We start from the raw sequence: 57,671 nt of genomic DNA, 5'->3' as shown, positions 1-57,671 counted from the left end.
CCATTACTTGGTTGGTCTGGTGTCCCAGGGAGATAAGGTCACCCAGGCAGCAGATCAGGTCAGTATCAGATGCAGAAATATCTTCCAGCACCTCCCTCAGTGCATAATAGTTGCCATGAATATCAGAAATGACTGCTATTCTTACGCCCACAAAATCCCTCCGTCGATTCGGTATCACTATACAATACCATTTTACCAAAGATTGCGCACATCACCTAAAATTTAACCAGCATGTTAAAATGGATGGATAATATTCAATGGAAAAGATACAGCGCAGATATACTGACAGAAATATATTGGTCACGGCACACTTCTAAGTGGGTGGTGAACGCGTTCAATATCTCCACCGCCAAATAATTTTATCCACGAGGAGCGGTTTTAGAAAATGCAAAACATAACGATGCGTATCCAGCCGTTCAGGGGCAGCCATTACGACTATGGTGTCAGACAGGCAGAATGGCTGAACGAAACCATGTATATGAATAACAGAAATTTTGAATGGATCAAACGGCGGCCGAAATTTGATCTCAGCTATGAAGAAACAAAAGGTTTATATAAACAGTTTGCACCGCATATATGGGAAGAATTGACAGGGATACAGGATGAATTAAAAATTAATGATAGAGAAATCCTTTTAAATTTCGCCCATTACAGAGTATCTCCGAAAGCGTCGGGATGCAGTGTCTATCTGGATGACCGCCACTTTATCAGAAACTATGACTATCATCCAAATACATATGATGGTATGTATAAGCTGTTTCAGCCGGATGCAGGCTATGCACACATCGGTCCGGCTTCAAGAGTGACCGGCCGTATGGATGGCATGAACGAACACGGACTGATAATGGCCTATAACTTCATGAACCGGAAAAGACCATTTGATGGCTTCACCTGCTTCATCATCGGGCGATTTATCCTCGAACTCTGCAGGAATACAGATGATGCCAGGCAGTTGTTAAAAGAACTCCCCCATCGCGGCGGATTCAGTTATATCATCCAGGATAAGGATAACACCTCTTTTATCGCAGAAACATCTGCCAGAGATATTGCATTCAGAGAAGCCAGTATATGTACGAATCACTATGAGAATCTTGACCAGGAAAACAGAAGGTACCTTGTGGATTCGAAAGAAAGACTTGATATATTGGACAGTATTTCTGCGCCGGACAGAGATGAACTCATTGAGATGTTCACAGACAGAAGATATGGACTATTCGCCGATAACTATAAGAGCTGGGCAGGCACTATCCATACATCTCTCTACGATAAAAATAACTTGACCGCCGGCATCAAACTCGGTGAAAATTCACAAATGAATACATTCGATTTTGGCAGATGGCTCTCAGGCGGTGAGCTGACTCAGTCAAGCATTGAAGGGCTTATGAACACCAGCCTCAAATTTACCAGTGCAGACTGGCACAGCGCAAAAAACAGGTGACGGATTTTCCGCCACCTGCTTTTCTGCTTACATACTTTCTCTGACCACTTTTCTGTAATACACAAGCGACAATAGTCCGAATACCGAATAGAGGATGATATATCCTCCCATAACGGTCAGCATCGGCGTCCACATTTCACTGCCAAAAAAGAACCAGCCGGCACTCACTGCAAAATAGGTGTGGAGCAGACCGATGAGCAATGGCACACCAAATGTGACAATCATCTTGATTGTGAGGCCATTGATAATTTCCCGTTCTGAAAAGCCAAGTTTTCTCAGGACATTATAACTGCCTTTCTCATCTTCACTTTCGCCTATCTGCTTGAAATAGAGGATGCAACCGGATGTCAGCAGAAATGCAAATCCTACGAACCCGACGATAAACATCAAAACACCGGAACCTTGCATTGACTCTGTAAGCTGTTGCTGTTTTGATTCGAATGGCGGATTGCTCTCTGCATCCATCAGATCTAAAATTTCCTCACTGTCTCCTCCGGTGATATCTATCCCAAAACTTTCCTGGGGCTGCGCTCTTTCCTCGTCATAGCTGTGATTTTCTTCAAGTGTATTATACACCTCACTGTCAACCACTGCCTGCGGCGAACTGAAAGTGACAAAGGATGGCAGTATCGCCGCATTGCCTGTATCAACCAGTTCCAGTGTATGCTCGTAACCATCATCAGCCAGCGTCAGAGGGTGGTTCATTTCAAAATCAATATACGAATCCATAAAGTACGGCATCCCTGTAATGACCAGTTCATTTTCACCGACATCAAATCCTTCGACATTTTCCTCACTTACAACATTCAGGTGTAACCCCTGATCATCCACGTCCTCTGGCAGTGATCCCATATCTATCGTAATGGCATCACCTTTTGCACCATAGGCAATGGTCGGGATATTCACCCTCTCATGTTCAATACCATTTTCATCCAGCCGCTCACTGTAGAACTGCATATCATCTTCTTCATAAAAAACGTAATCATTTGGAACCGAACTTTCAATCGTTTCTCCCACTGAGTAATAGGAGATATATGACAGTGACATCAGCCCCATGCTAAGCGCGCTGATCACACTGATCAGGGTCAGAAGGAATGCATTGGACTTCATCTTGAACATGATGCTTGTGAGCGACAGCACATCATTCACATTCACATGACCATTTTTGGATTTTCTGATCATATTCAGAATAAACGCCACCGAAAACTTGAAGGTGATATATGTGCCGGCGATGGTCAAAAAAAGTATCCCAAAAACTCCAAAGATCATCATCCGGTTAAAATCAAACAAATTAGCTGACATCCAATATCCTGTAATGATCATCATCAGACCCAGAATACCAAGTACTACCGTCCCCGTACCGAGACGTCTGTAGTTTGATTCACTGGACTGATCCAGCTTGAGCATTTGAATCAGCCGTGTCCGTTTCAAAAAAATGAAGTTTTGAACCATCAACAGCGCAAATATAAAGATGAAAAGAACGGCTGTCTGGACGACTGCTGCCAGCGAAAAGTTCATGCCTACTGGAAGTTCAATCTGCATTATTTGCATGAGGATCATAAGCAGGATGCGGGAAAACAGAAATCCAAAGGCAATGCCAAGGATCAGACTGCCAAAGTAAATGATTGCATTTTCCAGTATCAGAACTCTGAATATTTTACCGCGCGTCAGACCGATCAGCTGAAACAGTGCAAGCTCTCTGTTTCTGCGTTTCAGAAAAATTGAGTTGGCAAACATGACAAATGTAACAATGATGACGACCAGCAGCACTGAACCCACGAGGAACCCGGTGGCCATCATTCTACTGGATGTCAATTCTTCCCCGGCACTCTCATCATGGGACATAAGTACAAACGAAAAATATAGTGCCACACTAAAAACAAGCGCAAATATATACAATGTATAGTTCTTCAGATTCTTAAAGAAATTTTTTAGCATCATGGAGTTAAGACTCAACGCCGACACCGCCAAGCACGCTCTGAGTATTCATGATTTCTTTGTAATAGTCTTCCTGTGAACGCTCACCTTTTCTTAACGTTGAATAGACAAGACCGTCCTTCAAAAAAATAGCCCTGCCCGAGTAACTGGCAGCTGTAGCGTCATGTGTGACCATCATCACTGTTGAATCACTTTTGCTGTTCAGCTGCTGTAATTTCCTTAGCAGATTGCTGGCGGACTTGGAATCCAGCGCCCCTGTCGGCTCGTCGGCAAATATAATCTTCGGCTGATGGATGAAGGCCCTTGCGGCACTTGTACGCTGTTGCTGCCCGCCGGAAATTTCACTCGGGTATTTATCGCTTAAATCATAGATCCCAAGCTCACCTGCAACAAGTGCAAATTGTTTTTCAACATCCGCCTTCTTCATATTCCTGATCGACAGCGGCAGTAATATATTTTCCTTCAAAGTCAATGTATCCAGCAGATTGTATTCCTGGAAAATGAAACCGAGATCATTTTTCCTGAAATCGGCAAGCTTTTTATCTTTCAGATTTGTAATATCCTGGTCTTCTATAAATATGTGACCGTTTGTGACTCTGTCGATGGAACTCAGCACATTCAGCAATGTGGTTTTGCCTGAACCGGATGCGCCCATAATCGAGACGAATTCACCCTGTTCAATATTCAGATCAATGCCTTTTAATACCTCAGTCCTGTTCAGTCTGTTGCCATATGATTTTTTTATATCTTTTGCTTCAAGAATCATAACGATACCTCCGTTGTTGTTATATCCTTATATTACACCTTGGTTTCTCCAGTTTCGTTTGATTCTTGTGACATATACATAAGACCATGTGACGTTTCTGTCACATGGTCTGCACCTCCTGGAATTCATTCTTTTTAGGGAAGGTAAGCATTGTTGCAGTCCCTTCTCCGTATCGGGAGCTGACATCTATTACGATATCCATCGCACCGGCCGCTTCTTTCGTCAGATACATTCCCATACCGGTTGATCCCTTGTCACCATGGTCACTGGTGGAAGTGAAACCAGCTTCAAATATGCGCGGGATATCTTCCTGCCTGATTCCTCTTCCGGCATCAGAGATTTCAAGTACCGGCCATCCTTCCCGTAAATAACTGGATATTGCAATGTCACTGTTCTCAGAGTATTTGACACTGTTACCGATGATCTGATCCATCATAAAGGAGAACCACTTCAGATCAGTTTCAATATGGCTGACATGCAGATCCATATCGAAGCCGATCCCTTTTTCAATACAGATAGTCTTCAATTTTCTGATTGTATTTGAAAGGACATTTTCGATCTCGACACTTTCGATATATAAATCGTTGCTGATATTTGTAAGTCTTTTGTCATAAAGCATTTCATTCAGCGTGGCATCCAGTCTCAACCATTCTTCCTCCATCGCCGGCCTGTTCTTGTTATCCAGATCATCTATCATCAATTTCATCGTGGTCATTGGCATTTTCATATCGTGTATCCATCTTGTCAGTTCATCCAGATTTTCTTCAGTCTTCTTGGTTTCCTTCTCAAGGCTGTCATTATGATACTTTTTCATGGTGGATAACTTTACATCAATGAACTTCTGATAAGGCGTCACAGGGACCGGCAGACTATCCGCTTCATCAATCCTTTCAATTTTCATAAACTCCCGCCTGTAATTTCTGCCCCGGAAAAAATCCCAAAGGAGAAATAAAGAGATAATAACTCCATTGATGATAACGATATATATCACGGAGAAGTTTGGGATTTCAATGTCCAAAACACCGATTAATAGGATTGAAAGATTTAATAGGATAAAAAGAACTATCCACGGCAATACTTGTCTGATATACACGCAATTCACTCCTTGATCATGTAACCGATACCTGTTTTAGTGACGATCGCATTTTCCAGCCCGATTTCTTCAAGTTTTTTCCGTATCCGGTTTACATTCACCGTCAGTGTATTATCGCTGATGAATTTTGAATCATCCCAGAGCTGCTCGATCAGCACTTCCCGGGATACTGCCTGTTCCCGCTCGTGCACGAGAATGGAGAGAATGAATGACTCATTTTTAGTCAGGTCTGTTTCATATTCATCTTTTGTTATCGTCAGTTTTTTAAAATCAAAAACAGCATCCCTGAATCTTACAACATCGATCTCCTGATTCTGGTATTGGTATGCCCGCCTGAGAAGCGCCTGTACTTTCGCAATCAAAACATCAAAATTAAAAGGTTTTTGAATGTAGTCATCACTGCCCATCTGCATACTCATGACCATATCAGTCGGATGATCTCTCGAAGACAGAAAGATGATCGGCAGACTCGAAATATCCCTGACTCTTCTGCACCAGTAAAATCCGTCATATTTTGGTAATGTTATATCTATGATTACAAGATCTGGTTCGAGTGAAATGAAGTCATTGATGACATTTCCAAAATCCTCTGCGCCGAAAACATGATAATCCCATTCCTCGAACCGCTCTTTCAATTCATTAAACAGCGTCAGATCATCTTCAACGATAAAAATCTTTGACATGCAATCCCCCCAACCAATCATTTGTATTTAAATAAAAATATCCGGTCCCATTATAAATGAAACCGGGCATTTTGTATGTCAGCGATGTTCAATCCTTTTTATCGGCATCGTTTTACTGTATGTCAAACTTCTCCATATCCATTCAAGCGGCCCGAATCTGAAGAATTTCATCCATATGTGGCTGTAAATGACTTGGACGGTAAAAACAACGACCACAACCGGTATGAACCAGACTGCCTCAATCGTGTTAAAAATATTGAATCCGTAAATAACGACTGTCATCAGAATGCTCTGCATGATGTAATTTGTCAGTGCCATCTGACCGACCGGTTGAAGCAGCTTTGTCAAACCGGTGACCTTTTTGGCAATGATAATGAACAAGGCGACATATCCCAGGGACATCAGCGGCCCGCCTGCGCTGTATGCAAGCAATGTCAATACCTGCCACATCATATCATCCATCATATACGTTAAACCATAACCCAGGACTAACTTTATGGGGATACCGGCCCCCAGACCAATAATTGCCGTACGGGAAATAAGTTTTTTATGTGCATCCAGGTTCTGAAAAATCCCTTTCTGACCAACGTACAGCCCAATGAGAAACATCGCCAGGACAAGCGGTATAATAGTAATATTACTGGAAATCATGATACTGAAGACAGAGAGATTCAGGTTGACAATATCTGCATAGCTGCCGCCAGTCAGCACTTCTGTCATGTTGAACCCGGGATCAAAACCGCCCGGGCTGCCGGCACTGCTGTTGCTGAATAGCAGACTCATCATACTGAGCAGCAGTATAAATATTGTGCTGACACCTAGTATGGCTGCAGCAGCAGCCAGGTTGACCACAGGCTTAAAACGGTAAAAAACGAGCAGCAGCACCCCTGCTGCAGCGTATACTGTGAGTATGTCTCCATACCAGATTAAGACCGCATGCATCAAACCAATAACCAAGAGAATCAACATCCGTTTCAGAAACAACAGATATGGCACATTGTTCTGCCGTTTTTCAGCTCGTGACAGGAATATGTAGAATCCCAGGCCAAATAAGAATGAGAACATCGTATAGAAATTTGAAGTAGCAAAGGTGTTTATAAAGTAAAGCGACAGCTCATTCCACTGGCCGGTGTATATGTCACTCTGCTCCATAGTGAATTGTTCCTCCAGTGTCGGCCCGGCAAAAGACATGATATTCATCATCAATATACCCAAAAGCGCAAACCCTCTTACAGCATCAATTTCGAACACTCTTTCAGATTTTGAAATCGGGGAACTCCCATTTGACATCGCCGCTTTTCCCTCCAGTCCTTTTCCAATGATACCATGTCATTTTTCATGATGATTCGTTTACTGCCAAAAGTTAACAAAAAGAGGCTCCATCAAGCCTCTGTAAAGACACCGATATCAAATAACTCTATCGGTGTCCCTGTAATATAAGCATATACGTAGTAAACAATCAGACCGGTGATCGGCAGAAAGACGACGGCAAAGAGAAATACTTTCATGAATTTTGTAAATACTCTGTATAACAAAGCCAGGAGAATGATGGATACTGCTGTTGCAGCCACTGTTATTATACTATATTCCAAAGACGCAATATCAAAGAAGTTAATTCCATATATGACAAAAAATGAGAGCGCAATGATCAGAATAAGTTTCATAAACATAGAAATCACCCATTCGGCAAAATTTGTTTTACTGCCTTTATAACACTATACTACTTTTCCGTCCTCTTTCACAAATAATACAGCTGCAAGGCCCATTAAGACAATGACCATTCCAAGCCATGGGGCATAGCTGATATCAAAATAATTGATGAAGATACCACCGATGACCGCCCCGATACCGATGCCAAGATTTAGCGCTGACATATTCCAGCTGAATACCATTGACGGCGATCCCTCCACATTTTCAACCAATCCGCTCTGGACCGCGGGACTGGAAGTCCATTGGAAGACACTCCAAAGGAAGAGATTCAGATAGAACAAAATTGGCGTCCCATACATTAAAGGCATGACCGCCATACTGACTATAAACAGACCCATCATTATAATGAGTGTCTTTCTGCTGCCGATCATATCGACAAGCACACCGCCGATATATGTGCCGGTCATGCCGCCGGCACCTGCAATCAACAGTGCAACAGACACGCTTTCGATGGCAAATCCGTTTGATGTCATCAGCGGAGAGATATATCCGATGACAATGTAATTACCGATTAAAACAGCCATAGTCACACAGATGTAGAGAATAACATTGCGTTTGCTCAACACCCTGTCATCTGAGGACATATCAGCGGATTGTCCCTTTTTATCAGGAACCAGTGAAAAAATACCGATACCTACAATCAAAGCGATCAAAATGACCAGCCAGAAAATAATCCGCCATCCAAACTGCTGACCAACCAGTGTACCGATGGGAATACCAAAAACATTGGCTGCACTGAACCCCATATAGACGACAGCGATCATTTTCCCTCTGATCTCGGGTCTGGATAACAGAACAGTCATATCCATGATCTTAACGATAAAGACAGCTGCCGCCATCGCCGTAACGACACGGCCGAGTGCCAGCATTAAAAATGTCCCTGACAGACCGAAAATCAGGTTTCCGATTATAAACAGGATAAGAGACGCGATGATGACTGGTTTGGGCTTCAAACGATTCGTCAGTTTGACCAGTATCGGCCCGAACAGTGCAAAGCTTACTGCATAAACAGTAATCAGCTGCCCTGTCAATGCAACTGACATATCAAGATCATCGCTCATCAACTCCAGAATTCCTGAGATGATCAGTTCCATCATCCCAAGGAGGAATACACCTATTGTAAATGTAACAATCAGTTTTTTATTCATGACGCATCACCATTTCTTTAATTCGAATTAAACTTTTGCTTCAGCTGCTCTGAATGCTTAGCCATATGATTACCTGCATGCTAGAATATATATGAGGTGTGTACTAATGAAAAAATTACTTGCCCTGTGTTCAATAACGATAATTGTTTTAATATCTGTCGGATGTTCGTCTCAGGATCAGGAAACATTCAACAGCATGTACGAAGCATTCGAAAGGAATCACGATGAAATCGAAACGGAATTCAACGAAAATTTCGAGCAGATCGAGAGTTCTGATAACCGGGACGAGCAGCTTAAAATCATTTACGATGAGATGATTCCCAGACTCGAAGACTTCAGAATGACAATCAGTAACTTCACATTGAACACTGAAGATCATACAGCACTTCAGGAAGATATGCTCAACTATATCGATGCGCTCCAGAAACTATTGGAACTTAACGGAGAGTTCAACAGATCCTTCCACACAGCTAATCCGTTTGGTGATTCTAATTTCTCCGAAGGAGTGACACAAATGCAGGAGAAGATTGAATCCCAGGAATCGGATGTGACCCGGCAATACGAAAACATAATTGAAGAATACGAAAATATAAGCGGACAGTAAAAAAGCTCGGGGCGTCACAAGCGCCCTGAGCTTTTTCTTTCGGCAATATTTATAAAGATTCAATGTGATTTCATATACTATCCTGTATGCATACATTATATTACCATTTAAACACTTTAGCTGTCCACTCGTTTTTAGCTTCTGATATGTTAAATGACCCGCGTTCCGCGACTCGTCTGACCTTCTTCTATCTTTTCTCTGATCAGTATATCTTCTTCATCGATATCATCCACTGCTTTTGCCAGATAGTACTTTCCTTTGGTGGCAACTGCAATGCACACGGTCAGTAAAGCGGCCAGTGCTGCTGCGAAAAATGCGGCAGTCTGTGCCAGAAAGGGTCCCATATATCCGAGCGCCGCAATTGTTCCAAGCGCACTGGCAATAATGAGTGAAGCAACACCTACAGGATTCCACTTGTGAAGATACTCCTGACGATATTCATAGAATAGCGGTCCGATCCGGAGCAGCATTTTGACAATCAAGGCATCAGTAATCAGTACTGCTGCCCATGCCATCAGGAATACCCCTTGAAATGTGAGCGCCGTATCCAGGTGGTTGGTAATGCCGCCGAGCATTAATATAATCGCAGTCATACCTGCCACAACTACCCAGAATCTGCGTCCTGGGGTAAAGTGTAAAACATTCTCGAAAAAGTTCGATAATGACAATGAGCTGCTGTAAATGTTTGTAACATTTATTCTGATTTGAGTAAGTAAAGTGAAGAACGCGCCGCCGATACCGAGTAAGTGAACGATATACACGCCCGGATTTGGTTCTGCCAGACGGACACCGAACCAAATACCGAGACCGCCCATCACTCCATAACAGAATACCTGTGGGATGAAGCCGATCATTACCGACCCAATTTTCAAATGTCCGGGTTTAAGGAATCGTGCATAATCTGATGCCAGCAGTGCAGTCAAGCCCATGATACCATGCTGCATACCAATGCACAGCAGTAAAGCTGTACCGCCAATCTGTACGCCTTCAGGCATATAAGTCCAAAAATTGCCCTGATATAATGAAGTTGTGAATATAGCAACACCGATCGCTGTGATTAAGAATAGAAAGAATATGGGCAATGACCATTTCTGGAGTTTATCGAGCTGTTTGATGCCAAACCAATTCAACGGAATGACCATTGTTCCAAAGATGATGATCAGCAGCCATACTGGTATTATCGGAAAAAATTCATGGATGGCATATACCAGAATCATACCTTCCAATGCACAGTACATGATAAAATTTGAAGCGTAGATAAGAGATGTGAGTGAGGCGCCTATGTAGCCGAACCCTCCGCCGCGGGACATCAGATTAACATTCATACCTGAACGGGCAGAAAGATAGACAATCATTGTGCCCATGATGCCCGCGACGGTGATTGCATATGCAGCTGAAATCAATGCATTGATGGCACCGAATTGAAGTGCCATGACACTCCCCAGCTGAAAATAAAAAATTGCTGTCGCGATTCCAAAAGTGATGTTGGTTATACTTAACCAACCCATTTTTCGTTCCTTATAGGGAACCTTTTCCAATGAATAATCCTTTTCCTGCTCTTCTTGTTTACGATCTGTAACTGCTACAGATCCCATAAATATCCTCTCCATTTCATGATGTATATTGTAATTGAGCGACTTTTCCACTATATAAATGATGCAGCAACATTTCAAGTACTTAGGGTGTAATTTTACATATATAATGAGGATAGTCTTATATTTATGGAATTTTTCAAAAAAATTATGGGAAATTAAAAAAGATGCCCTGTTTAGAATTATTCAGGTTGGATATGTTCAGCAAAATCTCCGGATGAAGTTATCATATGCCATTCGTTTGGTGAACCCGCTGCCGTATCTTTCTGTCAGTTTTACTGTCAGATTGCTGTATTTTCCGGCGTCTTCCAGATCTTTGATGTACTCGCTGATACCGTCAAAATCAGAACCGAGTCCGATATTCTCTTCTCCGCCCAGCTCAACGATACGGTCGATATGCGGAAACAGATCTTTGATTTCAACTGATCCTTCTTTTACAAAAGGCGGGTTGAAGACAATGTTGATCATACCATTATTGTTAATGAGCTGTTTGATCTGATCATCGTATAGGTTCCTCGGATGATCATAAATCCCCCTGGCATTAGAATGCGTCGCAATCACCCTGTCAGCACGGCCGATGACGTCATTAAATCCTTCAACATTTAAATGACTGACATCTATAAGTACACCATATTCATTACAGCAGTCAATTACATCCCAGCCGAAGTTACTCAAGCCGGTGCCTCTGTTTTCCCCTGCCCCGTCAGCCACGAGGTTGGCATTATTCCATACCAGCCCCAGTGATAGGACACCGAGCCTGAAGAGTGTCCTTAATTTCATAATATCGTTTCCAAAGGCATCAGCCCCTTCCAGTGTAAGCACTGCGCCCACTTCCTCTGCCTTCAGGTCTTCTATTTCTTTGAAGTGCCTGATGTGGACGAAGTTTTCCTGTGCCAGCACTTCGCTGTAAAAACGATCCGCCTGCTCCAATGCATGCTGCCACTTCTCGCTATCGGGCACTGCCTGAGGAATGAATATGGCAAAAAACTGCACCCTGACATTTCCCTGGCGAAGTTTATCTGCGTTCGTATCCAGTTCTTTTGAATCTTTATAGCTCATCAGACTGTGATCATTACTGAAACAAAAGGACTTCCGGTAATCTTCCTGCAACTTTAATAAGGCATCACAATGTGTGTCTATGATCTCCATTGAATCTCCTCCTTCGTATATTTCATTATATCAGTGCCACCAGATCATTCATAACGGCAATTGTTTATGCAAATATTAATTAGTGATTGCATTAATATACTCTACCGTATAAAATAGAGTATATGAAAACGTTTTCTAAAATTTTAACATTTACTTTTCTGGATTGCATTGTATAATTATTAGACGAGGGGGATATAATATGCAAAAAAGTGCAACTTTATTAAAATTTTTAATTCCATCGTTCATTGGAATCTTCATGTTCCTGTTCCCGTTAAACATAGATGGAGAGATGACGATTCCCGTGGCTTTTCTAGCCGGTCTGATCAATGACACTTTAGGTGCGGGTACCATAGTATTGATCGTGGTCATCATTATTTGTCTGTCTGCAATTTTAACTATTGTATTCAGCTGGATACATAAACCTGAATCAGAAACTTTGAATTCACTGTTCTCAGTGAATCCGGTCTGGACGATTATCAGACTGTTCGGTGCAATATTTGCTGTAATGGCCTATTTAACACTTGGTCCGGAGGCAATCAATTCCGACGTCACCGGCGGTATGCTTTTGAATGATCTGCTGCCGACACTGCTGACGGTTTTTCTATTTGCGGGGCTGCTGCTGCCGCTGCTTCTGAACTACGGCCTGCTGGAATTCATAGGCGCCATTTTTTCCAAAGTAATGCGTCCATTGTTTACATTGCCCGGGCGTTCAACAGTTGACAATCTGGCCTCCTGGGTCGGCGATGGTACTGTCGGTGTTCTGCTGACAAGCAAACAATATGAAGATGGCTATTACTCAGAGCGGGAAGCTTCAGTCATAGCAACCACTTTCTCAGTCGTTTCCATTACGTTTTCGATCGTTGTACTGGAAATGATCGGCCTGATGAATTACTTTGGCTGGTTTTATTTTACGATAATAGTCGCCGGTATTATTGCAGCTCTTATCATGCCAAGAATTCCGCCTTTATCCATGATCAAGGATAATTATTTTGATGAAGCAGAGTCTTTGGATGAAACAATACCTAAAGGATACAACCCGTTTTCGTGGGGCTATCAGACAGCTTTAAATCGCGCGGAAAAAGCTGACGATGTGAGTGGATTCCTGAAAGAAGGCTTAAAGACAATCGGTGAAATGTGGTTTGCCGTTCTGCCGATTGTGATGGCCATCGGTACACTGGGAACAATTCTCGCCGAATATACACCTCTGTTTACATGGATCGGTGCGCCATTTGTTCCTATCCTGGAACTGATGGGCATCCCTGAAGCAGCAGCCGCTTCAGAAACCCTCTTCATCGGGTTTACAGATATGTTCTTACCATCAATCCTGATCGAAGGTGTATCTTCAGATATGACAAGGTTCATCATTGGTGCATTGAGCATTACCCAATTGATTTATCTGTCTGAAGTCGGCGGTGTCATACTTGGTTCTAAAATTCCGGTCGGTATCGGAAAGCTTCTGATTATCTTCCTGCTGAGAACAGCAATTACGCTGCCGGTGATTACTGTGATTGCCCAATTTATTTTTTAACTGTTTGATAAAAATGATCCCCTGGGATCATTTTTATTTTCATATCAATCATTTTCCAATTTCAGTATTTGCCTCTATAATAGAAAAAAGTAAGGAATGAGGCAGAGAGGTGGATTGAAATGTGTCTAATTAATTTTCAATTGGGCAACCACAGCAAATATAAGCTGATTATCGCAGCGAACAGGGATGAAGAATACGAACGGCCAACAGAACCTGCCGGATTCTGGCGGGATGATCAGCATGTCTTAGCCGGCCGTGATCTGAGGGGAATGGGTACCTGGCTCGGTATTACTAAAAATGGCCGCATTGCAGCATTGACCAACATACGTAACCAGGATGAAATACTCAAAACGAACATGCGTACACGCGGTCAGCTGGTCAGCGGTTTTCTCACCAGTCATTTGGATGCCCAGTCGTATCTGAAGGAAGTGCAAAAAGATATCGATGAATACTCCGGATTCAATCTTATTGCAGGCAGCAGTGATACTCTTTTGTACCTGAACAATTATGATAAAGAAATTGTGCAGATCGATAATGGCATCCATGGACTGAGCAATCATCATCTTGACACCCCTTGGCCGAAAGTTGAAAAAGGGAAAGAACGATTAAGCGAAATCACCCGCCGGGAGGAATTTGATATCGAATCATTGTTCGCTATGCTGCAAGATGAGAAACTGGCTGACAGAGATCAGTTACCTGATACAGGATTGTCGCAGGATCTTGAGAAAAATCTCTCTCCAATGTTCATTAATATGGATAAATACGGTACGAGATGTTCAACTGTTGTGACAATCGATAAGGAAAATAATGTGCAATTCATAGAAAGAACTTACGAACAGGGTAAGTTTATCGGAGAGGAAAATCATCATTTTACGATAAATTAAACGCTTTTTTTCTGAAGCGTTTAATTTTTGTTCCTCATCCCCCCCTTCTTTGGAAATGATTCATATTTTCATCAGTTCGTGAAGCACTGCCGCTTGAATCATCGCCTTCAAAGAACACGTCCTCGAAAAACCCGATCGCTTTTTCACCCAGCAAATGATAGTATTCATTGAAAAGTTCAGCAGCATGATATCCGAGCCATTCTTCAGACATCAATTCAGCCGGGAGTCCCGGCTCTGTGAATAAAAACTTACGGTATTCATGGGTCAGCATGGCTCTTTTGACAAAACATTGAATTTATATGAAAAAAATTTTATTATATAAAAATAGTATGAAAATTCTAACAATAGTTCAAGTGATCATAAAAAAAGCGACCGCAAGGCCGCTGAATAATATGTGCATTAAATTAATTGTATTGAATCATGTGATATTTTTTCTTCCCTCTGCGAATCACTGTAAATTCACCGTCAATTTTATCTTTTTCTGTCAGTTCGTAGTTTACCTCCTGCTGCCGTTCACCATTGATATATATCGCCCCGTTTTTGATATCTTCCCTTGCCTGTCGTCTCGATGGTGAAACTTCTGTATCTACAAGCAGCTTCACCAGATTTAAATCCGAGTCTCTGTAAGTTGCTGACGGCACATCTTTAAAAGCATCCTTAAGCTGTTCTGAAGACAATTCTTTAATATCACCGGAGAACAGGGCCTCTGAGATTTTTTGGGCTTCAAGGAGTGCTTCCTTGCCATGAATAAATTCTGTGATTTCTTCAGCAAGACGTCTTTGGGCTCTCCTTAAATGTGGTTCATTCTGAAGCGATGATTCCAATGTTTCAATTTCCTCTTTTTTCAGGAAAGTAAACAGCTTCAGGAATTTAACCACATCGGCATCGCTCTGATTGATCCAGAACTGATAGAATTCATAAGGTGATGTAAGGTTTCTGTCCAGCCAGACATTACCGGATTCTGTTTTGCCGAATTTTTTACCATCCGCTTTCGTCACAAGCGGAATCGTTATGCCTTCCGCCTGTGTATCCCCGTACATTCTTCTCATCAGATCCAGACCGCTGGTGATATTCCCCCATTGATCCGAGCCGCCTATCTGCATCTTGCAGTTATAGTATTTGTTCAGATGACCGAAATCGATCGCCTGCAAAATTGTATAAGTGAATTCTGTATATGATATTCCTGATTCCAGACGGGATTGGATAGCATCTTTGCCCAGCATGTAGTTCAGACTGACGTGTTTGCCGTAGTCCCGCAGGAAACTGATTAAACTGATATCTTGCAGCCAGTTTTTGTTATTCACCATGATTGCACCATTTTCATCAGAGAAATCAAAAATTTGTTCCATCTGCCGTTTGATGCCCTGAACATTCTGATCGATCTGTACCTCAGTCTGAAGCGAGCGTTCTTCACTCTTAAATGAAGGGTCCCCGATCATCCCCGTGCCTCCGCCAATCAGTACGATAGGCCGGTGACCGTATTCCTGGAACCTTCTCATGGTTAAGAAAGGCACCAGGTGGCCAATGTGCAGACTTTCCGCTGTGGGGTCCGCCCCACAATATAATGACAGCTGTTCATTATCAAGAAGCTTTGATATATTTTCTTCATCCGTCATCTGGTAAATAATTCCCCGGTACTTCAAATCATCGATTAATGCATTCATTTATATTCCCCCTATTAATATGAAAAAAGCACCCTCACTTTACCAGTAAGGGTGCTTTTACACGGTACCACCATACATTTAACTCATATACAGGCAATACGCTGCCTCTGCGACCGGACTTTCCCCCGCAGTGTATTCGCAAAGGGATGTTCACTGATTTTCACCATCCATCAGCTCTCTGTATCACACCTGACCCGCTACTTCTCTGCAGTCCGATTACTATTAATTTAAAAGTATAATACAATTTTTATTGTGAAAAGTCAAGCATATGTCACTTTACGATAATATTCACTTTATCATATAATGATAAAACCTGTATATCCAACGCTTTGGATTATACATGAAATGCAGGGTGAGACAGCATGTTTATTCATTAACTCCACTGCTTATTTCTGTGTTATAATGACCGATGATAGGAGGTCCACATGAAGAATAACGGTTTTATTACGAATATTAAAAAAATATTTTCCCGGAACGCTGAAGAAAATGCTGAGAAGGATAAGCTCACAGGATCTTCATTCCGTGAAAAATTAAATAACGCTGGCAGGCGTTTTAAAAATGCGGGGGCACCAGTGAAAGTTTCTTTTTTTACAGCCTACGACACCATCTGGAATGTCATTTTATTCTTACTGCTTTCATTCACGCTTATCGGAATTCTTGTTTTGAGTGTCGGCTTAGGTTATTTTGCTGCACTGGTTAACGATGAGGAAATCCAGCCCGCTGAGGAAGTGAGAACATCCCTGACAGAAATGACAGAAAGTACCTCTGTTGCTTTTGGTACCGATGAGTCACTCGGCACTTTGAGAGCTGACCTGATTCGTGAAAGAGTAAATTATGATGAGGTTTCACCTCATGTTATTGATGCGGTAGTTGCTACAGAAGATGAAAACTTTTACGACCATAATGGTGTGGTACCAAAAGCATTTCTGCGAGCCACCCTGCAGCAGTTTGCCGGCAGTGGATCTAATACCGGCGGCAGTACGCTGACTCAGCAGCTGGTTAAAAATCAGCTGCTGACCAATGAGACAACGTTTGACCGGAAAGCGACTGAAATACTTCTCGCGTTCAGAGTTGAAAAATTACTTAGCAAAGATGAAATCATGTCGGCCTACTTGAATGCTGTGTCATTCGGCAGAAATGCGAATGGACAGAATATTGCAGGTATACAATCCGCTGCAGAAGGTGTCTTTGGCAAGGATGCCAGCGAATTGAACCTTGCCGAAAGTGCATTTCTTGCAGGCATGCCCCAAAATCCATATGCATATACCCCATTCATGCAAGGCGGCGAGGTCAAGAATGAAGAGGGACTTCAAGCCGGCAGGAACAGACAGCTTTTCGTTTTGGAACGCATGCTTATTGAAAATACAATTACCCAGGAAGAGTATGATCAGGCAGTCGACTATGACATTTATAACAATTTGACTGACAGTGTCACTGTGCCGAATCAAAACTATCCGTTCCTGACAGAAGAGGTGGAAAGACGCAGCGTTGATATCCTCAAATATCATCTTGCGGAAGAAGAAGGTGTGGCCCGCGAAGATGTCGATAATACACCATTGCTCAATCAGGAATACACCCAGAAGGCAAACGAAGCACTGCGTAATGAAGGCTATCATATAGATACAACGATCCATAAAGACATATATGATACGATGCAGGATGTTAAAAATGATTCGAGTTCCTATTACGGTGAGAGAAGTGTTGGAGATGCAACGGATGCAACAGAAGAAGATATGCAAAGCGATGAGACATTGCAGCATGAAATGGGCGCCATGTTAAAAGACAACGAATCCGGACGGATTCTTGGTTTCATAGGCGGCAGAGACCATGATGAATCTTCAATCAACCATGCAACCCAGACATCAAGACAATCAGGCTCAACGATGAAACCGTTAATTACTTACGGTCCTGCGCTGGATCAGGGATTAATCGCACCAGATACTGTACTGCTTGATGAAATCTTTACAATACCGAATCAGTATAATCCAGATGAATCATACAGTCCCAGAAACTACGATGTGGATGAAGAATACGGATTAGTCTCTGCAAAACATGCATTGAGCAATTCATATAACCTGAGTACGCTCAGATTATGGTCACAGGTCAGGGAGAACAATCCACAGCAATATTTCCAAGATATGGGTATACCGCTCTCTGACAACTCGTATTCGGACGAGAATACACTAAACCCATCACTGCCGCTCGGTACGAATAATATGTCTGTTGAAGACAACGTGAACGCATTTTCCACATTCGGCAACAGCGGTGATATGGCAGAGAGTTATATGATTGAATCCATTACAAGTCCCGATGGTGAAGTCATCTATGAACATGAAAATGAGACAAACGAAGTTTTCAAAGATTCAACCGCATACCTTATGAGTGATATGCTTCAGGAATCCTTTGTAACAGGTTCTGCATACTATATCAGTGACTATTACAACAGTGTCAACGACACGTACGACTGGTCAGCCAAAACCGGTACGTCGAACAATTTCCACGACTCATGGTTTATGGGTTACAATCCTAAAGTGACACTTGGCGTATGGATGGGTTACGACAGACAGATTCCCCAGGTGTCAAGTCAGGATGAGGAACAGCACCACCAAATTTATAACTGGAGAAATATGGCATCTGCACTCAGTAACACCGCTCCTGAAGAAATGGGGGCAAACCAGTCATTCTCAAGGCCGGATTCAGTGAGAGAAGTTGAATACTGCGCACTGACCATGGAAACAGAATCTGATTGTGAAGAAGATCTGGATGATCCTATTGAAGGACTGGTTGCAGAAGATACGCAGCTGACGGACAAGGACAGTTTAGATGATTCGGCGATTCAAAACAGGATGGGAGCGCCGTTTGACTCTGAACTCAGCAGCTCAGACCTTGAAGGAACAGTAACAAACAGCTATGATGACAGATATTCAGTCGGTGATAGTGACAGCAGCGATGAGGACTCAGAATCCGATTCAGATTCCGATTCAGATTCAGATTCAGATTCAGATTCAGATTCGGATTCTGATGATGATGATGATGACAGCAACTAGATAAAAAATCGAGCCGGGTTTCCGGCTCGATTTTTTGCTTTAATTTATTATTTTAGAACAATCCTTGTGAATTGCCTTCTGCATCCACATCCATCTTAACAGCAGAGGGTGTCTTAGGCAGACCGGGCATGGTCATGATATCACCTGTAAGTGCTATGACAAAGCCTGCTCCGGTCTTGGGGATTACTTCTTTTACAGAGACCTTAAATCCTGAAGGTCTGCCCAGCAGGGAGGGGTCATCACTAAGTGAATACTGGGTTTTAGCCATGCAAACCGGGTAGTCTCCCCAGCCGTTATTTTCAATATCAGCCAGCTGCTTTGTTGCTTTATCTGTGAAATCTACCCCATCTCCACCGTATACTTCTGTGACAATTTTTTCGATTTTTTGATCGACAGGCAGGAAATTTTCATACAGATAATGGAAGTTTTGTTTTGTATCAAGTACTTCAAGCACCTGCTCTGCAAGATCAACACCGCCTGCACCGCCATGTTCCCAGACTTTAGTCAGTGCAACACGGACATCATGCGCCCGGCACCAATCGAGCACATAATTTCTTTCATCATCATCATCAGTGACGAAGTCATTTAGTGCGATGATTGGTTCCACGCCGAATTTACGTGCGTTTTCAATATGTTTTTCCAGATTTGTAATACCCGTTTTCAGCGCTTCTACATTTTTGTCCCCAAGATCTCCTTTCGCCACACCGCCATTCATCTTAAGTGCACGAATTGTAGCTACAAGAACGATTGCATCCGGTTCAAAACCACCTTTTCTGGCTTTAATATCCATGAATTTTTCACCGCCTAAATCAGAACCGAAGCCGCATTCCGTAACGACAATATCTGAAAGTTTCCTCGCAGTGTTTGTTGCTATCAATGAGTTGCATCCATGGGCAATATTGGCAAACGGCCCCCCGTGGACAAGCGCGGGGGTGCCTTCCATTGTCTGTACCAGATTAGGTTTTATCGCTTCCTTAAGCAGCAGTGCAAGCGCACCTTCGACTTCAAGCTGGCCGACAGTGACAGGTTCTTTATCGTAAGTATAGCCAAAAACGATGTCTGCAAGCTTTTTCTTCAGATCAGCGATATCATTGGAAAGACAGAGTACCGCCATGATTTCACTTGCTACAGTAATATCGAATCCGTCTTCCCTTGGAACACCGCGCGAAACACCGCCAAGTCCGACAACAACTTGTCTCAGTGCACGGTCATTCATATCCATCACACGTTTCCATGTGACTCTGCGGGGGTCAATACCCAGCTGATTGCCCTGATGAATGTGGTTATCGATAAATGCGGCCAGTGCATTGTTTGCAGTGGTAATTGCGTGCAGGTCACCATTAAAATGCAGGTTGATTTCTTCCATTGGAAGCACCTGTGAGCGGCCGCCGCCGGTTGCCCCTCCTTTTATCCCCATTACAGGACCAAGTGAGGGTTCACGGAGTGCTACCATGACATTTTTTTCGAGCTTGTTGAATGCATCGGCAAGCCCTACTGTACATGTGGATTTGCCTTCGCCGGCCGGCGTCGGATTCATCGCAGAGACAAGTACAACCTTCGATTCCTTTTCATTGCCTTCAATCTGGTTTATGTCTACTTTGGCTTTGTAATTGCCGTACATTTCAACTGCATCCCGGGAGATACCCGCTTTATCCGCAATATTCTGGATGGGCTGCATAGTTGTCTGTGCAGCGATTTCCTGATCAGTTAAATGTGCCATAATGTCATCTCCTATACTTTTAATTATTTAAAAGAAAACACAATCTCATGCCTATTATAAAATACTTATAAAATCTATGCCCCCATCGTAACAATGGAGGCACTTTTAATATTAATTGTCATCCATTGATGACAAGTCTCCAGCAGGCAGCTCAAGCTCCCACGCCTTTAATACACGTCTCATAATTTTTCCGCTTCTTGTTTTCGGCAATTTGTCTTTAAAATCAATTTCCTTCGGAGCTACATGTCCCGCCAGACCTTCTTTGACAAATTTTCTGATTTCTTCTTTCAGTTCATCCGTGGGTTCATAACCTTCACCGACAGCAATGAATGCTTTAACGATTTCCCCGCGTACAGGATCGGGCTTACCGATGACACCCGCCTCCTGAACTGCAGGATGTTCAACGAGTTTGGATTCGATTTCAAACGGACCGACCCGTTCACCGGCTGTCATGATCACATCATCCACACGTCCCTGGAACCAATAATATCCATCTTCATCTTTATAGGCGGAATCGCCCGATACATACCAATCACCGATAAAGTAGGAATTATATTTTTCCTCATTATTCCATATCGTACGCATCATGCCCGGCCATCCCTTTTTCAGCGCAAGGTTACCCATCCGATTGGGCGGCAGTTCGTTACCTTCGTCATCAACAATTGCCGCCTCGGTACCGGGAATTGGTTTCCCCATGGAGCCGGCTTTAATATCCATTGAAGGGAGGTTGACAATCATGTGGCCGCCTGTTTCAGTCATCCACCATGTATCATGAATTCTTAAGTTGAATACTTTCATCCCCCATTTAACCACTTCCGGGTTTAATGGCTCGCCGACTGAAAGGATGTGGCGCAGGCTTGATAAATCATAGTCTTTGACAATTTCATCTCCTGCGCCCATCAGCATGCGCAATGCTGTCGGAGCAGTATACCATACGGTAACATTCAAGTCTTGCAGCGCACCGTACCATGCTTCTGGAGAGAATCTGCCGCCGACGACAACATTTGTCACTCCATTCAGCCATGGTGAAAATATACCGTAGGCCGTACCGGTCACCCATCCAGGATCTGCTGTGCACCAATAGACGTCATCTTCTTTTAAATCCAGCACATATTTACCTGTAATATATTGCTGGACCATCGCATACTGAACATTCAGCACACCTTTCGGCTGTCCCGTTGAACCGCTTGTATAGTGAAGAATCATGCCATCTTCCTTATCAAGCCACTCAATATCGAACGCATCAGATGCCTGCTCCATACTTTTATCGAAGTCAATATGCCTGTCATCGGCACCATCACCGACAACGACTACTTTTTCAAGGCTTGGCAGATCATCGAGCGGAATACGGGGCAGCAAATCGGGTGTCGTAACAATGACTTTGGCATCACTGTTTTCCAGGCGGTCTTTAACAGCCTTCTCCATAAATGCTTCAAATAACGGCCCCACAATGGCCCCGATCTTGAGTGCGCCAAGCAGAGCAAAGTATAATTCCGGGCTCCGGGACATAAAAATGAATACACGGTCGCCTTTTTCAACAGCGGCTTCATCTTTCAAGACATTAGCCGCTTTATTAGAAAACGCTTTTAAATCTTTGTATGTGTATGAAGATACATTGTCCCCGTTTTTATAGTGGAGAGCCATTTTGTCTCCCAGCCCTTTTTCAACGTGCTTATCGATCGCTTCATAAGCCATGTTGAACTTACCGGTCTCATACCAGGAAAAGTTTTTTTCAACTTCCGCCCAATCAAAATTTTTAACAGCTTCCTCATAATTTTTTAGATTAGGATTCTGATCTGTTGCTTCATAAAGTTCTACCTTCATAAATATAACTCCCCTTTTGTATTTTCTCTTTACATTGTTTATTATATAATAATGGTGAGCCACTTTTCAAAATATTTAAACGAAATATCCAGGAGGGCTTCTATTGCGTCATATAAAAACTTATTTTAAAGAGAAATACGATACAAATGGCCAGACTTTCGTCATAGAAGGACCGCTGTCAGGAAGTGAGCTTGAAAAACTGACTTATGATGAAGGGCTTGACGCTTTCAGACCGCCACGGGATCAATTTGAAGCAATCATAGAAATAGCCGATCTTGAAGAAGGAAGAATTATAATCGTCAGGACAGACAGCCACATTGTTGGTTATGTTACTTTCCTTCATCCTGATCCGCTGGAACGATGGTCTGACGGCAGCCTTCCCTATATCATGGAACTCGGTGCTGTGGAAGTCAGCCTTGATTACCGCAGTTACGGCCTTGGTAAAAAAATGCTCCAGCATGCAATGAAAGATGACTTCGTTGAAAATTATATTATTATCACAACTGAGTACTACTGGCATTGGGATTTAAAAAACAGCGGTCTTGATGTTTACGAATATAAAGAATTGATGATCAGACTGATGGCCTTCAGCGGCTTCGAAGTCTTTCAGACCAATGACCCGGAGATTACCGGGCATCCTGCCAACACACTGATGGCCAGAATTGGCAGGCACATTACTAATGACCAGATGATTGAATTCGATAAAATTCGGTTTAAAAACAGATTTTTCTTTTAATATTAGGGAGGAATTCAGATGCTCGTCGAAAGAATTATGACTTCACCGGTGCGTGTACTGACTCCGGAACATACGATTGAAGATGCGATGAATATGATGAGCAAGCACTCATTTCGGCATATACCGATTATAAATACGTCACAAAAGCTGGCCGGCATCATCTCCGACCGGGACATCAAACTGACACTGCCCTCAATGCTTTCAGATGAAGATCCGGATTTTAATTTGAAAGTTCCATTATCACAGATCATGAGAACACGTGTTACCTACTGTCATCCGCTCGATTTTGTGGAGGAGATCGCACTGGATTTTTATCATTATGCAATCGGTGCAATACCAGTCATCAGAAACAGTCAAATTGTGGGGATAGTAACCCAGAAAGATATGCTGAATACTTATCTGGAACTTACAGGAATCACCGAACCGGGATCTATTATAGAGATAAATATCGAAGACCGCACAGGCGTGATTCATGATATCGGCAAAGTATTCAAGGATTTGAATATTAAAATTATCAGTATATCTGTCTACAGGGATAAGGAGAAAAAAGGGTATAAGACAATTGTCCTGAGGGTGCAGGCGATGAATCCGGCAAAAGCAATCGAAAAATTAAATGAAAAAGGGTTTACTGTGGTGAACCCAATGTCTGCGGAACCATGAAAAAGCCGTTATTTGTCTACGACGATTCATTGCTTAAATACCGCTTTAACTCCACCCACCCTTTCAATCAGATGAGACTCAAAATGACGACCGATTTGTTGAAATCTTCAGGGTTCCTCGATGACAGCAGTATTATACAACCGAGACCGGCAAGCGACGAAGAACTGATGCTTGTTCATAAACCGGATTTTATCGAAGGGGTTAAACTGGCCGGAAAAGGCAGCCTCCCACCGGAAAAGATGGAAAGCTATGGTTTGAACACTGAAGATACTCCAGCTTTTGATCATATGCATGAAAAAAGTAAAATGCTGGTCGGTGCGACATTAAGTGCTGTGGATGCTGTAATGGAGGGCCGTGCAGACAAAGCCCTGAGTCTGGCCGGCGGCCTGCATCATGGTTTTAGCGGCAGAGCCAGCGGGTTTTGTATTTATAATGACTCCGCTGTAGCTATCGAATATCTGCGCACCAAATATAATCAGCGGGTGATGTATGTAGATACTGATGCGCATCATGGAGACGGGGTGCAGTGGATTTTCTATGATACTAATCAGGTGATGACTTATTCCATCCATGAAACCGGAAGGTACCTTTTCCCGGGTACAGGCAGTGTAACCGAGCGTGGAACGGAGAGTGGCTTCGGATTTGCAGTCAATATCCCGATAGACGCGTTTACAGAGGATGAATCTTTCATCCAATCGTTCAAAGCGAGCCTGTCAGCTGCAATTGAAAAATTCAAACCTGATATCATTATCAGCCAGAACGGAGTTGATTCACACTACAGAGATCCCATGACACATCTTGCACTCACTTCAAGATCTTACGAAGAAATACCAAGATTCGTTGCTCAGATGGCGGATAAATATACGCAGGGAAAATGGATTGCTGTAGGGGGCGGGGGATACAATATATGGCAGGTCCCCCGTCTCTGGTCACAAATCTGGTTCAGCATGATTGGTGAAGCGCCGCCAAGAGGCCGGCTTCCGGAAGAATTCATCTATCAATATGAAGACAGATGTCCGGTCGATTTTCCTTATGACTGGGAGGACGATCTAAATGATTATAAAGAAATCCCCCGTCGTCATGAAATCAATGAAAAAAATCAGAGCACCTTGGACAGGGCAATTATGCATATAGAGAGTTAGAAGCCGGATCACAAATGTGATCCGGCTTCTAACTTTTATCGTGTCGTTTTCCGATACTCAATTTTATAAGGCAGAATAACGTTCGCTTCATCCACTGTTTCTTCTTTCATGTACTTTGTCAACAGCCTCATCCCCACTGCACCAATATCATACAGCGGCAGTGCAATACTGGATAACGACGGTCTGACCATATCTACAAGCCTTGTGTTGCTGCAGCTCAATATCTGAATATCCCCCGGTATATCCAACCCATAATCCGACGCGCTATGCATAATACCGATGGCTGTTTCATCACTCATCGTAATCACTGCTTCCGCCTTATGAGTATCAATTTTTTCAAATATGTCTTTTCCTGACTGGTAATCCGGTCCGGTCGTCAGCACAAGGCTGTCTGAATCATTTTGTTTATTATATTTGTAAGCTGCTTTGATCCCTTCTTCTATATGTTGTTCCAGCTGCTCAGAATAAGACGCTTTGACAAATGCAATCCTTGATATGCCCGTTTTGAGAAACTTATCGGCTACTTCCCTGATCGCTTCGAAATAATCGATATTCACCGAGGGCAGATTTTTATCCTTCTCACTTGTACCACAGATAACAACCGGTACATGTGACTCTTTGATATCAGTAAGCGTTTCTTCATTTAAAGTGCCGCCAAGAAAAACCACACCATCCACCTGTGTACTTACAAGGCTTAGAAATGAATCCCTTTCTTTTTCTGGATTATTCTCGGTATTTGTGATTATTGTCTGGTAATCATACATTTCTGCAATATCATCCAAACCTCGCGCCAATGATGAATAATAAAGATTGGATATATCTGGTATGATTACTCCGATTGTTGTTGTTTTTTTACTCGCAAGACCGCGTGCAACGGCATTAGGTCTGTAGTTCAGTCTTTCAATTACATCTTTTACTTTTTTTCGAGTTTCAGGCTTCACATTTGGATTACCATTCAAGACTCTTGATACTGTGGCCATTGAAACCTTTGCTTCTCTGGCAACATCATATATTGTAACTGTCATATTGCACCCCCGCCATTCCTAATGGAAACGCTTTTTGTATAATAATAACATGAATTAATGAATTTCGACATCATTAATTATGCTTTGCTAATTGTATATAGGAAAAGTGTCTTTTCGCCAAACCTTGAGGGCGAAAGCCTTAATTGCATTTATGCAAGATAAGACACTTGTTTCAAAAAAAATCTAACCGCATGAGACATGCGGTTAGATTTAGGAATATGCTATTCCTTTTTCTCATCATCTTTCTCTGCATACTTGGCCATGTCTATTGTTCTTGGGTCATCTGTATATTCTTCCTGAACTTCTTCCTGAATTGCTTCTTTTTGAGCTTCCATGTCCGTTTTATCAATCGATTTAATGCGGTTTTTCTCTTCTAACTCACTTTTTTTAGCAGTCACTTCGCCCTGTTTTTCTTTCAATTTAGTGCGCAGTTCCTCCGTCTTCTCTTTAGCTCTCTCTTTGATTGTGGCATCGCTGTCCTCACTGCTGAAGTTTTTAGAGAATCTATCTGCCTGGTCTGTAATGTCATCCCTTAAATCATCACCTGATTTAGGCGCCAGCAAAAGCCCTCCGATGGTACCGAAGAGCAGCCCGATTGCAAGACCTATTGAAAAGTCTCTCCCGGTCGTCTGATGAATCTGTTCTTCATATTCCTCTACGCCATGCAGATGCCGATCCCGATTGTAAGTTTCCATAATTGAAGACCTCCTATCGCTTACTGTTGTTAATTCCGGCGTTTATACGATCTTCATCCAGATTGTTTTCCCTGCTTACAGATCTGTTTACTTCCTCTGGAAGGTTTTCAGAACCAGTTTCTTCTGATGCCTGCGTATTTCCTGTATATGCTTTGTTACGCTTCTGTCTCATTTGCCATTTATCTGCAACTTCCATGGCAACGTTTGACCACTGGACTACCTGTGAAATTTTTTCTTCATTTTGTGAAATATTATAAGTGATAGAATTTGTTACTCTATCGACAGATTCGTTCAGTGTGGAAACTGAATTTCCGATTCCCTGTATTGCATCAACCACAGAGTTCAATTTCGCTGATTTCCCCTGTACATCTTCTGCAAGCCGGTTGGACTTATGCAGCAAGTCTGTGGATTCCCTGGTAATCCCTTGTATCTGACCCTCAACACCATCCAGTGTCTTCGCTACATGGTCCAGGTTCTTTTTAACCGAAAACAGTACAACTGCTAATGCTATAGCCAAAATAAGTAATGCCAATGCAGCAACACCTGCGGCAATGTATAAAATTATTTGCCAATCCATTCTAACGCCTCCATCAATTTTCTGTTTTGTTTTCACTCTATAAAATAACCCTAATTTGCAGTTGGTAAACATCGGTATCTGGAATCAGGAAAGCAGCTCTGTAAAACGTTTCTCATATTTCTGAATATCACCGGCACCCATAAATATTATTACAGCGCCTGCATGACTATTCAGTCTGCTCAGCTCCGCTTCATAAAGCAGTTCAGAACCTGGTATCAGACTCACAAGATCATCGCTTGACAGATCGCCGGATTCTTCTCGTGCCGAGCCGAATATATCAACGATATAAGCTTTATCGGATTCTGCCAGCGCCGCTGCAAAATCTTCTAAGAATTTTTCTGTCCGTGAAAAAGTGTGCGGCTGGAAAACTGAGACAATCTCCCTGCCGTCATATTTTTTTCTCGCAGTTTCAAGCGTCGCTTTAATTTCTCTTGGATGATGCGCATAATCGTCAACAAGCACCATATCATTGACGAAAGTTTCGCTGAATCTGCGTTTTACGCCTCCGAAAGTGACAAATGCATTTTTAATGTTATCCATATCCAGTTGTTCCAGATAACAGATCGTAATGACTGCCAGAGAATTCAGAACATGATGATCACCAAACATCGGAATAGTAAAACGATCCAGATATTCTCCCATGACAATGACATCAAAATGCGTACCTTCTCCGGTTGTGTCGATATTTACCGCCTGTACGTCATCAGTGCTGCCCAGTCCGTAAAACCAGACAGGCAGATCAAGATTCATCTGCCTTGAATATTCATCGCCGCCATAGGCGATTACAGCCTTGTTTACCTGAGCTGCCATTTCGGTAAAAGCCGTGACAACATCAGTAATATCCTTAAAATAATCGGGATGATCAAAATCGATGTTTGTAATGATTGCATAATCGGGATGATAACTTAAAAAATGCCTCTTATACTCACATGATTCAAAGGCGAAATAATTACTCGCTTCAAGTCCAAAACCAGTGCCGTCTCCAATGAGGAATGTCGTATCCACATCCCCATTCATTACATGGCTGAGCAGACCGGTGGTTGATGTTTTTCCGTGTGTACCTGTAACTGCGATAGATGTATACCGGCTCATGAAATTCGACAGGAATATATGATACCTGACTACGGGAAATCCTAAATCCCTTGCCCTTTTAATCTCAATATGGTCATCATCAAAAGCATTTCCAGCAATGTAAGTAAAACCCTCCGTTATATTTTCTTCATCAAAAGGCAGTATTTTAATACCTTTGTCCCTGAGCTGGTGTTCTGTAAAAACTTCCTTATTGATATCAGAACCCCGAACCTCATGCCCCAGGTCATGAAGCACTTGGGCAAGCGCGCTCATGCCGGCACCTTTTATCCCTATAAAATGATACTTTTCCACCTAATCACCGAACCTTTTTAAATACTGTGTCATCCGCCTACCTGTTTTAAATGTGAGAATACTCTTTGTTTGGAATCATCTGGAAGAACCGCCCCGTTGACACGCAACGGCTTATTGGATGTCGGGATTTGAATCAGCATGTCGTTGCCTCTGCTCAGCTGATCACTGCCTTCAATGACTTTTGAATTTTCATCTTTATATGAGATACGGGTCTGCATCATTTGAAGGAGATCAGACCTGATCCCTACCTCTGGTCTCGTATGTTTCATAATCAGATGGATACCCAGCGGTTTCCCTTTTCTCAGTATCTGAATAATCGTTCTGACAGCATCCGGATTATTATTCTCAAATAGTGTCGACAAATCATCAACGATAACAGCAATCACACTTTTTTTCGATTCATAGTTTACTCTCTGATTATAGCTTGTGATGTTCCTTACATGCGCCCTTCTGAATTGATTATCTCTGTCGTTCAGTTCCTTCAATAAATTGCTTAATACATCCGGGTCCATAATTGATTTTGGTTCACTAAAAAGATGCGGAAGGCCCTGATAATCATCATATTGATGTTTTCCTGACGCAATCATCATCTTAAATTCTTTCGGATTATGATTCATCATTATCGATGTCAGAATATTGTCGATTGCACCTGCTGAATCCACCTCATTATCACCATAAAACAGAATATGACCTGTCTTCTGCAAATCATAGCTGAAAATTTTATCATCCACAGTTTTACCAATGACAAATTTATAATCATTCTTTCTCATCTTTAGACTGCTTGAAGAAAAAACTGTACTGAAAGAAATTGAATTTTGACTTGTCGCAGGTACTTCAACACCTATGTTACTCGTACCTGTAATCGGTGCAATAATTCTGATGCTCTCAAACGAAAGATATCGCTTCAGATCCGCTTTCAGTTTCTCTATGTTATTGAGCCTGAAGTTGCGCTCCAATGCCATCTCATATATACCAATAATACCATTGGTCTGATAATCCACCACTTCCGCCGGAACACCGGCAGCTTTAAATGCAGCAGTCATTTCCTGCTGCTCGGCCGCTGCAGGCCAGCTGATGGGTTGTTCGCTCTCTTCATCCCCTTCCAACATATGTATTGAAGGCATGCTGCTTTTCGGACCACTGCGTTTAGTTGCCCGGCGTGAAGCGGTCATCTCCTTTTTCTTATCGTATGGCGTCATGACGACATTAAAAGGTGAAATTGATGGTGCTGCAGACTGTTTACTTCCGGAATCTTCTTCAACTGTTTTTCTCTCAATATTTTCAACAGACTGCTGCTTTTCATGTGAAGGCTTTGTGTTGATGCTGTAAGGATCCTTATAGCGCGCCTGTTCACGTTCCTTACGTGCCTTGACAGCCTGAAGACGCTTGTGTTCTTTCTCTGCCCGTCTAATTCTTTCTTCTTTTAATTTTTCTACGATGGGAGATTTATAGCCATCGGATGCATCATTTGAATTATAATTTTCAACCTGGGATTCCAGTTTCAAGATTTCATCATCTGAATATTTCTGTTTTGAAGTACCATATACCGCTGAAGGTACTTCTCTGGCACCAGGCAGCTGTTTATCCTTATGGGGTTTTTCCACAGCAGTTTCTTCCTCATCCGGTTTTGGCTGTTTTTTGGTGCCATGGACTGCAGATGGTATCTCCCTTGCCTTGCTGATCGTATAACTGCTTTCTTGTTTTTCAGGTTTGGCAGTATCTTCAAAAAGTCTTTTTCTCTGCTCTCCTCTGATAAATGAGTCTTCCTGTTCATTTCCAGGTTGTTCAAAATTATAAGAATCCTCCATATGGCTGCCTGTTTCCTCTTCCACATCTAAAGGGAAACGAAATCTTTCGTTCCTTTCACCTGAACCATCATTTTTGTTGTTGAAATGTCTTCTCCTTCTTGTTCTATCCATATGAACCACCTTTACTTAACGTCAAATGGCTGACCGATTTCGTAACTGTCATCTAAAACATAGATTCCCTTTACACCATCGTCTTCAAGATTAAGTTCTTTCGCAGAACAAATCATACCTTCAGATTCCACACCTCTCAACGCCGATGGTTTGATATATAAACCATCAGGCATTACAGCACCTGTTTTTGCAACGACAACAAGCTGGTTCTCCTCAACATTCGGTGCCCCACAGACAATTTGAAGTACTTCACTGCCGACATCCACTTTTGTAACGCTTAATTTTTGTGAGTCTGGATGCTGTTGCAATTCAACCACTCTGCCTGCGACAAACTTCGGGGTAATATCCGCTTCAATTTTGTCTGCACCAGCCTCTGACAGTATATTGTTTATCTCTCCAACCATCGCTTCTGACGGTTTAATGTTGACATCTTCAGGCAGCTGGATCCTCTCACCGGCATTGAAAATATTCAAACCGATCGTCTCTTTACCGTCTTTGATAACAGTGACCCCATCAAGATATTCATAAGACGGGGTATCTGTTTTTCTAAGAGTAACCAGCAGAACATCATCTGTATTTTCTCTATTATACGTCAGTTTCATCGTTTTTCCCTCTTTTATTATAATCCTTTTGTTTGCCAAGTATGAACACCGGTTCCAGTTTCTTTTCCCGGTATGAAAATGACAGTGATGTAATTGGTGTCAGCCCTTCTGCAAAATATTTCATCATCATCTGGGCCATGATATCATAGCCGACACTGTTCCTCGCGTCAGCGATGATCAGTACGTCCTGATGCGGCAGACCAACCATCATTTCTCCCGTACACTTTTCATACATTTCGTCAAGGAAAGCTTCATTCAGAATACGGGAAGCATCATAGCCGTCATTATAATTGACAAAATAAAAATCATTACCCTGAATTGTTTCCTTATTATACGAGATTTTAAGACCTTTCATGTTATTCTCAGCTAACGTCCGGATGTCTTCCTGCTTCATGCCAAGAGAAGCCGCAAGCGTTTCATCAATAAGCCGGTAGCTGTTTTTGAAGTCGATTGCATAATAGATATCTGTTTCATTCGTATGTTCATCCTTAACGAAAGGTGTCCCTTCTTTTGTTTCATCATAGAAACTTGTTGCTCGTATAACTGGATAGATGACTGCTTCCTCAGACTTGATTTCCTCCTCTTTCATCCGCTCCAGCGTTTCATCGATATAATAGACAATCTCATCTAAAAATTTCTCGTCTTTTTTGGACTTATCCACCGCTTTGGATAATGAAACATTTAAACCTTTGTTATTATCTTTACGCTCTACTCTGAGCATTTCTTTATCGCGATTAAAATCAGCGTTGAAATCAACCCTTTTTTCTTCGAGTTTTTTTAAAACTTTATTCTTCAGCTGGAATATATTCATACAATTGCCTCCAGTTCTATTTGCCGGCAGCTAACCGTAAACTTTGGTCGCCGTCTTTTATCAATCCCATTCTTCTCAGCAGAATATAGAATATCAAAGTTACTGCTGCAGGTAAAACGATATGAAACATGAAAATCATCAGCCACACATCAAATGATGGTCCCATTGTCTCAACAGCCATAATCTGTCCAACCAGCCCGCTAGTGCCCATTCCTGCCCCTGCCGCATTGTTTTCCATCGGGAAAAAGACAGTCATGACCGGCGCGATGACCGCGCTCGATAAAACAGGAGGGAGGATGATGAATGGATTGAGCAGAATGTTGGGGACCTGAAGCATCGAAGTACCGATCCCCACTGATATAAGTCCCGGAACACCGTTGTCTTTATAACCGGTAACAGCGAGCCCCACCATGTGACAACAACAGCCGATGACAGCCGCTCCCGCAGCCAGTCCGGTGATATCTATCATGATAGCCAGGGCTGCACTAGAGAGCGGCGCAGTCAGGGCGACCCCAAATACTACTGCGACCAGCATACCCATTATGAACGGTCTTTGCTCTGTGGCAAAAACGATGAATTCACCAATGCCTGTCATGAACCCCCCGAGATACGGTCCCAGAAAACTGGCAACCATGTAACCTGCAACAATCGTCAGGAACGGCGTGATGATAATATCCAATTTTGTCCTGCCTGCATAAAGCCTTGCAATCTCGATCGCGGCAATGCTGGCTATGTAACTTCCTGCCACACCGCCCATGTCATAAGCGGCGTGGCTTACAACCAGGGTTGAGAATATTACGAGTGGTGATGCCTTCAGTCCGTAAGCGATCGAGGCGCCTATTGCCGCCCCGGTCAGAGCCATCGCAACAGCACCAATTTCACGCAAATCTTCAAGGTATGGGATGTATGTACCTGCGGTGTCTATGATCAATCCAATGATCAGAGATGAAAATAGCCCGAGGGCCATAAAGCTCATGCCCTCGACAAACCATCTTCTCAGTAGCTTTCTCATCCGTTATCTATCCCCTTAATTGTGCTGCTTTTTCAGGTGTGATGCCTTTAATCAATTCTCCGAGCATCGTTTTCGCGTTCAAATAATCCTTGTAATTGATAATTGAATGGGTGGTGTGAATATACCTTGCACATATACCGACCACTGCACTCGGCACACCTTCATTCGACACATGGATATTCCCTGCATCCGTGCCGCCCGGCGAATGATAATACTGATGATTGATATCATTTGCCTGAGCTGTCTGAAGCAAATATTCTCTCATTGGTTTTTGAAGGATCATCGTCTTATCCATGATCCTGATCAATGTCCCTTCCCCTATCTTACCGATATCTTCCTCTCTGCCCATCATGTCATTGGCAGGGGAGCAATCCACCACAAAAGCAATATCCGGTCTGATCAGATTTGAACTGACTTTTGCCCCTCTCAAGCCAACTTCCTCCTGAACATTAGCCCCGACATACAGATCACAATCCAGCTCAACATCTTTTAGTGCCTCCAGCACTTCGATTGCTACAAGACATCCATAGCGGTTGTCCCACGCTTTGGCCAAAAGTTTATCCGTATCTTTCATTACCTGGAAGTCAGTGTCCGGAACAATTGAATCCCCCGGGCGTACCCCCATTTTTTCCAGCGCTTCCCTGCTGTCTGCCCCTACATCAAGCAGCATATCATTAATTTCAGTTTTATCATTTTTCTCACCTTTTTTGAAGTGAATGGGGACACTGCCGATCACTCCAGGAATTTCAGTGTCATCAGAAGTCCTGACCCGGAATTTTTGACTGAGCAGCACATCGTCTGACCATCCCCCAAGCGGGGTGAATTTTATGAGACCATTCTCAGTCAGCTGTGTAATCATGAAGCCCACTTCATCCATGTGCGCTGCCACCATTACTTTTGGGGCATTTTCTTTTGCGGATTTCTTCAGCGCAAAAACACCTCCGAGACCGTCATAGATGATTTCATCTGAATTCCGTCTCATCTCATCCACCATGTATTGCCGCACCTTGTCTTCAAACCCGGACGCACCGTGCAATTCTGTTAATGTTTTCATACGCTCCAGTGTCTTTTTTCCAAGTTCCATGATCGAACCTCTTTTCAGTTCATTTTTTATCCTATACTGTGATAAACTACCTTTGTACAGGAGGTTTTCTTATGCAAAGATACTTTAAAATACTGTTTGCACTCGGGGTTTTTTCAATCCCTCTGTTCATCTGGTGCAATATGCATCGGACAGTTCATCCCAAAAGCGTAATCAACCAGCTGCATGCCCAATTTGATCATGTATCATTCATATCTATTGATTATCGTACCAGTAAGAGAAATCTTCTGGGGATGGACTACATCGTGTATACCGGTGTGCTCCATGTAAATAAAGATACTTACACGGAAAAGTACCAGTTCATCGCAGATGCATATTCCGGAGAAATCATGGAGATTACCCTTCTGTAGTCTTCGTGATTTCTTCAAACGTTTTGTGAATCCGCTTCAATCCTTCGAGCACCCTTTCCCTGTTTGATGCCACGTTGAATCTGAAATGCTGATTCTTCCCAACATCATACATTTTACCCGGTGATACAGCGATCCCCCCGATTTCTACCAGTGCTTTTTGAACTTCATCATCATCAAGGCCGGATGGTTCGAAGCTGATCCACGCCAGATAGGTAGCTGCAGGTTTTTTAAACGACAGCCATTCGGACATATGCGCATTGATGTAATCTTCTACCATCTGTAAGTTCCCGTCCAAGTGCTCATTGAGAGCATCAATCCAGTCGGCACACTCCGTGTATGCTGCTTCAATAGCCGCCAATGCCAGAGAATTGGCCGCTCCAAGACCATGTGCACCAATCACCCTGCCAAGCTTCTTGCGGAATGCCCGATCCCTCGTGATGAAATAGGAATGCGGGATACTGGCAAGATTAAATGCTTTGCCGAGTCCTGTAGTAACAAGGACCGGGTCGTCTTCTCCCATCAATTCAACCATAGAGACGAAGCTTTCTTTCGGACGCACAAAATCCATGTGTATCTCATCGCTGATCAGATACACATTGTTCTCAAGACAAATTTCACGGATCCTCTCCATCTCGGACTTCAGCCAGATTTTACCGGTGGGGTTGTGCGGGTTGCAGTGAATATATGCCTTAACATCATCCCTCTCGCACAGTGTCTGAAATTTTTCAAAATCAAAGCTGAACCCATTTTCATCTTCTATGAATGGGCATTCTGCGAGCTGGCGGTCGTTATTTTCCAGCAATCCTAAAAACGCATTATAGCTTGGAGTCGTCAAAATAACGGAATCCCCACTGTCAGAATGCTGCCTGACGGTTTCTCCGACTGTATATAAAACACTCGGCGCATATGAAATCTCCTCATCAGCCAGTGATATATCAAAACGTGACTTCCACCAATGTTTTATCGGCTCGTAAAATTTAGGATTCTGCCAAAATGTATAACCAAAAATACCGTTGTCAATGCGTGCTTTCATCGCATCAGCAATCGGACTTGCAATCTCTATATCCATATCCGCAATCCAAAAGGGAGCAAGCCCGTCAGCACCGAACACCGCTTTTGTCCCTTCATATTGAACGCTATATGTGCCTGCTCTGGAAACTTCTTTGTTAAAATTATACTTATCCACGAAAACTCCTCCAGTCAATACATTATATAATCATTTCTCTATTATTTTATCATTCATTTGCGAGAATTACACGGCATTAAAAAAGCACCTTAAAAAGATGCTTTCAACCAGTATATTAAGTTTCCCTTTGCAGAAAATTTACCTTCGTATTCAGTTCTTATATTATCTTCAGGTTCATTTTCATGAAGATTCAAATTGACTTCATGAAAAGTCATTCCAAATTGATTTAAACTGACGAGACTGTACTCGAACAAACGTCTGTTATCCGTCTTAAAGTGCAGTTCACCATTCTCTGACAGAATGTTTCTGTACTGGCTCAGAAAAGTATGATAAGTCAGCCGTCTCTTTTCATGTCTGTGCTTCGGCCATGGATCCGAAAAGTTTAGATACACGCGTTCGACTTCCTGAGGTTTAAAATACGACTCTAGCATATTCGCATCCAAAAGGAGCAGCTTCACATTTTTCAGGTCGAGCGCTCTTACTTTCTCCACCACACGTATCAGTATATTTTTATCCAGCTCGATCCCTGCATAGTTGATGTGCGGGTTCCTCCTGGCAAGTTCTGTGATAAACGTACCCATACCAGTGCCCACTTCAATATGCAGCGGCTGGGCTGTGTTAAAGAAATCCCCAATTTTTAAAGCATAGGCTGAATCAGTATCTACGAGGTCATCGTTGGTTTTAAGAAAATCCATAGCCCATGGTTTGTTGCGCATTCTCATCGGTTTCCCCACCTGAAACAATATTTTATATCCCTGCAAAAATCTAGAGAAACCGATTTTTGTTAATAATCTTATTCAGGAATATTATCCAGTCATTCATATCCTTAAATCTCTTATGGTCTTCATACCACTGTATCATTGTTATTGCCTGTACAAGCGCGTACCATTTCATCCGCTTCAACAAATCATGATCCAACGGTTTGCCGTAATACTGCAGCCACTCGTCCCACTTGCCGGGCTCTACGTAAGTATAAAGAAGCATGCCCAAATCTATGGCGGGATCTGCGATCATCGCACCTTCCCAATCAACAAGAAACAGTTCATCCTGGTCGGAAAGCAGCCAATTATTATGGTTCACATCCCCATGGCATACTGTGCAGAATTGTTCGTCAATCAAAGGCGTCTCATTCTCCAAATATTGGATCGCCTCACGAACAGTATGATGGGCATTAACTTTTGGCGAGAGTGATGATTGTATCTTGTTGAGTAACAGGTCCGGAAGCATAGGTTTCATCCCAAGCTTTTTGAGCATCGTCAGAAGAGGACCGGATGTATGGATCTTATTCATCAGAGAGGCTACTCTCTCTGAACACATCTCGTCACGGGTCAGCTCCCGGCCATTTTTCCAATGTTGAGCTGTCACTACTTCACCAGTCTCTATTCTTTTTGTCCAGACCAGCTTAGGTACAATACCTTCAGCAGACAGTGCCGCAAGGAATGGGCTGGCATTGCGCTTCAGGAACAGCTTCCTGCCATCCTGCTCCGCCTTATAGGCTTCGCCGGATGCCCCGCCGACGGGGTCGAGTGTCCAGCCGAGCTGATAGAAATGCTCCAAATTCTACACCTCTTTTCGTCATCTCAAAGAAAAAAGCGCTAAATATTTAAAAATAAGATAGCGCCTGTTTCTGTTCGTGTTACAAATTTTATAGGGTTTCATAAGTTATTTCAAGGACAATGTCAGCTTTATTTTTGACAACAAGCTGTCAGTAGTCGTGAAATCCATGTCGCAGATGCCTTTTTCACTGAAAAAAAATAATTCTGGTAATTTTTCAGGTTAACATTATTTAACCAGGTTTAATTTGTGAATTTTTTTATTAAAAGCCTCCTGCAATCTTGTTGTGATTTCACCTCTGGTCCCATTGGCGATAACGCTGTCATCCACTTTGACGACGGGGGTGATCTCCTGGGTGGTACTGGTAATCATTGCTTCATCTGCTGCTTTCAATTCCTCAACACTAAAAGGTGCTTCCTTATAGTCAATACCGAGTTCATCTGCAAGTTTCAAAATCTCAAGCCTGGTTATCCCGTTCAGGATCAGGTTGTCAGCAGGATGCGTCTGCATCACACCGTCTTTGACGAGAAATACATTTGTAGATGAACCTTCTGTAACAATGCCATCCCTGTGCATAATCGTCTCATGTGCTCCAAGACGCACAGCACGTTCCTTTTCCATGACATTAGGCAGCAGATTAAGACTTTTCACATGACATTTCAACCACCTGTAGTCCTCTGAAGTGATTGCGAAAACACCTGTATCTGCCAGCTCCAGCGGGCGGTCTGAGCTGTTGACATAAGCCAGTATGACCGGGTCGATACCTATCGGATAGGCATGACCCCTCTTTTCAATACCTCTCGAAAGCTGTATATAAAGCGCACCGTTATCTATATCGTTCCGGTCTTTCAGCTCTGTAACGATATCCATTATTTCTCTCCTTGTCACCCCTTCGATCTGAATCTCAGAAGCACTTCTCATCATACGGTCTACATGTTCATTAACCGTGAAGAACTCACCATCATAAATTCTTATGACTTCATATACCCCATCGCCAAAATAGAATGCTCTGTCGTTATAATCCACTGTAACTTCATCATCATTTTTGAATTGGCCATTATAGTAACTAATCTTCATCGAGTTCACCCTTTACACATATTCTATGTAATGTTTCTAAATATATTTCAGTCGCAAGCAGCAATTCTTCCACTTTCATTCTCTCATTTTTCTGGTGCATCGTATCCTCTGTATGCTTGAACATTGCGCCGAAAGCGACACCTCTTTCCAGAGTTCTGGCATAGGTCCCGCCGCCGATGGTATACGGTTCAGAGTCATCATCTGTATGATTCCTGTAACTCTCCAGCAGCACTTTTACCAGACCGTCATTCTTATCCACATAGTGAGGTGTCTGGTTTGTCACGTCTTCTATAATGAAGCCCGCCGGAAGGATTTCTCTTTTTAAGTCATTGATTGCAGCATCAAAATCCAATCCTTCAGGATATCTCAGGTTTACCCCGAAAAGCCCGCCGTCGACTTCAGTATAATTAATCATGCCGACGTTCACCGACGTATCACCCATCTCCGCGTGCCTATGATACATATTGAATTTCGAGCCGTCCTGATTGTTCAGTATTTTTCTATTTGCGAAATCTACAAACTCTGTCGCATTATTATCCAGGTTAATCGTATCCAAAAATTTCAGCAGAACAAAACCGGCGTTTACTCCTTTTTCGGGTGTAGAACCATGGGCACTCTGACCATTTATACTGAGCCTCAGAAAACCATTATCAATTTCATAATGGCCATCGGCTGCTTCTACGCGCAAAAAGTCTTCGAAAGACTGGATGACTTCACTCATGTTCTGAAGCACTTTCAATTTAGCTTCCGCCGACTCCGGCACCATATTATACCTTTCTCCGGAAATGAGCACTTTCAGCTCAATATTCGGTTCTCTTTCGTCAAGCGGCATCTGTTTTTGAATAATGTTAAAAGTAGTAATCCCTTTCTCACCATGGATCAGGGGAAAGGCAGCATCCGGGGCAAATCCAGCATCAGGCATTTCCTGACTCTTAAAATATGCCTCTGTACACCGCCAGTCGGATTCTTCATCTGTGCCGACAATCAGCCTTGGACGATATTTAAACTCAGAGGTATGGTCATTTAAAATCTTCATGGCATAATAAGCTGCCATCGTCGGTCCCTTATCGTCCTGTACACCACGGGCATAAATTTCATCATTTTTGATTTCGGGTTTAAATGGATCAGTTGCCCATCCAGACCCCGGCGGCACTACGTCCACGTGTCCGAGAATGGCGAACACTTTTTCACCAGTTCCGCATTCTATATGTCCTGCCAGATGCTCCACTTCTTTTGTAGTCATCCGATCTCTTTGACCCAGTGACAGCATATAATCCAGTGCTTTTTTCGGTCCTTTCCCCACCGGTGCGTCTTTGGAGGATTCCCCTTTGACACTGTCAATCTCCAAAAGGCCTGATAAATCTTGCAGCAGTTCATCTTTGTACTTTAAAACCAAATTTTTATAATCCAACGGCTCAACCCCTAAAAGAACGATTAATTTAGTATAATATTAAAATATTTAGAATCTCTTATTTAAACAATCATAAATAAAAATCGACATAAAAACAAGCGACAGCACTGTTAAGTGCTGCCGCTCCCTGATAAAATAAATTATTTTTCCTCTTCTTCTTCATCTGTAACCACATGAATATTGTGGTTGTCATCTTTCTCGCCCTCATCGTCAATCACTTCGGCATTGTCCACTTCTTCAACGTTCTCCGGCATATCTTCCTGCTCACTCATCTCACCAGTCTGATCTCCAAAAGATACGGCGTCCTGAAGCTCCTCATCCGGATGAATACCACCCTCTGAAACCATTTTGTTAGTTCTGGAACTTTCATCCTGGGGAGTCAGCCCATCAGAACCTGAGAGCTTGCTTTTCGCTTTATCCTGAACGTTCTGAGCGTATCCTTTCGGATCCTCTTTCACTTTATCCACTTCGCTTTTTGCCATTTTCTGATATTCATTGGCCTGCTCCGACACTTTGGTCTGTATATTTTGAGCATATCCTTTCGGATCCTCTTTCACCTTGTTATATTCGTTAACCGCTTTTTCCTGATATTTTCCAGCCTGACGCTGTGCTTTGTCCTGAACATTCTGGGTGTAACCCTCTGGATCTTCTTTTGCCTTGTTGTACTCATTAACTACCGCATCACGGTTTTCTTTTTTGGAAAGGAATAATGCGCCAACGGCCATTCCCGCCAGTGCTGCTGTTTTTACTAAAAAACTGCCTAGTCTTGCCATGTTTAAACACCTCTTGTTTTGTAGTTGATTTTCTCATACTGCATCGTATGTTTACTAAATACCCTCTGGTTCGTGACTTAAACTTATTTTTTCAGCATATCAATTTCTTTATCTGTAAGTCTTCTATAGCCGCCTTCATCAAGTGTCTCATCTAAATTCAGCGTGTGGAACGCAATCCTTTTGAGGCCGTCCACCTCATTGCCGAGATATTGGAACATGCGTTTCACCTGATGGAATTTCCCTTCGGTTATTGTTAATTCGACAACATTATCCGCCAATTTTTTGGCTGAGGCAGGAGAAGCAGTGAAATCCTTGAGGGGAATTCCAGCCTCCAATTTTGAGATGTCTGATGCATCTATCTCATCACGCAATGTTGCAATATAAGTCTTACCTATTTTATTCTTCGGGGTCAATAATTCGTGAGAAAGCTTCCCGTCATCGGTGATGACCAGCAGGCCGGTTGTATCCTTATCAAGTCTGCCAACCGGAAACAAATCACCCTTTTGCGGATGGTCGATGAGATCCATTACGGTTTTTGTCCGGCCGGATTCAGTAGAAGTAATGACAGATCGGGGCTTATTGAGCATGAAGTATATGCCTGATTCTAAAATGATCCGCTCTCCGCCAAGCTTGACTGCCGCATCTGCTGGAACATCAAATTTCGGATCTTTGATGACTATATCCTCCACTTCAACGCTGCCTTTTCTGATATGCTGCTTCACATACTTCCTGCTCCCTGATCCCGCATTCGAAAGATATTTATCCAGTCTCATTAAAGCACCTTCAATTTTCTTCTTATTTTATCTGCTCTAGCGCCGAGTATCTCATCAGCAAGCCCTGTGCGGAATGACAGTATGATATATACAAGCGCACCTGCAGGGACGCATACTGCCAGCACGATTACAGAATTCATTCTGCTTTCGATATCCATGGTCAATATAAAAATATAATATATGATTTCCACAGCCAGCAGCATCGCAAAACTGTAGATGAATATTTCTGTAAGCGGTCTTAGCAATGACTTGAACTGGAACTTCCCATATTTTTTAATGATGAACAGATTGATCAGCACACCGGCTCCGAGAGCGATGCCTGTGCCTAAAACAGCACCGACCGTGTGAAACTGTATGATGAGCGGAATGTTAATTGCCGCTTTGATTGCGAGCATGCCAATCACGACATATAACGTTAAGTTCTGTTTATCTATCCCCTGTACAATAGAGCAGGTCACAGAGAACAATGAAATGACAATGCTTACAGGCGCATAGAACAGCAGGATGGTAATCCCCATTTCATTGTAACTGTAAAATGAAGTATAGAGCGGCGCTGACAGAATCATCATACCCATCGCTGCAGGTATCGCAAAGAACAGCAGCATCAGCAGCATCATTTTAATCTGATGATGGACTTCACCGAATTTTTTCTGCTGGAAATTCTTTGTGATGAATGGCAGAATGGTAATCGCAAATGCTGAAGCAAATGCTGTCGGTATCATCACCAGTTTATGTGTCGTCAGATTCAGCATGCCAAACCACGAATCATGGAATGCTTCAGGAACTCCCGCCAAAGCCAGTGCATTATTGTGTGTCAGCTGATCGATGAACATCGTCAGCGGGATGCTGATGCCCACTACGATGAATGGAATGCCGTAGCGGATGATTTCAGAATACATTTCCTTATAGGAGAAATCGTAATCTGTAGTATCGGTCTCCACCATCTTCTCGATATGAGGCTTGCGTTTTCGCCAAAAGAACCATAATGTTGCAATGCTGCCGAGACCGCCGATAAATGCTGCAAATACTGCAACTTCATTGGCTGTCTGTATCGAACCGTCGAGCAGATAAATGACTACGAATGAACCACCGAGAAGCACAAGGATTCTTACGATCTGTTCAATTACTGAAGAAGCACTCGTCGGACCGAACGATTCGAATCCCTGGAAAATGCCGCGCCATGTCGCCATAAACGGCACAACAATCACGGCGACACTGATAACACGTATAATCCCTGTGATATCTTCTGTACTCCATCCCTGGCCGCCGCTTGAAGCCGCTGACTGCAGCTCAGCGATAAACGGCGCAGCAATGAACAGGACCAGAAAAGTAACAAGACCCGACCCCATCATGACGAGGAGACTGGACCGGTACAATTTGCGGCTGGTAGAATACGCGCCAAGTGCATTATATTTGGAAACATATTTGGAAACTGCTCCGGGCACGCCCGCAGCAGCAACCGACAGCATTATCGTGTAGGGGGTATAGGCATAACCGTAAAGAGCAAGGTTCTCCTCCCCGCCCATGATGCTGTAAAATGGTATGAGATAAAGCATACCCAAAACTTTAGTAATTACAGTGGCGGCAGTCAGCAAAAACGTACCCCGCACTAATTTGTTCGAATCAGACATTTTCAACCCTCTTACATTCAGATTAACCTTCATTATAATTGAATTTTTTTTACTTTTAAACTAAAGGAGCACAACGAATGTACAATACTATTGTCGTCGGCGGCGGTGTCAGCGGTCTGATGGCCGCATTTGCCGCCTCACAAAATAATAGGAAAGTATTATTGATTGAAAAGAATAAGAGGCTGGGCAGAAAACTCCTCATTTCCGGCGGCGGCAGATGCAATGTAACCAATCGTCTGCCCTATGAGGAGATCATCACACACATCCCGGGCAATGGAAAATTCCTGTACGGCCCATTTAATACTTTTGATAATGAAAGTATCATCCGTTTTGTTCAAAATCGCGGAGTATCTCTCAAAGAGGAAGACCACGGCCGGATGTTTCCGTTTTCAGACAAAGCAGGCGATGTACTCGAAGTATTCCTTAATGCACTCGACGATAACAATGTAGAAATTCGCTTCAGGACTGAAGTCGCTGAAATCCTTTCATCCGATAACTCAACAGCCGGCGTGAAGTTAACTGATGATAATGTCATCCATTCAGAAAACGTAATTATTACCACCGGCGGCAGAAGTGTGCCGAATACCGGTTCAACAGGAGATGGGCATCGCTTTGCCCAGGCATTCGGCCATACGATCACTGACCTTTTTCCGACTGAAGTGCCAATCACTTCAAGTGAGCCGTTTATAAAGTCAGGCGATCTCAAAGGATTGAGTCTGGAGAATGTTGCTCTGTCGGTGCTTAAGAAAAACGGTAAAGCCAGCATTACACATCAGATGGACATGCTCATCACCCATTTCGGTATCAGCGGCCCCGCCGCCCTCAGATGCAGCCAATTCATCTATAAGGAACAGAAACGCCAGAAGACGAAAGAAATCGAGATGTCGATCGATTTCTTTCCGGAAACATCCCCCGGAAAACTTAAACATCATCTGGAAAATGAAATCTCTGTCAATAAAAGCCGAGCGATAAAAAATATCCTCAAAAGCATAGTGCAGGAAAGACTGGCGATATTCATGCTCAACCACCTTGAAATTGACGGTACAGTCAATGGCCATCATTTGAGGTCGGAAGATCTTGAGGCAATACTGGATTTTCTGAAACGCTTCACTTTTAAAGCCGATGGCACACAATCCATTGAAAAAGCTTTTGTCACCGGCGGCGGGGTGAATTTAAAAGAGATTACCCCGCAGACGATGGAAAGCCGGAGAGTCAAAGGCTTATATTTTGCCGGAGAAGTGCTTGATATTCATGGTTACACCGGCGGGTACAATATCACAAGTGCTCTCGTTACAGGATACGTCGCCGGCAATGATGCCAACCAAAAAATGCCGTGACTTGAGAAATTCAAATCACGGCATTTCAATCAGTTTGCTACGATATTAACCAATTTGCCCGGTACAACAATTATCTTCTTAATGGTTTTGTCTGCAATTGTTTCCTGGACTTTATCTGTTTCAATCGCGATTCTTTCCAGATCATCTTTTGAGGCATCTGCCGGTGCATTCATCTTCTCTTTTAATTTACCATTGACCTGAATGACAATCTCGATTTCATCTTCAACAATCATTGCTTCATCGTACTGCGGCCACGGGGCATAAGTGATTGTCTCTTCATTGCCAAACTTATACCATATTTCTTCTGCAATATGAGGGGCCACCGGTGAAAGCATCTTGACAAACCCTTCCGAATATTCCTTTGACACCTGGTCCCGTTTATAACACTCATTGATGAACACCATCAGCTGTGAAATTGCTGTGTTAAAACCAAGTGCTTCGTAATCATGGGTCACTTTTCTGATCGTTTCGTGATACACCTTGGCCAGGGCCGGTGTCTCCTTGTCAACAACTGTATCCTTGACTGAGCCGTCTTCGCTGATGAACAGCCTCCACACGCGATCAAGGAAACGCCGTGCACCGTCAAGACCGTTCTCACTCCAGGCCACTGACGCATCGAGCGGCCCCATAAACATTTCGTAAAGTCTGAGCGTATCTGCGCCGTGAGAAGAGATAATATCATCCGGATTAATGATATTTCCTTTGGACTTACTCATTTTTTCGTTGCCTTCTCCAAGAATCATCCCCTGATTATAAAGTTTCTGGAAAGGCTCTTTTGTATGGACAACACCGATATCATAAAGCACTTTATGCCAGAATCTTGCGTAAAGCAGATGAAGAACAGCATGTTCTGCCCCACCGATGTACAGGTCCACAGGCAGCCAGTGTTCAAGCTTCTCCCTGGACGCCAGCTGCTCTGTATTGTGCGGGTCGATAAATCTGAGATAATACCAGCAGCTGCCTGCCCATTGGGGCATGGTATTGGTTTCTCTGCGTCCCTTGACACCGTCTTCCCTTGTAACAGTGATCCACTCCGTATTGTTGGCAAGTGGAGATTCACCGTTGCCGGAAGGCTTGATCTCATCCATTTCCGGCAGCATAAGCGGCAGCTCTGATTCATCGAGCACGCTCATTGTACCGTCCTCCCAGTGGACCACGGGAATTGGTTCACCCCAATAACGCTGACGTGAAAACAGCCAGTCATGCAGTTTATAAGTGGTTTCCTTTTCTCCAAGATTCCGGTCTATCAGAATTTCAATCGCTTTTTCAATGGCTTCGTCTTTACCCAGGCCATTGAGTTCACCGGAATTTACATGTGCCCCTTCTCCGGTATAGGCCTCCTCTTCAATATTTCCGCCGGATACCACTTCGACAATCGGCAGATCGAAAGTTCTGGCGAACTCATAGTCGCGTTCATCATGGGCAGGCACTGCCATAATGGATCCTGTACCATATGAAGCAAGTACATAGTCTGCAATCCAAATTGGCATCCTTTGATTATTAAAGGGGTTTACTGCGTATGCACCTGTAAACACACCCGTTTTTTCTTTTGCCAGATCCGTACGTTCCAGTTCGCTCTTACGGGCTGCTGTCTCCTGATATTCCTTCACCCGATCTTTACAGTCTTCCGTCGTGATAACATCGATCAGGTCATGTTCCGGGGAGAGTACTGCGTATGTGGCCCCATACACAGTATCAGGACGTGTCGTAAATACAGTGAATGACTCATCACGACCGTCTATTTCAAAGTTTATGTTTGCCCCTTCGGATTTACCGATCCAGTTTCTCTGCATATCTTTCAGAGATTCCGGCCAGTCCAGATCATCCAGATCTTCCAGCAGACGATCTGCGTATTCAGTAATCTTAAGGATCCATTGCTTCATGGGTTTTCTCACAACAGGGTGGCCCCCGCGTTCTGAAACACCATCGATCACTTCCTCGTTTGCAAGCACTGTACCCAGAGCCTCACACCAGTTGACAGGCACTTCGTCCACATAAGCCAGGCCCTCATTGTACAGCTGGATAAATATCCACTGCGTCCATTTATAGTATTCCGGATCCGTCGTATTGATTTCACGGTCCCAGTCATAACTGAAACCAAGTTCTTTAATCTGACGCCGGAAATTGTTGACGTTTTTCTGGTTGAATTCAGTGATATCATTGCCTGTATCAATCGCATATTGTTCTGCAGGCAGACCGAATGCATCCCAGCCCATAGGGTGAAGGACGTTATACCCCTGCATCCGTTTCATACGCGCAATGATATCAGTGGCTGTATACCCTTCCGGATGCCCGACATGGAGCCCCGCACCTGATGGATACGGAAACATATCCAGTGCATAAAACTTTTCCCGATGCGGATCATCCTCAGTTTTAAAAATTTTGTTTGTTTCCCAGTAATCCTGCCATTTTCTTTCAATATCTTTGTGATTGAATGCCATGAAAATTCCTCCCTTATGTAAAAAATCCCATGCCTGTATAAGGCATGGGACGATTGTGTATATGAACAACCGCGGTACCACCCGCATTCACTTTAAAGTGCAGCTTGATTTTAATATGGGATTCGGTGCGGCACAGACAAGTTCATATACACCCAATACCGGTTTCCAGCTCCCCGGCTCTCTTTGAAATGAAATGTATACTACTGCTTCTGATACATACAAATATATGATACTTTCAATAATTTAGCAAGGTTTTTATTTCGGCTTATGAAATGTATGCATCATTAATCACTTTCAACTTCAAGCAGTCTCCGCTTCTTATCAACGCCGCCGGTATAGCCGCCGATCCCCCCATCATGAGCAATCACACGATGGCACGGTACAATAATGGAAATCGGGTTTTTGCCATTGGCATTCGCTGCAGCTCTGGAATAATTCGGTCCGCCGCAGTCAAGTGCCAGCGTTTTATAACTGATCGTTTCACCGTATGGAATCTCCTTCAGCCGCTGCCATACTTTCTGCTGGAATTCTGTCCCTTTGAATTCAAGATCAGTGGGCACATTAAAGACAGTTCTTTCGCCATCAAAATATTCCTGCAGTTCTTTCACACACTGGTTAATGACAGGGTTCAAAACATCTGTATGTTCTGCCGATTCTTCATGCACATAGCCGATACCCACGACAGCACCTTCATTTTCTATGATCTCAAGTGTGCCGACAGGACTTTCCATATAATTTTTTTGAGTCATCTAAATCAGTCCTTATAAATTATTTTGAATCCATCCGTGTACCGTCTGACAACAATTTTCAACAGTCTAAACGCCAGAAGAATCCCTAAAGCACAAACACCGGCAACGATATTCACGAGCGTATGATTGATACCGTCTGCATCTCCGATAAACAAGAGGGAGACAAAACCTGCTGCAAAAATCAGGAGCATTATGATGATGGTGATGACGATTGAACTTGCTGCGTCCAGTCTGTTTGTCGGATTTTTCCGGCTTACGACCGGTTCGCGGCTGCCAATGTACATGCCCGCCGGAATTACAGCAAGAGAAATGAGCATGATAAACAGCACCGAGTACAACAGTATCACTGGCTCGATCGGCAATATGATATAGGCGGCAAGGGCTGCTGCTATATACCCGGGGGTAATCGTCAATATGTTATACAGGTACTTTGCTTTGACAATCGACTTGGGTGTTACCGGCAGCATCTTCAGAAAACTAAAGTGCCCGGCATCCCTGGCTGTATTGAAGGCACCGGCATGCAGGGAGATGATTATTGTCCCCGTAATGGATATGCCAATCATCTGGGCATTGTAAAACAATGCCTGATCGCCAGCCCCCGCCATCATCGGACTGGTATATACGATAAAAATCATTACCCCAGGCAGCAGATACTGCGGCATAAGTACCATCCATTCCTTAAAGTCACGCAGCGTTAATTTCAGATCTTTGAAAATCAGCATGCTTACCGCAGAGGATACTGAAATTTTCGATGATTTTCTCTCTTTGTTCGGGAAATTCTTACCAGCCCAGCCCGACTTGAATCCCAGGGTAACAAAAGATTTCAGTCCGAGGATGATCACAGCACTCACCAAAAGCGATCCGCCAGTACCCATCCCCCCGGCAGCAGGTGTGATGCTGTATAGAAAACCGTCATATAACCATCCGAATTCAGGCAGATAGGTCAAAATCTGATCTAAGGATGAACCGCCCCAAAAAAGAAATAAATAAATGAGGATAAATGACGTGCCGCCTAAAAACGACAACACTTCAGCCAATTTTTTAGCCGGCAGTATCCGGGTAAGTGTAAAGACCAGAAAATAAGAGATACCGACCACCAGAAAACTGAGTGTGGTGAAATAAACAAGATTTGTCACTATCAGCCACCAGCTGCCAAATCTGATGGACAGACTGATGCCCATAACAAGTGATACCGGGATCATTACTGAAGCCGCGTAAATCAGCCATTGCTTGAAAAACTTGGCTAAAAACAACTGCGCGGGTGATATTGGAAATGTGAGATAGAGATCAATATTCCGATCCATGAACATCTCTTTTATGATGCCTTTCAAAGCAATCAGAGACAGAATCACAACGCCCGCAACAGATACTAAAAATATCAGTGCGTCCATATCGGAGGGGGCAACAGCAACAGTCAGCATTGACAATATTGACACTGCAGCCGGTGTGACAATGACCGCCACAATGAGGGCGACGATGACATACATCAGTTTTTTAGAGTCACTCAGACTTCTTAGGTAATTGAGCATTGACTGCTTTTCCACAGTGAGGATTGGTTTTATCATGCCTAAAGCTCCCCGGTCAATTCGAGGAATACATCCTCCAGAGTGCCCTTTGGCTTGCCTGCAATATGCCTCAATTCATCGAGTGTGCCGGTTTCCAATGCTTCTCCTTCATATATGATCAGAATCCTGTCCGCAATTTCTTCTGCCAGGCTGAGGGTGTGGGTGGTTAAAAATACGGTGTTCCCTTTATTTACATACGCCTTTAAATAATTTTTCAGATTTCTGTTGCTCTTTGGATCAAGCCCGACATTGGGTTCATCCAGGAAAACTATTTTCGGGCGGTGCACCAGCGCACCGATGATTACAAGCTTTTGTCTCATGCCATGGGAATATTCTTCAACCAGACTGTCCAGCCTGTCTGCCAGGTCGAAAATGGCCAGCAGGTGTTCCAATGCCTCAGCATACGTTTCCTCATCCATCCCATAGACACTGGCGATGAAATTCAAATATTCTCTGCCGGTAAGCTTGCCGATAATATCAGGCGTATCTGGAACGAAGCTGACCTGCCGCTTTAACTTTGTGTGATTTAAAGCCATTTCTTCCCCCAGTATTTCCACCGACCCTTCTGTGGCGTCCAGCAGTCCCATCATCATCCGAATGGTTGTCGATTTCCCGGAACCATTCGGGCCCAGAAAAGCAAACAGTTCACCCTTACCGACTGAAAAATCAAGCGACTTTACAGCTAATTTATTACCATACTTTTTTGTCAGATTTCTTACTTCTATCATAATGTCTGTTCCTTTCATCCCATTCATGGTCTTCCCTGATTATACCTCATCAACGAAGATACAATTTGCATACTTTATGTACTGCCTTTATGATACAATCCCACATAGGCAAGGAAAGGCACCGGGGCTAAAATGCCGGATGCTTATCAAACCCGGGAGGAGGATATAAATGCCGGAACGCGTGTTGTCATACGCCAAAACCCTGGCGGAGGAAATCGCCGATGAAGGAGACCTGCTTGTAGACGCAACGTGCGGCAACGGTCATGATACGAAATTTCTGGCTGAACTTACCGGGAAAAGCGGAAATGTACTCAGCTTCGATATTCAAAAAGAGGCAATCGACAAGGCAGAAGAACGCTGTAAAGATATGAATAATATTGAATTCATCCATGATTCCCATGCACATATCGACAGATATGTGCATAAGCACTCAAAAATAAAAGCTGCCATGTTCAACCTCGGCTATCTGCCAAAAGGAGATAAATCCATTACCACAGAGCCGGCGGCAACGATTGAATGCATCAGCAGACTGTTCAGCCATATGGTACAGGGAGGCAGAATCATCATCGTTGTTTATCACGGTCACCCCGCAGGCAAGATTGAAAAGGAAGCACTGACTGAATTTTTATCCGGCTGGTCTCAGAAATCCGCACAGATTCTCGAATACCGCTTCATTAACCAGATGAGCAGCGCGCCTTTTACCCTGTGCATAGAAAAAATCATTGATTAGACCAACGCCTCCACTCTATACGAGCATGCCAATCTTGAAAAGCTGTGTATTCAGAAAATTTTCCAAGTAGTAATACGGTAATTCGATATCCTCCCGCTGGAAGATACTGTGCTCCGCTTCCTCCAGCATAATTACATTCAACTCTGAGGTATCCATTCTTTTAATATACTTGGAGGATAGATATGGTTCAATAATCTCGTTATTTCTGCTGAATATGGATAAAACCGGCACATCTGGAAATTCATCCAAATGTTCTCCTGTTGTTTTCATCTGGTTGATCACCGTACGATACCAGTGATAGCTTACTTTTCTGACAACCAGCTCATCATTTTGGTAGCGTTCCAAAAACTTTTCATCAGAAGTGAAATATTTCATTTTAATACCAGGGTTGAAGCGTGTCCTGTCACTGGTGGTTCTCACGCTTGTGCGCAGAGTGTTTTTCCGGTTCATGAATGATTGTTTAAATGATAATAACGGGTTCAACAGTACAATGCCGTCAATTTGAAAATTATTCATCCTGACAGACTCAACAGCGATCAGACCGCCGAGTCCCTGGCCTAATATGAAGGTTGGAAGACCGTACTCCGCAGCTACTCTGTACCACTCATCCATGCGGTCAATATATTGAGAGAAGTCATTGATATGCCCTTTGTTCACCCGGGTGGTCTGCCCATGGCCCGGGAGATCACCGGTAACGACATGATAACCCGAACGCCGGAAACGAGTGATAAGGTCCGTGTAGTATTCATGATGTTCCATCATATCGTGAACAACAACCATCACCCCTTTTGGCTGGCGGTCCGTTTCCCATTTCCACATAGCAAAGCTCCTAACATTCGTTTAATCGTTCTATATGATAAACTTATTATAACAATCAAATTACAGAAAGGATATTATATATGAAAATGAATTATAAGGGGCATTCTCCGCTAATTCCTGAAAGCGCTTTTATCGCTTCAGGAGCAACCGTGATCGGTGATGTGGAGATGGGCGAATATTCCTCTGTATGGTTTGGTTCTGTTGTCAGAGGTGACATCGCACCTGTAAAGATCGGCAGAAGCACCAACATCCAGGATTTATCCACCCTCCACGAAACACCGGGGATGCCGCTCATCATTGAAGATGGTGTTACAGTGGGTCACAAAGTGACACTGCACAGCTGCACAATCAGAAAAAATGCACTCATTGGTATGGATTCTACTGTACTGGACGGTGCAGTAATCGGTGAAAATGCGTTTATCGGTGCAGGCAGTCTTGTAACACCTGGTACAGAAATTCCGCCAAATAAGCTGGCGTTTGGACGCCCAGCGAAAGTGGTACGTGATTTAACGGAAGATGATTTAAAAGAAATGGCCCGCATAAACGAAACTTATGTGAATCATATTCCGCATTACAAAAATGAAGAATAATATCAGAAAATAATGACATTTAATTGTCAAAACATTACTTTTCAAAGTAAGATATAATCTGTTAGATAAACTGAGGAGGAAGTGTATGCCGTTGTTAAGAGATATTTTTATCAATCTTTCAGAAAATCAATTTCTGAACAATGCAAGTAAGAAAATGGGATTAAAATTTGGTGCCCAAAAAGTGGTTGGAGGCATCACAGTTGAAGAGACGGTTCACAGGATTAAAGACATAAACAATCAGGGTATGAGTGTTACATTTGATAACTTAGGTGAATTTATCACCGATAAAAATGACGCGCGTGAAGCCAAGGAACATATCATCGAAATAATTAGAGCCATCGGTGAAAATGGTTTGAATGCCTCCGGGTCAATTAAACTGACACAGCTCGGACTCAATATCGATCACGACTTCTGTGCAGCAAACGCCAGAGAGATACTTGAAGCTGCAAAAAATGAAAATATTTTCATCAACATCGATATGGAAAATTATGCTTCACATCATGCTACAATCCGGGTTGTTGATTTGATGATGGAGGAATTTGATAATGTCGGCACGGTCCTCCAGTCCTATTTGTTCGATTCCGCTGAAGATGTATATAAATATAAGGACAGAAGACTGCGGCTTGTAAAAGGCGCATATAAAGAGGCGCCGCAAGTTGCCTTCCAGGACAAGAAAGATATCGATAAAGCGTTCGAAAGTCTGATCCGTACCCACCTGACTGAAGGTGAGGGAGTGACATCAATCGCAACACATGACCATAACATCATCCATAATGCCATCGATTTTATCAATGAACATGGAATTCCGGATGACCAGTTTGAATTCCAGATGCTCTACGGTTTCAGAAAAGAATTGCAGAGGGAACTCACTGAGGACGGTTATCATGTTTGTGTCTATGTGCCTACAGGGAATGACTGGTATGCGTATTTTATGCGGAGACTTGCCGAACGGCCGCAAAATATCAACCTCGTACTTAAATCTGTAACCAAAGACCCAATCTTTAAAACAGCCGCTGCAGGCACCGGTGTCGTACTTGCCGGAGCCGCGCTTTACAAACTGATGGCTCGAAAAAAATAAGAATGCCGGAAACCCGGCATTCTTATTTTTTAGTATCTAATTGCAGAAAAAATTGATTTGAAAGCTTTGCGGCATTTCTGACCAGCAGTTTCACTGTATTCGCCATATAATCAGCACCGAAAGTCAAGTGTCCCAAAGCATACATATCGTTAAGCGTCCCGAATTTAGGGCTGATGACGTTGTGGGAATCGTTAACAAGTATCCCGCCGAAACTGTCTTCACCAATGATGAAATGTTCTCGGAGAGCGGCAATGATACCATGATCATCTTCAGAGATCCGTTTTACCGGACCGGTTGCATTGATTATTGTATCCACAGTATACAGATGGAGATCATCACGTACCAAAAACTTGTCCTTTTTCTCTATGTTTCTGATATCATCCACAACATTGATCCTGCCCGTCTCTATCCACCGGACCAGCTCCTCTGCCACTCTGCGGGGCATAGGGGAATGGTTTTCATCGATTAAAGGATGATATTGTTCCATAAACCTTGATTTATCGGACCTGGACAGCTTCAAAAATATATCACTGAAAATTGGATTCAGCCTGATGATCAGATATTGCAGCCTGCCAATTTCATCCGGATGCGCCAGATCATATTTCAGATCTTTCAATGTATCGCCGCTTCTTCGGTAAAACAGCGAAGAGTCAATATGCTGTGTTTCCATTTCTTTTATAAACAGATCGACGATTCCTTCCAGCGGGATTTCATCATTCACAGTCATTCGATCCAGATTTTCCGGGGTAAAATAAACAGGCGTAATATCGAAGCTATTTCCCCTGACCGAAGGCATTTCCCCGCTTCTTGAAAACATATGCACTTTTTCCTCTCCTTTCTCCATAAGCAGATACCTCACACAGTCTATGGCTGATAACCCCGAGCCGAGGATGCCAATTTCCCCTTTTATGTGGTGCAGCGTCTGTTCTACCGGATAGGGATCGTGGATATACCTCGTTTCCCCGGTCAGTTTATATGGGTCGCTGTAATCCAGCTGGCCGATGACCAGAAATACATAATCATATTTTTCCTCTCTGCCGTCATAATATAAAGTGTATAATTGTTCATTAGGTTCAAAAGTCACTGCTTCAATATTACTATGAATCTGTTGTACATTTTCATATGTTTTGACGATCGAAGCCATCAATGCAGATGTATATTCTCCAAACTTCCGGCGGCTCGTAAATGTTTGATACACATACCCTGCCCTAACCAGCCACTCTTTAAAATCTGTGTCATTTTGAGATGCAGACATTTCATCCGCAGGAATATTGAGGAGCAGGCTGTCACTGTCCTGCTGATATGGGCGGCCTTTGCCGAACCTTGATTTGGAATCAAAAATATCTATATGAATATTCTCATTGTAACGCGTATCCTGTACAATATGATTCACTACAGAGATACCCGTGATACCCGCACCGATCACTGCCGTCCGTATAATTTTGTCCATGTAATTATCCTCTCTTTTAAACCGCAACTTATGATATTATTATATATAGAATTTTAACTTTTGCATAACTTTGAGAAACCACCTTTTGGAGGATGCCTTTTGAAAAAATATTTATCTATCGCACTCGGAGCAATAGTAGGGGCGAACTTAAGACTTGGTATTTCTGCTGTCTCTTCTTTTATGGGATTCCCGTTTTTCCTGGGAACATTCCTGGTAAATATGTCAGGCGCTTTTATCGCCGGATTCATTATACATAAGATAAAAAGTCAGGCCGGTCATAAAAGCAATTTCCTGATGACAGGTCTGCTAGGCAGCTTTACAACTTTTTCAATGATGACCTATGAACAATATATGCTGCTGTCTGTCGGTGACTATCCAACATTCTTAATCTATTTTGCAGTCAATTTGGCTGCTGGTGTGCTGCTGGCATCCATCGGTTATCGGATAGGAGGCAGATTTAAATGATTCCATTCATTTCCATGTCGATATTTGCAGCCCTGGGTGCAGTACTCCGGGCTGTCATCACTGACTTGAAGATTTTTCAACAGCCTGACCGCTCTTATGGGACGTTCGCTGTGAATGCCACCGGATCCTTTCTGATGGGGCTGGCTGTGACGATGATTGACCAGGACAGCATTTATTACTTCTCTGTCGTTTTCGGATTTTTAGGGGGGTTCACGACTTATTCTGCTTTCGCATTGGATCAGCTGAAACTGCTTGAGGAGAAAGACTATAAGGGATTGATAAAGCACTCCTTTACGGCACTCTTCTTTTGTCTTGTCGCACTCGCTGCGGGGCTTCTGACAGGGGTTTATGCGGCATAAAAATAAGCGCGCCCAGTTTGGCGGGCGCGCTTATTTCATAATGTCTGCTCTGGAATCCTTGCGGATACGTTCTGTCCCTTTATCTTATTAAGGGTTCAGATTGAAAATTTCTTCAGCAATCTCATCCAGCTGCTTCACCGTATACTGGAATCTGCCATGGAAGACATATTTCAGGAAGAATGCTTCCAGCTCTTCTTCGCCGACAAGCACTTTGACTGATGGATCTGCTGAGTAGTTCGTGATTGAATAATTCCCATTATCTTTTGGATTGAAATAAATCATCGGCACGATGTCATACTCCAATTTCAATACATTCCTGAGCTTTTCTGCAGTAGTTTTCGTTTCATCAATCGTATCGTTGTAATGATTGACAGAAACATTCTTACTATCCGACTTCTCAAAAATGAGTGTCTGTTCTTTTGTTTTATCAAGCTCCAAAAGATCGAAAAACGATTCTGTATAAGGCAGTTCTTCAAAGTTTTCCTCATTGATTCCATGAAGGATATGCCCTCTCCAGTATTTGGAGTCAATCATATAAATGCCCGTTCTTGTCAGTACCAGATGATCGATTTTTCGTGTGTTTGTATAGTTTCTTGACGGGAGATATACATTGGAGAGAATATGCATATCCGTTTCCCTGATTTTTTCATCACGTACGAGACGTTCTTTCAGCTGGATCAGCGACAGATCCGTCAGATATTCACCCTTATCCACAGTAAACTGTCTGAGACTGGACAGTTTGTTATTGAGTAACGTCGTATCCGTGTGGTATTTTTCATTTAAAGTGGATACTTCTTTTTTGTGGTTGAGGCGTTCCTCTTCCTGGTTTGATTCATATTTCTCTATCAATCCTTCCTTCTCCTTGCTATACTCATCAGTAAGCGTATTTATCCTGTTTCTGTTCTTCAGGAAATAGACCAAAAAGGAGACTGCCACAATCAGCAGGACAGCAAGAATTGCAATAACAATTGGATTTGTGAATATCTCTGTGTTCATAACCTTATTCTCAATTCCTTCCACAATTAATAATTTAAATATGCCTTTCAGATAAGGCTTTGTCCATTATAACAAAATTAATTCTATATAAGTGAGGTAAACATGCAATTTTTTATTAATTATAAGTATTTCCCTGCAACCATTAACGAGATTCTGGTATTCTATGATCCTGAATCAATTATCTATTCAAAAAACGCACAAAAAGACGAATATATTTTTGAAGCCGTCTCCCTATATGACGAATTTCCCTTCATTAATAATAAAAACCAGCTTGAGGCTAAACTGAATGTCATCATGATTGACAGCTTCACTGTTTTTCCGAAACAACTGACACCCGAAGACTATAAAAAACAGGCCTACCTGTTTGAAGATGAAATGATTAATCAATTGTGGAAAATCAAACAAAGATGGATGAGGATGCAACCGTAGCAAAGGGTAACAGTAATTGAAATTCAAAAACGACTATTTCATAATTTCTATATGTTCTAGTTTAACTTTTTTAAAATTTATGTTTTAAAGCCCCGCTCCAGGGTAACTGTTTACTGGCTTGCTAGACAGATATAGAAAATAGCAGGTTACTTATTACAATATTTAGGCAAAAAATCTATAGGAGGCTTATTTTATGGAACTGAGAAAATATCTGATGGCAGGCGGCCTCGCTTCCGTATTGGTACTCGGTGCATGCGGTGGCGGCGGCGGTTCTGAAGAAGACACAAGTGAAGATTCAGGCGGCATGGAAGAGGAAACGACTGAAGACACCAGCGAAGACAGCGGTATGTAATTCATAGAATACGAAAATGAGGTGCACCCCCAAAGTTGAACCAAAAATCAACTTCGGGGGTGCTTCTTTATGGGAAAGCATTATTCATTTCACTTTTATATCATTCAGCCTTTTTCGGATCAACTCCGCTTTATCCAAAGCTTCCCACGGGAAGTTTTCTTCTTCCCTGCCGAAATGGCCGTAGCTCGCCGTAGTTTTATAAATGGGTCTTCTTAAATCCAGCATTTCAATAATGCCGTCCGGTGAAAGGTCGAATTCGTCTCTGATGATTGAAGCGATTTCTCCCTCAGTAAATTCTGAAGTGCCGAACATATCTACTGCAATCGATACTGGCTGGTTAAGGCCGATGGCATAGGCAAGCTGAATCTCACATTGA

The 57,671-nt window shown here is 42.9% G+C and carries 57 protein-coding genes (2 of these 57 cut by a window edge); 18 read left to right on the top strand and 39 right to left on the bottom strand.

The window, feature by feature from the left end; all coding sequences use genetic code 11:
• Positions 1 to 151, bottom strand: partial view of a metallophosphoesterase family protein gene (locus G343_RS0107430; protein WP_020007499.1) — the start only. Its footprint begins 575 nt before the window's first position; 151 of the gene's 726 nt are visible here — the first part of the coding sequence; it begins with the start codon at positions 149 to 151; the stop codon falls past the left edge of the window.
• Positions 152 to 385: 234 nt separating this feature from the next.
• Here G343_RS0107430 and G343_RS0107425 point away from each other — a divergent pair, with 234 nt between their 5' ends.
• On the top strand, positions 386 to 1,438 hold the full coding sequence (locus G343_RS0107425; RefSeq protein ID WP_020007498.1) for a C45 family autoproteolytic acyltransferase/hydrolase: 1,053 nt from the start codon (positions 386 to 388) through the stop codon (positions 1,436 to 1,438).
• A gap of 27 nt (positions 1,439 to 1,465) precedes the next feature.
• Here the strand turns inward: G343_RS0107425 and G343_RS0107420 are convergent, their stop codons facing one another.
• From G343_RS0107420 to G343_RS0107390, 7 genes are all read right to left on the bottom strand, one after another.
• Positions 1,466 to 3,403 (bottom strand): FtsX-like permease family protein, encoded by a 1,938-nt coding sequence (locus G343_RS0107420; RefSeq protein WP_245541944.1) that lies wholly within the window; start codon positions 3,401 to 3,403, stop codon positions 1,466 to 1,468.
• Positions 3,384 to 4,142, bottom strand: coding sequence for an ABC transporter ATP-binding protein (locus tag G343_RS0107415; protein ID WP_020007496.1), 759 nt, complete (start codon positions 4,140 to 4,142; stop codon positions 3,384 to 3,386). The genes G343_RS0107420 and G343_RS0107415 overlap by 20 nt, the downstream gene beginning before the upstream one ends.
• Before the next feature lie 100 nt (positions 4,143 to 4,242).
• Entirely contained in the window at positions 4,243 to 5,043 is an 801-nt protein-coding gene (locus G343_RS0107410; RefSeq protein ID WP_245541943.1) for a sensor histidine kinase, read from the bottom strand.
• A 197-nt stretch (positions 5,044 to 5,240) separates the two neighbouring features.
• Positions 5,241 to 5,918 (bottom strand): response regulator transcription factor, encoded by a 678-nt coding sequence (locus G343_RS0107405; protein WP_020007494.1) that lies wholly within the window; start codon positions 5,916 to 5,918, stop codon positions 5,241 to 5,243.
• 78 nt (positions 5,919 to 5,996) lie between these two features.
• Positions 5,997 to 7,208 carry a DUF418 domain-containing protein gene (locus tag G343_RS0107400; protein WP_020007493.1) on the bottom strand — a complete coding sequence of 404 codons (1,212 nt, stop codon included), beginning with the start codon at positions 7,206 to 7,208 and terminating at the stop codon, positions 5,997 to 5,999.
• Positions 7,209 to 7,300: 92 nt separating this feature from the next.
• Complete coding sequence (locus G343_RS0107395) at positions 7,301 to 7,588, bottom strand: hypothetical protein (protein ID WP_020007492.1); 288 nt, start codon at positions 7,586 to 7,588, stop codon at positions 7,301 to 7,303.
• Positions 7,589 to 7,633: 45 nt separating this feature from the next.
• Positions 7,634 to 8,776: an MFS transporter gene (locus tag G343_RS0107390; protein WP_020007491.1), complete on the bottom strand. Its 1,143-nt coding sequence runs from the start codon at positions 8,774 to 8,776 to the stop codon at positions 7,634 to 7,636.
• Positions 8,777 to 8,882: 106 nt separating this feature from the next.
• Between G343_RS0107390 and G343_RS0107385 the strand changes: the two genes are divergently transcribed.
• Entirely contained in the window at positions 8,883 to 9,380 is a 498-nt protein-coding gene (locus G343_RS0107385; RefSeq protein WP_020007490.1) for a hypothetical protein, read from the top strand.
• A gap of 149 nt (positions 9,381 to 9,529) precedes the next feature.
• Here the strand turns inward: G343_RS0107385 and G343_RS0107380 are convergent, their stop codons facing one another.
• Both G343_RS0107380 and G343_RS0107375 read right to left on the bottom strand, forming a co-directional pair.
• The gene (locus G343_RS0107380; RefSeq protein ID WP_020007489.1) at positions 9,530 to 10,975 is read right to left on the bottom strand and encodes a purine-cytosine permease family protein; all 1,446 of its coding nucleotides are present in this window, start codon (positions 10,973 to 10,975) and stop codon (positions 9,530 to 9,532) included.
• 198 nt (positions 10,976 to 11,173) lie between these two features.
• Entirely contained in the window at positions 11,174 to 12,121 is a 948-nt protein-coding gene (locus tag G343_RS0107375) for a dipeptidase (RefSeq protein ID WP_020007488.1), read from the bottom strand.
• A gap of 199 nt (positions 12,122 to 12,320) precedes the next feature.
• Here G343_RS0107375 and G343_RS0107370 point away from each other — a divergent pair, with 199 nt between their 5' ends.
• Both G343_RS0107370 and G343_RS0107365 read left to right on the top strand, forming a co-directional pair.
• Entirely contained in the window at positions 12,321 to 13,649 is a 1,329-nt protein-coding gene (locus tag G343_RS0107370) for a YjiH family protein (RefSeq protein WP_020007487.1), read from the top strand.
• A 119-nt stretch (positions 13,650 to 13,768) separates the two neighbouring features.
• A complete protein-coding gene (locus G343_RS0107365) occupies positions 13,769 to 14,533 on the top strand; it encodes an NRDE family protein (protein WP_020007486.1) in 765 nt (254 codons plus the stop codon).
• A 34-nt stretch (positions 14,534 to 14,567) separates the two neighbouring features.
• Here the strand turns inward: G343_RS0107365 and G343_RS0107360 are convergent, their stop codons facing one another.
• Together G343_RS0107360 and tyrS are read right to left on the bottom strand one after the other, a co-directional pair.
• A complete protein-coding gene (locus G343_RS0107360) occupies positions 14,568 to 14,828 on the bottom strand; it encodes a PaaX family transcriptional regulator C-terminal domain-containing protein (protein ID WP_342662106.1) in 261 nt (86 codons plus the stop codon).
• 109 nt (positions 14,829 to 14,937) lie between these two features.
• Positions 14,938 to 16,197: a tyrosine--tRNA ligase gene (tyrS, locus tag G343_RS0107355; RefSeq protein ID WP_020007484.1), complete on the bottom strand. Its 1,260-nt coding sequence runs from the start codon at positions 16,195 to 16,197 to the stop codon at positions 14,938 to 14,940.
• A 425-nt stretch (positions 16,198 to 16,622) separates the two neighbouring features.
• Here tyrS and G343_RS0107350 point away from each other — a divergent pair, with 425 nt between their 5' ends.
• Positions 16,623 to 19,244 carry a transglycosylase domain-containing protein gene (locus G343_RS0107350; RefSeq protein WP_020007483.1) on the top strand — a complete coding sequence of 874 codons (2,622 nt, stop codon included), beginning with the start codon at positions 16,623 to 16,625 and terminating at the stop codon, positions 19,242 to 19,244.
• A 52-nt stretch (positions 19,245 to 19,296) separates the two neighbouring features.
• Here the strand turns inward: G343_RS0107350 and G343_RS0107345 are convergent, their stop codons facing one another.
• Together G343_RS0107345 and acsA are read right to left on the bottom strand one after the other, a co-directional pair.
• Positions 19,297 to 20,964, bottom strand: coding sequence for a formate--tetrahydrofolate ligase (locus G343_RS0107345; protein ID WP_020007482.1), 1,668 nt, complete (start codon positions 20,962 to 20,964; stop codon positions 19,297 to 19,299).
• Between the two features lie 111 nt (positions 20,965 to 21,075).
• Entirely contained in the window at positions 21,076 to 22,788 is a 1,713-nt protein-coding gene (acsA, locus tag G343_RS0107340; protein WP_020007481.1) for an acetate--CoA ligase, read from the bottom strand.
• Between the two features lie 103 nt (positions 22,789 to 22,891).
• Between acsA and G343_RS0107335 the strand changes: the two genes are divergently transcribed.
• From G343_RS0107335 to G343_RS0107325, 3 genes are read left to right on the top strand one after another with little or no spacing between them, the layout of a single operon-like run.
• Positions 22,892 to 23,524: a GNAT family N-acetyltransferase gene (locus G343_RS0107335; RefSeq protein WP_020007480.1), complete on the top strand. Its 633-nt coding sequence runs from the start codon at positions 22,892 to 22,894 to the stop codon at positions 23,522 to 23,524.
• Positions 23,525 to 23,542: 18 nt separating this feature from the next.
• The gene (locus G343_RS0107330) at positions 23,543 to 24,184 is read left to right on the top strand and encodes a CBS and ACT domain-containing protein (RefSeq protein ID WP_020007479.1); all 642 of its coding nucleotides are present in this window, start codon (positions 23,543 to 23,545) and stop codon (positions 24,182 to 24,184) included.
• The gene (locus G343_RS0107325; protein WP_020007478.1) at positions 24,181 to 25,326 is read left to right on the top strand and encodes an acetoin utilization protein AcuC; all 1,146 of its coding nucleotides are present in this window, start codon (positions 24,181 to 24,183) and stop codon (positions 25,324 to 25,326) included. Before G343_RS0107330 ends, G343_RS0107325 begins: the two co-directional genes overlap by 4 nt.
• Before the next feature lie 35 nt (positions 25,327 to 25,361).
• Here the strand turns inward: G343_RS0107325 and ccpA are convergent, their stop codons facing one another.
• The 9 genes from ccpA to G343_RS0107280 form a co-directional block, all read right to left on the bottom strand.
• Positions 25,362 to 26,351 carry a catabolite control protein A gene (ccpA, locus tag G343_RS0107320; RefSeq protein ID WP_020007477.1) on the bottom strand — a complete coding sequence of 330 codons (990 nt, stop codon included), beginning with the start codon at positions 26,349 to 26,351 and terminating at the stop codon, positions 25,362 to 25,364.
• A gap of 221 nt (positions 26,352 to 26,572) precedes the next feature.
• Positions 26,573 to 27,046: a YtxH domain-containing protein gene (locus G343_RS0107315; protein ID WP_020007476.1), complete on the bottom strand. Its 474-nt coding sequence runs from the start codon at positions 27,044 to 27,046 to the stop codon at positions 26,573 to 26,575.
• A 13-nt stretch (positions 27,047 to 27,059) separates the two neighbouring features.
• A complete protein-coding gene (locus G343_RS0107310) occupies positions 27,060 to 27,623 on the bottom strand; it encodes a DUF948 domain-containing protein (RefSeq protein WP_020007475.1) in 564 nt (187 codons plus the stop codon).
• Between the two features lie 84 nt (positions 27,624 to 27,707).
• Positions 27,708 to 29,006, bottom strand: coding sequence for a UDP-N-acetylmuramate--L-alanine ligase (gene murC, locus G343_RS0107305; protein WP_020007474.1), 1,299 nt, complete (start codon positions 29,004 to 29,006; stop codon positions 27,708 to 27,710).
• A 29-nt stretch (positions 29,007 to 29,035) separates the two neighbouring features.
• Complete coding sequence (locus G343_RS0107300; RefSeq protein WP_020007473.1) at positions 29,036 to 30,925, bottom strand: DNA translocase FtsK; 1,890 nt, start codon at positions 30,923 to 30,925, stop codon at positions 29,036 to 29,038.
• A gap of 11 nt (positions 30,926 to 30,936) precedes the next feature.
• Positions 30,937 to 31,527 carry a YtpR family tRNA-binding protein gene (gene ytpR, locus G343_RS0107295; RefSeq protein ID WP_020007472.1) on the bottom strand — a complete coding sequence of 197 codons (591 nt, stop codon included), beginning with the start codon at positions 31,525 to 31,527 and terminating at the stop codon, positions 30,937 to 30,939.
• Complete coding sequence (locus tag G343_RS0107290) at positions 31,511 to 32,338, bottom strand: DUF1444 family protein (RefSeq protein WP_020007471.1); 828 nt, start codon at positions 32,336 to 32,338, stop codon at positions 31,511 to 31,513. Before G343_RS0107290 ends, ytpR begins: the two co-directional genes overlap by 17 nt.
• A gap of 16 nt (positions 32,339 to 32,354) precedes the next feature.
• Positions 32,355 to 33,350, bottom strand: coding sequence for a PTS sugar transporter subunit IIC (locus G343_RS0107285; protein ID WP_020007470.1), 996 nt, complete (start codon positions 33,348 to 33,350; stop codon positions 32,355 to 32,357).
• A 7-nt stretch (positions 33,351 to 33,357) separates the two neighbouring features.
• A complete protein-coding gene (locus G343_RS0107280; RefSeq protein WP_020007469.1) occupies positions 33,358 to 34,434 on the bottom strand; it encodes a M42 family metallopeptidase in 1,077 nt (358 codons plus the stop codon).
• Between the two features lie 71 nt (positions 34,435 to 34,505).
• On the opposite strand from G343_RS0107280, the gene G343_RS0107275 reads away from it, so the two are divergent.
• The gene (locus tag G343_RS0107275; protein ID WP_020007468.1) at positions 34,506 to 34,802 is read left to right on the top strand and encodes a hypothetical protein; all 297 of its coding nucleotides are present in this window, start codon (positions 34,506 to 34,508) and stop codon (positions 34,800 to 34,802) included.
• On the opposite strand, the gene G343_RS0107270 is transcribed toward G343_RS0107275, so the two are convergent.
• The 8 genes from G343_RS0107270 to G343_RS0107235 form a co-directional block, all read right to left on the bottom strand.
• Positions 34,789 to 35,988 carry a MalY/PatB family protein gene (locus G343_RS0107270; protein WP_020007467.1) on the bottom strand — a complete coding sequence of 400 codons (1,200 nt, stop codon included), beginning with the start codon at positions 35,986 to 35,988 and terminating at the stop codon, positions 34,789 to 34,791. The genes G343_RS0107275 and G343_RS0107270 overlap by 14 nt on opposite strands.
• Positions 35,989 to 36,077: 89 nt before the next feature.
• A complete protein-coding gene (gene trmB, locus G343_RS0107265) occupies positions 36,078 to 36,710 on the bottom strand; it encodes a tRNA (guanosine(46)-N7)-methyltransferase TrmB (RefSeq protein WP_020007466.1) in 633 nt (210 codons plus the stop codon).
• A 43-nt stretch (positions 36,711 to 36,753) separates the two neighbouring features.
• Complete coding sequence (locus tag G343_RS0107260) at positions 36,754 to 37,545, bottom strand: phosphotransferase family protein (protein WP_020007465.1); 792 nt, start codon at positions 37,543 to 37,545, stop codon at positions 36,754 to 36,756.
• A gap of 225 nt (positions 37,546 to 37,770) precedes the next feature.
• Entirely contained in the window at positions 37,771 to 38,619 is an 849-nt protein-coding gene (dat, locus tag G343_RS0107255) for a D-amino-acid transaminase (protein WP_020007464.1), read from the bottom strand.
• Positions 38,609 to 40,030 (bottom strand): dipeptidase PepV, encoded by a 1,422-nt coding sequence (gene pepV, locus G343_RS0107250; RefSeq protein ID WP_020007463.1) that lies wholly within the window; start codon positions 40,028 to 40,030, stop codon positions 38,609 to 38,611. The genes dat and pepV overlap by 11 nt, the downstream gene beginning before the upstream one ends.
• A 140-nt stretch (positions 40,031 to 40,170) precedes the next feature.
• Positions 40,171 to 40,803: a hypothetical protein gene (locus G343_RS15010; RefSeq protein WP_020007462.1), complete on the bottom strand. Its 633-nt coding sequence runs from the start codon at positions 40,801 to 40,803 to the stop codon at positions 40,171 to 40,173.
• An 83-nt stretch (positions 40,804 to 40,886) separates the two neighbouring features.
• Complete coding sequence (locus G343_RS0107240) at positions 40,887 to 41,576, bottom strand: pseudouridine synthase (RefSeq protein ID WP_020007461.1); 690 nt, start codon at positions 41,574 to 41,576, stop codon at positions 40,887 to 40,889.
• Complete coding sequence (locus G343_RS0107235; RefSeq protein WP_020007460.1) at positions 41,576 to 43,207, bottom strand: putative polysaccharide biosynthesis protein; 1,632 nt, start codon at positions 43,205 to 43,207, stop codon at positions 41,576 to 41,578. The genes G343_RS0107240 and G343_RS0107235 overlap by 1 nt, the downstream gene beginning before the upstream one ends.
• A 77-nt stretch (positions 43,208 to 43,284) precedes the next feature.
• Here G343_RS0107235 and G343_RS0107230 point away from each other — a divergent pair, with 77 nt between their 5' ends.
• Positions 43,285 to 44,544, top strand: a complete 1,260-nt coding sequence (locus G343_RS0107230; RefSeq protein WP_020007459.1) for a BaiN/RdsA family NAD(P)/FAD-dependent oxidoreductase — start codon at positions 43,285 to 43,287, stop codon at positions 44,542 to 44,544.
• Between the two features lie 29 nt (positions 44,545 to 44,573).
• Here G343_RS0107230 and leuS read toward each other — a convergent pair whose 3' ends face one another.
• A complete protein-coding gene (gene leuS, locus G343_RS0107225) occupies positions 44,574 to 46,985 on the bottom strand; it encodes a leucine--tRNA ligase (RefSeq protein WP_020007458.1) in 2,412 nt (803 codons plus the stop codon).
• Positions 46,986 to 47,046: 61 nt separating this feature from the next.
• On the opposite strand from leuS, the gene G343_RS15835 reads away from it, so the two are divergent.
• A complete protein-coding gene (locus G343_RS15835) occupies positions 47,047 to 47,172 on the top strand; it encodes a hypothetical protein (protein ID WP_020007457.1) in 126 nt (41 codons plus the stop codon).
• A 97-nt stretch (positions 47,173 to 47,269) separates the two neighbouring features.
• On the opposite strand, the gene G343_RS0107215 is transcribed toward G343_RS15835, so the two are convergent.
• From G343_RS0107215 to G343_RS0107205, 3 genes are read right to left on the bottom strand one after another with little or no spacing between them, the layout of a single operon-like run.
• Entirely contained in the window at positions 47,270 to 47,734 is a 465-nt protein-coding gene (locus tag G343_RS0107215; RefSeq protein ID WP_020007456.1) for a methylated-DNA--[protein]-cysteine S-methyltransferase, read from the bottom strand.
• A 5-nt stretch (positions 47,735 to 47,739) separates the two neighbouring features.
• On the bottom strand, positions 47,740 to 49,299 hold the full coding sequence (locus G343_RS0107210) for a hypothetical protein (RefSeq protein WP_020007455.1): 1,560 nt from the start codon (positions 49,297 to 49,299) through the stop codon (positions 47,740 to 47,742).
• Positions 49,300 to 49,301: 2 nt separating this feature from the next.
• Positions 49,302 to 50,027, bottom strand: coding sequence for an ABC transporter ATP-binding protein (locus G343_RS0107205; protein ID WP_026366311.1), 726 nt, complete (start codon positions 50,025 to 50,027; stop codon positions 49,302 to 49,304).
• 169 nt (positions 50,028 to 50,196) lie between these two features.
• On the opposite strand from G343_RS0107205, the gene mnmM reads away from it, so the two are divergent.
• Positions 50,197 to 50,757, top strand: a complete 561-nt coding sequence (gene mnmM / locus G343_RS0107200) for a tRNA 5-(aminomethyl)-2-thiouridylate-methyltransferase MnmM (RefSeq protein ID WP_020007453.1) — start codon at positions 50,197 to 50,199, stop codon at positions 50,755 to 50,757.
• Positions 50,758 to 50,772: 15 nt separating this feature from the next.
• On the opposite strand, the gene G343_RS0107195 is transcribed toward mnmM, so the two are convergent.
• Complete coding sequence (locus tag G343_RS0107195; RefSeq protein WP_020007452.1) at positions 50,773 to 51,576, bottom strand: alpha/beta fold hydrolase; 804 nt, start codon at positions 51,574 to 51,576, stop codon at positions 50,773 to 50,775.
• 80 nt (positions 51,577 to 51,656) lie between these two features.
• Here G343_RS0107195 and G343_RS0107190 point away from each other — a divergent pair, with 80 nt between their 5' ends.
• Positions 51,657 to 52,166: a gamma carbonic anhydrase gene (locus tag G343_RS0107190; protein WP_020007451.1), complete on the top strand. Its 510-nt coding sequence runs from the start codon at positions 51,657 to 51,659 to the stop codon at positions 52,164 to 52,166.
• Positions 52,167 to 52,251: 85 nt separating this feature from the next.
• Positions 52,252 to 53,244 (top strand): proline dehydrogenase family protein, encoded by a 993-nt coding sequence (locus tag G343_RS0107185; RefSeq protein WP_020007450.1) that lies wholly within the window; start codon positions 52,252 to 52,254, stop codon positions 53,242 to 53,244.
• Positions 53,245 to 53,266: 22 nt separating this feature from the next.
• Here the strand turns inward: G343_RS0107185 and G343_RS0107180 are convergent, their stop codons facing one another.
• Positions 53,267 to 54,694 carry an FAD/NAD(P)-binding protein gene (locus tag G343_RS0107180; RefSeq protein WP_020007449.1) on the bottom strand — a complete coding sequence of 476 codons (1,428 nt, stop codon included), beginning with the start codon at positions 54,692 to 54,694 and terminating at the stop codon, positions 53,267 to 53,269.
• Between the two features lie 99 nt (positions 54,695 to 54,793).
• Here G343_RS0107180 and G343_RS0107175 point away from each other — a divergent pair, with 99 nt between their 5' ends.
• Together G343_RS0107175 and G343_RS0107170 are read left to right on the top strand one after the other, a co-directional pair.
• Positions 54,794 to 55,159, top strand: coding sequence for a fluoride efflux transporter FluC (locus G343_RS0107175; protein WP_020007448.1), 366 nt, complete (start codon positions 54,794 to 54,796; stop codon positions 55,157 to 55,159).
• Positions 55,156 to 55,518, top strand: coding sequence for a fluoride efflux transporter FluC (locus tag G343_RS0107170; protein WP_020007447.1), 363 nt, complete (start codon positions 55,156 to 55,158; stop codon positions 55,516 to 55,518). The genes G343_RS0107175 and G343_RS0107170 overlap by 4 nt, the downstream gene beginning before the upstream one ends.
• An 87-nt stretch (positions 55,519 to 55,605) precedes the next feature.
• On the opposite strand, the gene G343_RS0107165 is transcribed toward G343_RS0107170, so the two are convergent.
• Positions 55,606 to 56,514: a nuclease-related domain-containing protein gene (locus tag G343_RS0107165; protein ID WP_020007446.1), complete on the bottom strand. Its 909-nt coding sequence runs from the start codon at positions 56,512 to 56,514 to the stop codon at positions 55,606 to 55,608.
• Between the two features lie 102 nt (positions 56,515 to 56,616).
• Here G343_RS0107165 and G343_RS0107160 point away from each other — a divergent pair, with 102 nt between their 5' ends.
• The gene (locus tag G343_RS0107160) at positions 56,617 to 56,943 is read left to right on the top strand and encodes a hypothetical protein (RefSeq protein WP_020007445.1); all 327 of its coding nucleotides are present in this window, start codon (positions 56,617 to 56,619) and stop codon (positions 56,941 to 56,943) included.
• Between the two features lie 193 nt (positions 56,944 to 57,136).
• Entirely contained in the window at positions 57,137 to 57,295 is a 159-nt protein-coding gene (locus G343_RS15575; RefSeq protein ID WP_020007444.1) for a hypothetical protein, read from the top strand.
• Positions 57,296 to 57,379: 84 nt separating this feature from the next.
• Here the strand turns inward: G343_RS15575 and metK are convergent, their stop codons facing one another.
• Positions 57,380 to 57,671 carry the end of a methionine adenosyltransferase gene (gene metK / locus G343_RS0107150; protein WP_020007443.1) on the bottom strand. The gene runs 902 nt beyond the window's last position, so only the last 292 of its 1,194 coding nucleotides appear in the window; its start codon lies beyond the right edge, outside the window; it ends in the stop codon at positions 57,380 to 57,382.

The sequence above is a fragment of the Salinicoccus albus DSM 19776 genome, assembly GCF_000385175.1.
In the GTDB taxonomy this organism is placed as follows: domain Bacteria; phylum Bacillota; class Bacilli; order Staphylococcales; family Salinicoccaceae; genus Salinicoccus; species Salinicoccus albus.
The sequence above is the reverse complement of the archived record's forward strand: the minus strand, read 5'-3'. Positions and strand labels throughout refer to the sequence as shown.

What these genes read in the sequence shown, in the direction of transcription:
- G343_RS0107180 (WP_020007449.1), bottom strand. Translation starts at nt 54,694, where the DNA reads ATGGACAAAATTATACGGACGGCAGTGATCGGTGCGGGTATCACGGGT.
- G343_RS0107425 (WP_020007498.1), top strand. Translation starts at nt 386, where the DNA reads ATGCAAAACATAACGATGCGTATCCAGCCGTTCAGGGGCAGCCATTAC.
- G343_RS0107195 (WP_020007452.1), bottom strand. Translation starts at nt 51,576, where the DNA reads ATGTGGAAATGGGAAACGGACCGCCAGCCAAAAGGGGTGATGGTTGTT.
- G343_RS0107385 (WP_020007490.1), top strand. Translation starts at nt 8,883, where the DNA reads ATGAAAAAATTACTTGCCCTGTGTTCAATAACGATAATTGTTTTAATA.
- G343_RS0107315 (WP_020007476.1), bottom strand. Translation starts at nt 27,046, where the DNA reads ATGGAAACTTACAATCGGGATCGGCATCTGCATGGCGTAGAGGAATAT.
- mnmM (WP_020007453.1), top strand. Translation starts at nt 50,197, where the DNA reads ATGCCGGAACGCGTGTTGTCATACGCCAAAACCCTGGCGGAGGAAATC.
- G343_RS0107325 (WP_020007478.1), top strand. Translation starts at nt 24,181, where the DNA reads ATGAAAAAGCCGTTATTTGTCTACGACGATTCATTGCTTAAATACCGC.
- G343_RS0107215 (WP_020007456.1), bottom strand. Translation starts at nt 47,734, where the DNA reads ATGACTCAAAAAAATTATATGGAAAGTCCTGTCGGCACACTTGAGATC.
- ccpA (WP_020007477.1), bottom strand. Translation starts at nt 26,351, where the DNA reads ATGACAGTTACAATATATGATGTTGCCAGAGAAGCAAAGGTTTCAATG.
- acsA (WP_020007481.1), bottom strand. Translation starts at nt 22,788, where the DNA reads ATGAAGGTAGAACTTTATGAAGCAACAGATCAGAATCCTAATCTAAAA.
- G343_RS0107365 (WP_020007486.1), top strand. Translation starts at nt 13,769, where the DNA reads ATGTGTCTAATTAATTTTCAATTGGGCAACCACAGCAAATATAAGCTG.
- G343_RS0107240 (WP_020007461.1), bottom strand. Translation starts at nt 41,576, where the DNA reads ATGAGACTGGATAAATATCTTTCGAATGCGGGATCAGGGAGCAGGAAG.
- G343_RS0107275 (WP_020007468.1), top strand. Translation starts at nt 34,506, where the DNA reads ATGCAAAGATACTTTAAAATACTGTTTGCACTCGGGGTTTTTTCAATC.
- leuS (WP_020007458.1), bottom strand. Translation starts at nt 46,985, where the DNA reads ATGGCATTCAATCACAAAGATATTGAAAGAAAATGGCAGGATTACTGG.
- G343_RS0107300 (WP_020007473.1), bottom strand. Translation starts at nt 30,925, where the DNA reads ATGGATAGAACAAGAAGGAGAAGACATTTCAACAACAAAAATGATGGT.
- G343_RS0107330 (WP_020007479.1), top strand. Translation starts at nt 23,543, where the DNA reads ATGCTCGTCGAAAGAATTATGACTTCACCGGTGCGTGTACTGACTCCG.
- G343_RS0107370 (WP_020007487.1), top strand. Translation starts at nt 12,321, where the DNA reads ATGCAAAAAAGTGCAACTTTATTAAAATTTTTAATTCCATCGTTCATT.
- G343_RS0107415 (WP_020007496.1), bottom strand. Translation starts at nt 4,142, where the DNA reads ATGATTCTTGAAGCAAAAGATATAAAAAAATCATATGGCAACAGACTG.
- G343_RS15835 (WP_020007457.1), top strand. Translation starts at nt 47,047, where the DNA reads ATGAACAACCGCGGTACCACCCGCATTCACTTTAAAGTGCAGCTTGAT.
- G343_RS0107350 (WP_020007483.1), top strand. Translation starts at nt 16,623, where the DNA reads ATGAAGAATAACGGTTTTATTACGAATATTAAAAAAATATTTTCCCGG.
- G343_RS0107395 (WP_020007492.1), bottom strand. Translation starts at nt 7,588, where the DNA reads ATGTTTATGAAACTTATTCTGATCATTGCGCTCTCATTTTTTGTCATA.
- G343_RS0107235 (WP_020007460.1), bottom strand. Translation starts at nt 43,207, where the DNA reads ATGTCTGATTCGAACAAATTAGTGCGGGGTACGTTTTTGCTGACTGCC.
- ytpR (WP_020007472.1), bottom strand. Translation starts at nt 31,527, where the DNA reads ATGAAACTGACGTATAATAGAGAAAATACAGATGATGTTCTGCTGGTT.
- G343_RS15010 (WP_020007462.1), bottom strand. Translation starts at nt 40,803, where the DNA reads ATGGCAAGACTAGGCAGTTTTTTAGTAAAAACAGCAGCACTGGCGGGA.
- G343_RS0107390 (WP_020007491.1), bottom strand. Translation starts at nt 8,776, where the DNA reads ATGAATAAAAAACTGATTGTTACATTTACAATAGGTGTATTCCTCCTT.
- G343_RS0107185 (WP_020007450.1), top strand. Translation starts at nt 52,252, where the DNA reads ATGCCGTTGTTAAGAGATATTTTTATCAATCTTTCAGAAAATCAATTT.
- G343_RS15575 (WP_020007444.1), top strand. Translation starts at nt 57,137, where the DNA reads ATGGAACTGAGAAAATATCTGATGGCAGGCGGCCTCGCTTCCGTATTG.
- G343_RS0107285 (WP_020007470.1), bottom strand. Translation starts at nt 33,350, where the DNA reads ATGAGAAAGCTACTGAGAAGATGGTTTGTCGAGGGCATGAGCTTTATG.
- G343_RS0107290 (WP_020007471.1), bottom strand. Translation starts at nt 32,338, where the DNA reads ATGAATATATTCCAGCTGAAGAATAAAGTTTTAAAAAAACTCGAAGAA.
- G343_RS0107205 (WP_026366311.1), bottom strand. Translation starts at nt 50,027, where the DNA reads ATGATAGAAGTAAGAAATCTGACAAAAAAGTATGGTAATAAATTAGCT.
- trmB (WP_020007466.1), bottom strand. Translation starts at nt 36,710, where the DNA reads ATGAGAATGCGCAACAAACCATGGGCTATGGATTTTCTTAAAACCAAC.
- G343_RS0107210 (WP_020007455.1), bottom strand. Translation starts at nt 49,299, where the DNA reads ATGATAAAACCAATCCTCACTGTGGAAAAGCAGTCAATGCTCAATTAC.
- G343_RS0107380 (WP_020007489.1), bottom strand. Translation starts at nt 10,975, where the DNA reads ATGGGATCTGTAGCAGTTACAGATCGTAAACAAGAAGAGCAGGAAAAG.
- G343_RS0107165 (WP_020007446.1), bottom strand. Translation starts at nt 56,514, where the DNA reads ATGAACACAGAGATATTCACAAATCCAATTGTTATTGCAATTCTTGCT.
- G343_RS0107280 (WP_020007469.1), bottom strand. Translation starts at nt 34,434, where the DNA reads ATGGAACTTGGAAAAAAGACACTGGAGCGTATGAAAACATTAACAGAA.
- G343_RS0107190 (WP_020007451.1), top strand. Translation starts at nt 51,657, where the DNA reads ATGAAAATGAATTATAAGGGGCATTCTCCGCTAATTCCTGAAAGCGCT.
- G343_RS0107310 (WP_020007475.1), bottom strand. Translation starts at nt 27,623, where the DNA reads ATGGATTGGCAAATAATTTTATACATTGCCGCAGGTGTTGCTGCATTG.
- G343_RS0107160 (WP_020007445.1), top strand. Translation starts at nt 56,617, where the DNA reads ATGCAATTTTTTATTAATTATAAGTATTTCCCTGCAACCATTAACGAG.
- G343_RS0107405 (WP_020007494.1), bottom strand. Translation starts at nt 5,918, where the DNA reads ATGTCAAAGATTTTTATCGTTGAAGATGATCTGACGCTGTTTAATGAA.
- G343_RS0107170 (WP_020007447.1), top strand. Translation starts at nt 55,156, where the DNA reads ATGATTCCATTCATTTCCATGTCGATATTTGCAGCCCTGGGTGCAGTA.
- G343_RS0107400 (WP_020007493.1), bottom strand. Translation starts at nt 7,208, where the DNA reads ATGTCAAATGGGAGTTCCCCGATTTCAAAATCTGAAAGAGTGTTCGAA.
- dat (WP_020007464.1), bottom strand. Translation starts at nt 38,619, where the DNA reads ATGAAGATTAGTTACTATAATGGCCAATTCAAAAATGATGATGAAGTT.
- G343_RS0107375 (WP_020007488.1), bottom strand. Translation starts at nt 12,121, where the DNA reads ATGGAGATCATAGACACACATTGTGATGCCTTATTAAAGTTGCAGGAA.
- tyrS (WP_020007484.1), bottom strand. Translation starts at nt 16,197, where the DNA reads ATGAATGCATTAATCGATGATTTGAAGTACCGGGGAATTATTTACCAG.
- G343_RS0107345 (WP_020007482.1), bottom strand. Translation starts at nt 20,964, where the DNA reads ATGGCACATTTAACTGATCAGGAAATCGCTGCACAGACAACTATGCAG.
- G343_RS0107230 (WP_020007459.1), top strand. Translation starts at nt 43,285, where the DNA reads ATGTACAATACTATTGTCGTCGGCGGCGGTGTCAGCGGTCTGATGGCC.
- G343_RS0107410 (WP_245541943.1), bottom strand. Translation starts at nt 5,043, where the DNA reads ATGAAAATTGAAAGGATTGATGAAGCGGATAGTCTGCCGGTCCCTGTG.